Source organism: Mesorhizobium sp. YR577 (genome assembly GCF_900116595.1).
In the GTDB taxonomy this organism is placed as follows: Bacteria; Pseudomonadota; Alphaproteobacteria; order Rhizobiales; family Rhizobiaceae; genus Mesorhizobium_M.
In genome coordinates this window covers 111,971-169,641 of the sequence record NZ_FPBI01000011.1, presented here as the reverse complement: position 1 = coordinate 169,641, position 57,671 = coordinate 111,971, and the positions used below count along the sequence as shown (strand labels likewise).

The window sequence follows — 57,671 nt, the reverse complement described above, 5'->3', positions numbered from 1 at the left end:
TGCGCTGGGGTTTTGAGAACCTGAAGCTGGATGAAGCGCATCTGGAAAAGATCGGCATGACCGGCATGGTTCCGCCGTTCGAAACCTCCTGTGCCAACCATTCCGGCCATTCGGGCGGCTGGATGCTGCAGTGGGATGGCGCGAAGTTCGTGAAGTCTTCCGATCTTCTCAAGGCCGATGCCGACATGATCGAGCCGCTGGCCCAGGCCGAAGCGAAGAAATACGCCGAGGCCAATGCGCCGTGGCCGCTGAACGACGAGTGCAAGATGTAGAGATGACAGCTTTCCTCTCCCCGTTCACGGGGAGAGGATGCCGGCAGGCAGGTGAGGGGCTGTGCCGACGTTCGAATATCCTGATCGAAGGAAGCGCCGCCCTCATCCGGCCCTTCGGGCCACCTTCTCCCCGTAAACGGGGAGAAGGAAGTCTTCATCGCCGGAGCCAGCATGACCAACACCGCACCGCAGTCCGAACCAGCCATCCCGATCCTCTCGGTCAACAACATCGAGGTGATTTACGACCACGTCATACTGGTGCTGAAGGGTGTTTCGCTGACCGTGCCGAAGGGCGGCATCACGGCACTTCTCGGCGCCAACGGTGCAGGCAAGACAACGACGCTGAAGGCGATTTCCAACCTGCTTCACGCCGAGCGTGGCGAGGTGACCAAGGGCACGATCGTCTTCGAAGGCGACGAGATCCAGTCGCTGTCGCCCAACCAGCTTGTTCGGCGCGGCTGCATCCAGGTCATGGAGGGGCGGCACTGCTTTGGCCATCTGTCGGTCGAGGATAATCTGATGACGGGCGCCTTCACCCGACGCGACGGGGCCGCCGCCATCCGCGCCGATCTCGATCTGGTCTACGAATATTTCCCGCGGCTGAAGGTGCGTCGCACCAGCCAGGCCGGCTACACCTCGGGCGGCGAGCAGCAGATGACGGCAATCGGCCGCGCCCTGATGTCGAAGCCGAAGATGATTCTGCTCGACGAGCCGTCGATGGGGCTCGCGCCGCAGCTGGTCGAGGAAATCTTCGAGATCGTGAAGAAGCTCAACGAGGAGCAGGGCGTCTCCTTTCTGCTTGCCGAGCAAAACACCAACATCGCGCTGCGCTATGCCAAATACGGCTACATCCTCGAATCCGGCCGCATCGTGCTCGACGGCGAGGCGCAGGCGCTGCGCGAGAACGAGGACGTCAAGGAGTTCTATCTCGGCGTCGCCGGCGAAGGCCGCAAATCGTTCAAGGATGTGAAGCATTATAAGCGCCGCAAGCGCTGGTTAGCCTAAGTCGCGGATTTTGAAGGTTGGCGCTGATGTTGAAGCTGCCCCTCACCCTTACCCTCTCCCCGTGAAAAACGGGGAGAGGGAGGCGTCAACGCTGGAGCTTCCTCCTTCTCCCCGTCGCTATACGGGGAGAAGGTCGCGGCAGCAGGATGAGGGGCAGCGCGACCTCAAAAATGAGAGGACGCGAGGCCCCATCACCTCCTCAACCTACCAATTATGCGCATAATTCGCGCCGAAGCTGCCGGTCTTGTGCCGTGCCGCAAGGTTGTCGATGTTGGCTCGAAGGTTGATGCCTGTCAGCACCTTCTGCTCCACGCCGACGCTTGCCTGCCATTCCTGGTCGCGGGTCGAGCGCGAGCCGCGTGCAAAGATTGATGTTCCGGTCGAGTTCGAGAGGATGCGGACGGAACTTGTGGTTCGCATGTCGATGCGGCGATCGCCGCCATGGTCGTATTTGAGCGTGTAGAAATCGTCGAGCTGTGCGGCGAATTCCGGCGTCAATGTCAGCGAGCGCGACCGGCTCACGGAAACAGAGCGGCTGCCGGTCAGGCCGTTGAGCCGGACGCTGACATCGGCAGTGTTCGTTGCAGCCTTGCCGCGCGGCGAGGGCAGTTTCACCGAGCCCCAGAAATTCACCGGCCTGTTGGGCCGCGTTACCCTCTCCAGATTGGAACCGGCAAAGCTGACCTCGGTGCCGGCGCTGGCCTCCCAGTCTGTCGGCAGGCGGCTGCCCATGCGCATGGCATAGGAATCGCTGGAGTTCTTCACCGGCGTCCAGATGAGCGGCCTGTCGTTTGCATTCGCCGTGCTCGCAGAGAGGATGACGGCGAGGAAGAGGGTTAGGGATCGTAGAGCAGTCATAGTCCATTCCAAATGGCGTGCGCGCCCGCGAAGGGAATCTGATGCGCAAGTTTTTCGGGAATGGCGGTTCCTAACAGTGTGGATTGGCCAGCCAAAGGCACAATTACCCACACTGCCGATTTCCTTTTCGGCTGTTGCAGGATGCACACGGTTTATTTCAAAGCATGTCAGTTCGTGAACAAGCGCAAGGCGGCCGCCACGATGACCTCCGGTGCATCCTCCTGCATCAGGTGGCCGGATCGTGGAACGGGCGTGAATGCGCAGTTCGGAAGCATGGCGGCGAGTTCACGCCCGCGCTCCAGCGGAATCCACTCATCCTCCTCACCCCACAGCAGGGCCACCTTGCAGCGAAGCTCGCCATAGCGATCCTGCACCGCGTCGGTGAAGCGCTGGTCCATCTGCGCGATCTGGCGGTAGAAGGCGGGCTTGCCGGTCGTGCCGGTCCATGGCGCGACGTATGGCTCGAGCTCCGCATCGGAAAGCGTTCGCGAAACCGCGCCGGAGATATAGGCTTTCAGGATGGCGAGTTGGATATAGTCCGGGACGCCGGCGAAAGCTGCCTCGTTGAGCCTCACATGCTGGACGAAGGGCGAGCCCCAGGGGCGGATGGCGACGGGATCGATCAGCAGCAGCCGCCGATAATCGCAACCGTTGAGCAGATGCGCCCGCAACACTGTTGCACCGCCGAAATCATGGGCGACGACGTCCGGGCGGTCCAGTTGCCAGAAGTCCAGCATTGCCGCCAGCGCCTCGTTCTGGATGCCGAGCGAGACATCCTGGCCTTCGAATTTCCCCGACGAGCCGTAGCCGGGGAGATCGTAGAAATAGACCGTGTGGCTGCGCGAAAGCTCCGGCGCAACGCGATGCCAGACATGGGACGAAAAGGGCGTGCCATGGACGAGCACGAGCGGCGGGCCGCTGCCGATCGAGCCCCAGGCGATGCTTGTGCCGTTCCAGTCGAAGCGTTCGGTGGGGATCATCATCGGCCTCCGGTTTCATTCAACAGGAAGGACGGAGGCTAGCCGTTGGAGGCGCGCCGGTTAAACGCGAAAAACTAAAGACTGTTTCAGCGTTGCTAAATGCTATCGCGACATCGGGAGGCATTGCCCTTGGCGCAGCTTTTCGCTATGTGCGCATGGAATGTTTCCGGAGGGACTTTAGATGGCAGACCATACGCCGACCGGCCCGCTCGAGATGGGCGCCGAGATGGACTACAGAGAGCACGAGCGCACCTATTCCGGGTTCCTGACGCTCGCCAAATATGGCTCGCTTGCAGTCGCGGCTCTCCTCATCGCCATGGCCTTCGGCTTCTTCACCAGCGCCGGCTTCTTCTCGGCGACGGTGTTGTTCCTGATTGTCTGCGCTGTCGGCGGATTTCTTCTCCGCTAATCCTTCCAGACTTCTCCTTGCGGTGCGGGTCTGGCGCTCCAGCCGGTTCGCGCCGGATGGTGTTCCAGCCGAAAGGGCCCTGCCGTGGCGCAGACGATCTTTGTCCCCAAGGAAGTTGATCCCAATGAGCCGCGCGTTGCGGCGTCTCCCGATACGGTGAAACGTCTTGCCGCGCTCGGCTTCGACGTGGTTGTCGAAACCGGTGCCGGACTTGCCTCGCGCATCATCGATGCGGAATTCACCGCGGCGGGTGCCAAGATCGGCAAGACTGCCGATGCGGCCAAGGCCGATGTGGTGCTGAAGGTGCGCCGGCCGAGTGATGCCGAGCTGAAAGGCTATAAAGCGGGCGCTGCGGTGCTGGCCATCATGGACCCCTATGGCAATGACGCTGCGGTGGCAGCCCTTGCCAAGGCAGGGGTCACGGCGTTTTCCATGGAATTCATGCCGCGCATCACGCGCGCCCAGTCGATGGACGTCTTGTCCAGCCAAGCTAACCTTGCCGGCTATCAGGCCGTCATCGACGGTGCCGCCGAATATGACCGGGCGCTGCCGATGATGATGACGGCGGCGGGCACGGTGCCGGCGGCAAAGATCTTCGTCATGGGCGTCGGCGTCGCCGGTCTCCAGGCGATTGCCACGGCGCGCCGCCTCGGCGGCATCGTGACCGCGACCGACGTGCGCCCCGCCGCCAAGGAGCAGGTCGCCTCGCTGGGCGCAAAGTTCCTCGCCGTCGAGGACGAGGAATTCAAGGCGGCCGAAACCGCTGGCGGCTACGCCAAGGAAATGTCCAAGGAATATCAGGCCAAGCAGGCGGCGCTCACCGCCGAGCACATTGCCAAGCAGGACATCGTCATCACCACCGCGCTCATTCCGGGCCGTCCGGCACCGAAGCTGGTGTCTGCGGCCATGGTCGCCTCGATGAAGGTCGGCTCGGTCATCGTCGACCTGGCGGTCGAGCGCGGCGGCAATGTCGAAGGCGCTGTGCCCGGCAAGGTCGTGACGACGGCCAACGGCGTCAAGATCGTCGGCCATCTCAATGTGCCGGGCCGGGTCGCGGCATCAGCCTCGCTGCTTTATGCCAAGAACCTTTTTGCCTTCCTCGAAACGATGATCGACAAGGGCACCAAGCAGCTTGCGATCAACCGCGAGGACGATCTGGTCAAGGCGACGATGCTGACCGACGGTGGCAAAGTCGTTCATCCCAATTTCGCCAATGCCGCACCCGCTCAGGCCGAGCCGGCAGTGAAGGCAACCAGGACAGCCGAGGCAAAGTCTGAGGCCGCGCCGAAGAAGGCCGCTGCCAAGAAACCTGCGGCGAAGAAACCGGCAACAGTCAAACCGATCGTGCCCGGTAAAAACAGGGGGGATGCGTGATGGACAAGACCGCTCTTCAACAGGCGCTCGACCAGCTCGACCAGGCCGTGGCCGCGGTGCGGCTCGGCGTGCAGGATCTGGCCAATGCGCCGGCAGCCGCTGACGCCGCCGGTGGTGTTGCCCATGCCGTCTCTGGCGGTGCGATCGATCCCTTCGTCTTCCGCTTTGCCATCTTCGTGCTGGCGATCTTCGTCGGCTACTACGTGGTGTGGTCGGTGACGCCGGCGCTGCACACGCCGCTGATGGCCGTGACCAACGCCATCTCCTCGGTCATCGTCGTCGGCGCGCTTCTGGCGGTCGGCATCTCGGCGGCCGGCCTTGCGACCGGCTTCGGCTTCGTCGCCCTGGTGCTCGCCTCGGTCAACATTTTTGGCGGCTTCCTCGTCACCCAGCGCATGCTGGCCATGTACAAGAAGAAGGACAAGTGACGTGAACGCCAACTTCGCTTCCTTCCTCTACCTCGTCTCCGGCATCCTGTTCATCCTGGCGCTGCGCGGCCTGTCGCATCCGACGACCAGCCGCCAGGGCAACACCTACGGCATGATCGGCATGGGCATCGCCATCGTCACGACGCTGGCGCTGGCCACCCCGTCGATCGGCGGGCTCGGGCTGATCGCCGTCGGCCTCGCCATCGGCGGCGGCATCGGTGCGATCACCGCGCGCCGCATCGCCATGACCTCGATGCCGCAGCTTGTCGCCGCCTTCCACTCGCTCGTCGGCATGGCCGCGGTCATGGTCGCTGCTGCGGCCATGTATGCGCCGGAAAGTTTTGGCATCGGCACGGTCGGGGCCATTCACGGCCAGGCGCTGGTCGAAATGAGCCTGGGTGTCGCCATCGGCGCCATCACCTTCACCGGCTCGGTCATCGCCTTCCTCAAGCTCGACGGCCGCATGTCGGGCAAGCCGATCATGCTGCCCGGCCGTCACTTCATCAATGCCGCCCTCGGCATTGCGCTGGTGGTGCTGATCATTCTTCTCGTGACGACGCAGAGCTACACGCTGTTCTGGCTGATCGTCATTGCCTCGCTGGTGCTCGGCGTGCTGCTGATCGTGCCGATCGGCGGCGCCGACATGCCGGTGGTCGTCTCCATGCTCAACTCCTATTCGGGTTGGGCGGCAGCGGCACTGGGCTTCACCCTCGGCAATCTGGCGCTGATCATCACCGGCGCGCTGGTCGGCTCGTCGGGTGCGATCCTTTCCTACATCATGTGCAAGGGCATGAACCGCTCCTTCATCTCGGTCATTCTCGGCGGCTTTGGCGGCGAGACGGCGTCAGCGGGTGCCGACGACGGCATCGAGCGCACCGTCAAGCAGGGCTCGGCGGACGATGCCGCCTACCTCATGATGAACGCGCAGAAGGTCATCATCGTGCCGGGCTACGGCATGGCGGTGGCGCAGGCGCAGCATGCGGTCCGCGAAATGGCCGACAAGCTGAAGGCTGCCGGCGTCGAAGTGAAATACGCTATCCATCCTGTCGCCGGCCGCATGCCCGGCCACATGAACGTGCTCTTGGCGGAAGCCAATGTGCCTTACGACGAGGTCTTCGAGCTCGAAGACATCAACTCCGAGTTCGCGCAGGCCGACGTCGCCTACGTCATCGGCGCCAACGACGTCACCAACCCGTCGGCGCGCGACGACAAGTCGTCGCCGATCTACGGCATGCCGATCCTCGACGTCGACAAGGCCCGCACCTGCCTGTTCGTCAAGCGCTCGCTCGGCTCCGGCTATGCCGGCATCGACAACACGCTGTTCTACAAGGACGGCACCATGATGCTGCTCGGCGACGCAAAGAAAATGACCGAGGAAATCGTCAAGGCAATGGATCATTGATCCAGCCTTGTCTTCGAAACAAAAGCCCGGCATTGCGCCGGGCTTTTTTCGTTTCAGGCAGCCACGCTTGGAGTAACTCCGGCTTTGCCTGCTATGCGGAAGGCGGCGATGCAGCCGACGATGCCGAGCGGAACGAAGCCCAGGTACAGCCATACCGCCACGCTGTGGGCGGTCGCGCCGCTCAAGCCGTGCGAGAAGCCGCTGGCATTGGCGATGATGCCGCTGATCGCCGCACCGACGGCGTAGCCGATGCGCTGCATGGTCGGCACGGCGGACGAAGCGACCGTGCTTTCGGATGGGTCGGCAGCCGCGACGATGACGCGGGTGACGAAGGGCCAGGCGATGCCGAAGCCGCCGCCCTGCAAAAGTGCGCACAACAGCACCAGCGGGATCGAGCCGTTGGGAATTGCGTAGGCGAAGCCTGCAATGCCGGCGGTGATCATGCAGGCGCCGGTGACGATGATCAGCCTTTCGCGGTGTGGTGGGGCGTTGGCGACGAGGATCGACAGGACCGACCAGGCGATGGATTCGGCGGCGATGATGTAGCCTGTGGTCAGCAGCGAGATGCCGTGCAAGTTGGTGAGCAGCAGTGGACCGTAGACGGAGAAAGAAATCGTCGCCACCGAGAAGGCGGCAATCATGATCATGCCGTTGCCGACCGGTGAGCGCCAGTCGAAGGGGCGCGACGGGAACAGCCGCGACAGCGGTTTTCTCGCATCCAGCACGAAGAACAGGCCAAGTGCTGCAATGCCGAGGACGAGCAGCAGCGACGAGCGCAGCACCTCGATCTTCACGCCCGCCAGCGCTATCAGGATGACGCTTGCCGCCAGCGCACTGAGCGCCAGGAAGGGGAAGGGCGGCAGCGTGCCCAATCCTGCCTTGCGCCGCGTCGCTTCCGGGCTGCGCAGCACGGCGAAACAGGCCAGCGCCATGGCGATGCCGCCGAGGAAGAACACGCCGAAGGCCCAACGCCATGACAAAGCCTGCGCAATCAGCGCGCCGAGCAGCGGGCCGCTGAAGGCTGCCACGCCCCAGATGGCCGACATGACGCCGAAGAGCTGCGGCCAGATCTTGCGCGGGAAAAGGCGTTCCACCGAAACGAAGGCGAGTGACACCAGCGCACCGCCGCCGAAACCCTCGATCAGGCGCCCGGTGAGGAACCACAGCGTGGAGGAAGCGGTGGCGCAGAGGAGCGCGCCGGTGGAATAGAGCAGGGCGGCAACCACCATGTTTGTGCGCAGCGGCACATAGCTGACCAGCCGGCCGGCGGCGGCACCGGCGACGATCGCACCGACCTCGTAGATGGCGAGCGACCAGCCGACCAGCTGGACGCCGGAAAGATCGCCGACCATGGCCGGCATGATTGTGGCCACCATGGTTTCGTTGGTGGCGTGAAGGAGGATGCCGAGGCAGATGAAGCAGAAGCGGGCGAGATCGCCGCTTGCCCACAGGGCATGCCAGTCGACGCGGTTTGATGCCACGCTCATTTTGTTGTCTCCGATGCTGGGGATATGCGGTAGGCGCAGCGTCGCGCGCCGGCCAGAATATAGTCGGTGCGCTCGACGCTGACGTCGTCGCCGAGCACCTGCCGGAACAGAGCGAGTTCCGAGCGGCAGAAGCCCTGGCAGACGCTTGCGGCAGCGCAGATCGGGCAATGGTTCTCGGCAAGCAGCCATGCGCCGCCGGGCAGGGGGGCTGCATCGGCGAGATAGCCTTCCTGGCTCCTGATGTCGGCAAGCTTGGCGACGCGTTCGGCCAGCCCCTCCAGCCCGGCAAGAGCAGCATCATAACGCCGCAGCATCTGCCGCTCGCGGTCGCCGATCAGCCGGTCGAGACCGTCTTCGCCGAAAAGCGTGCGCACGGAATCCAGCATCTCGACGGTCAGCACTGCATGGCTGTCGGGAAACAGCTTTTGCGCTTCTGTTGTGAGCAGCCAGTAACGTTCCGGCCGGCCGACCTTGCCGCCGCGATCTTCGAAGGCAACGAGGCCGGCATCGAGAAGGGCAGTGAGATGCTTGCGCGCGCCGGGCGTGGTGATGTCGAGATGCTCGGCGATCGCGCCGGTCGTCTGCTCGCCGTGAAACTTGATCCGCCGCAGGATGCGGTCTTCGCTGGGACTTGTTTGCCGCACGGCAAATGCCTCGCTAAATAAAGAAACTTTTTGGTTTCTAAATTAAGCGAGATCGATCGGCAATCTGCCACATGGTCTGGATCAGGCGGTTGCTGGGTGTGGCGCAAACAGCAAGAAGCCCGGCCGAAGGATCGGCCGGGCTTCTTCAGTTTCCAACCGCGAGAGGCGGCGAATTACTTCAGCGATGTGTAGAGTTCGAGCTGTGTCACAGCCAGCGCGACATTGACGCCGGTCTGGGTCTGTACGCTGAGCGGCTGCAAGGTGAAGGCACGGCTGTTTCCGCCGAGCAGGACGTTGACACCACCGCCGGTGACAAGGCTCGCATCGGCCGATGCGCCGAAATATTTGCCGGCGAGCGCACCGGTGCCGTAGCCGTCCCAGTCGGTGGCCAGAACAGCCCAGCTGATCGACGACTGGTGGGTCATGCCGAGATCGGCGCCGAGCTTGGAGATGACGCCGCTGTAGACGTCAGGGCCATAGGCCTTGTTGTAGGGCTTGAACGTGCAGGCCAGGCCCTTGTTCGAGCCTATGACATAGGAGGTGCCGCCATCGACGACGCAATCGAGAATGCCGAGCTGTACGCTTCCGGCATGTGCGGGAAGGGTCGAGACGGCGGAAAACAGGGCCGCGGCGAGAACAAATTTCTTCATGATTCAACTCCAGCAATTCTCGCTGGGCCAAGCCCCGATCGATTCCCATAGGAATGCAAACAGAACCCCCAGCCTTACAAGCACGATCTAGGTCGCAAACACGGCAAATTTTTGCCGCCTTCAACGCAACATCGTGTCTTTAAAACCGATTGGGCAGCCGTTCGGTTCCATCCCGGTAACGCAATCGCGTTCGGGGGAAGATAGCTGGTGCCTGTGGCGCTGATTCGCCGGTCAGCTTCCGCGGGTGCGGGCCAGGCCTTCGGTCGCCGGCTTGTAGTTGGGGTCGAGCTGTGCGGCACGCGCGTAGGACTTCGCCGCACGCGCCTTGTCGCCGCGCCGCTCGTAGATCAGCGCCTGGTTGGCCCAGCTTTCGGCGATGTTGCCGTCGAGCTTGATCGCCATGTTGAAGTCGGCGAAGGCGTTGTCCTCGTCATTGGTGGCGAGATAGGAAAGGCCGCGGCCGTTATAGGGTTCGGCGGCGTCGGGCGACAGCGAGATCGCGGTCGAGAAATCCTCGATGGCGAAGGCGTGCTGGCCCTGGCTCTGATAGATCAGGCCGCGATTGTGATAGGCGCGCGCATCGGTCGTATCGAGCTGGATCGCCTTCTGGAAATCATTGAAGGCGTCCTGCGTGCGGCCCGCCTTGCGGTAGAGATTGCCGCGGCCGATATAGGCGGCGTCGTAATTGGCGTTGAGCTGGATGGCCTGGTTGTAGTCGGCGAGCGCTTTTCCCTGGTCGCCGAGAAAGCGCTGGATGAGGGCGCGGTTGGCGTAGGCCTGGTAGAAATTCGGCTTAAGCTCGATCGCTTTGTCGAAGTCCTTCAGGGCCTCGCGATACTTGCCGCCGCGGCCATAGGCCGAGCCGCGCACATTGTAGCCTTCGGGGTCCTGAGGATTGCGGGAGATGACCGCCGAGAGCGAGGAGATGTTCTCGCTCGACCCCTGGGCCGTGTCGACGGAGGTGAGTTCGCCTGCCGGGCCGCTCTGGCAGGCGGTGAGCGCCAGACCGGACAGCAGCACCACAGCCATGGCTGAACCCCGCCAGGAGAGATTGCGCCCGCCGATCAATGCTTCCATCTGTGCTCTTCCCTTGTGGTCAGCCGGACTATCCGGCGGAGGTTCCGCGGCAGCATATAGCGCGCAATCGGAACAAAACAAAAAGGTGGCGGTGATTCTTCATCACCCCACCTTCCGTATCCTCGCAAAAGGACGAAATATTGGCCAGATCAACGCGCCGGGCGCGCTGCACCTGCGGCCGGAACCGGACGCGGGGTCATCGGCAGCAGGCCTTCGCGCTGAGCGCGCTTGCGGGCCAGCTTGCGGGCGCGGCGAACGGCTTCAGCCTTTTCACGGGCGCGCTTTTCCGACGGCTTCTCGTAGTGGCCGCGCATCTTCATTTCACGGAAGATACCTTCGCGCTGCATCTTCTTCTTGAGCGCGCGAAGCGCCTGATCAACATTGTTGTCGCGGACGAGTACCTGCACGGGCAATCCTGTCTTTCGGGTTCGAATCAATATAGCGGGGCGAATAGCCACTGGCTTTCGCAGCGGTCACCACCGCGAATTGCGGCGGCTGATAGCAGAATCAAGCAGCGTTGTCGAGAGCAGAGTGCGCAAAAGGCGCGTATCGCTCTCTCAAATGTGAAAATGCAGGCGCAATCTGCCGCGCAACGCATTTCCGCCTGAATAAACCGGAAGAAACTGCCGGTCAACGAAACCGCGACATCAAATACCGGGGAATGCTCGATCGTGCGATTGCTGAACTGCCTGCTTGTCCTCTGCTGTTTTGCTTCACAGGCACGCGCGGCCGACCTCATTGGCTTTTGGGACAAGCCCCAGCATGGCGGCAACAGCTTCAATCGCCTGCCGCCGGACGAGACCTATTTCAAGGCATTGCACGGCTATGGCGCGAGCTGGGTGCGGCTTTCCTACGACAAATGGAAGCCGGAAAAACGCGACTTCCTGATCGGCGATGCCGATGCCTATGCCGGCCTGATGCAGAAGGATCTGGCGACCCTGAAGGCCGCGCTCGATCGCGCCGACAAGGCCGGGCTGAAAGTTGTGATCGCGCCGCTGTCGCTGCCCGGCATGCGCTGGTCGCAGAACAATGACGGCAAGTTCGACGGGCGCCTGTGGCAGGACAAGGCCTATTGGACGCAGGCCGCCGCCTTCTGGCGTGATCTTGCGGCTACGCTGAAGGATCACCCGGCGGTTGCCGCCTACAACATCATCAACGAACCGGCGCCGGAGAAGGAAAACGGGCTTGCCGAGCATGCCGATGCGGCCGCGATGCAGGCCTGGTACAAGGATGCCGCCGCCACGCCGCACGACCTGCCGTCTTTCTATGAGACCGTGATCAAGGCTATCCGCGCGGTCGACCCAAAGACGCCGATCATGGCGGATGCCGGCTGGTATGCGGCGGCGGATGCGTTTTCCTACTGGCCCGGCCCGCTTGCCGACGACAAAGTCCTCTACAGCTTCCACATGTATGAGCCCTATGCGGCGACCAGCGCGCCCAATCTCAAGCGCGAAAAGCCCTATGCCTATCCGGGCGAGGTGCCGTTCGGCGAAGGATCGGAAAACTGGGATGCCAAACGGGTCGATGCCTATCTGCAGCTTCCGCTCGACTGGGCGAACAAGCATGGCGTTGCGGAGAACCGCATCGTCACCGGCGAGTTCGGCTGCATGCGCCGGCTGTCTGGCTGCCGGCAGTATCTCGACGACGTGCTGACCAAGCTCGATGCCAACAGGCTGCATTGGGCCTTCTACAGCTTTCGCGAGGACAGCTGGGACGGCATGGACTACGAGCTGGGTCGTGAGAAGGTGAACTGGAAATACTGGGAGGCGATCGACGCGGGAAAGCCCGACCCGGTCAAGCGCAAGGCAACGCCGGAATTCGAGCCGATTTCCAAGCGGTTGAAACAAGCGGTCGATTAGGCGACGCCGGCTCCGTGAAGATCGGCATCGCCTTCGCAATCGTTCGGTTCAGACCCGGTTGATCGAGACGCCGCCATCGGAAAACAGCGCGGTGCCGGTGGTGAAGCTCGAAGCATCCGAGGCGAGGAAAAGGGCCGAACGGGCGATTTCCTCCGGCTTTGCGACGCGCTTCAGCGCATGCAGGCCTTCGACGAAGGCCCATTCCTCCGGTGTCTTGAACGTTGCCGCCGGTGTGTCGGTGCCGCCGGGCAGCAGCGCGTTCACCCGCAGACCGCGCTGTCCATATTCGGCGGCCAGAACCTGCGTCAGTCCGATCAGCGCTGCCTTGGCTGCGGCGTAGGCCGCCATGCCGGGCATGCCGACCGTGTGGCCGACGAAGCTCGAGGTGAAGATCAGCGACCCGCCGCCGCGCTCCAGCATGGCCGGGATCTGGTATTTCGCGCCGAGAAAGGCGCCGGTCAGATTGGTGTCCAGCGTCGCATTCCATGCGTCGAGCGACATGTCGGGAAGCGGACCCATCTCACCGGTCGCGCCGGCATTGTTGAAGGCGATGTCGAGGCCGCCGAATTCGCCGGTCGCCAGATCGACCAGCGCTTTTGCGTAGGCCTCGTCACGGATGTCGCCTGCAAGCGCGATTGCCGTGCCGCCGTCCTCGACGATTTCCGCGACCAGCGCGTCGAGCTCGGTCTGACGCCGGGCGGCGATGATGAGGTTCGCGCCTTCCTCAGCGAAGAGCTTTGCGGCGGCACGGCCGATGCCGGAACTGGCTCCGGTGACGATTGCGACCTTGTTGACGAGTGCGGACATGATTGATTTCCTCTGCATGGAATGGCGAACCGGAGCGGTCCGCATCGATGCGCCGTGGTCGCAAATGGGGAGGGCGCGAGCCACCCGATACCTGCGGTGCGGCAGGTGAGGATTTCGAAGACTTCGCCTGCCCGCCGCCAAAGCGGCAATGGCCGTCGCAAACAGTGCAAAGCTGGCAGTCGCTTTTCGCTAGTGATACACCTCGCGCTCTGAATTCAGAGACGACATCTTCCGACATCCACGAGGCCCGAGCCCATGCGGAAATATTCGGTTTTTGCCCTCGCCCGAGAGGCCATGCGCGGCCACAAGGGCTGGGACGAGCAATGGTCCTCGCCCGAGCCGAAGGCGGAATATGACGTCATCATCGTCGGTGCGGGCGGGCACGGGCTGGCGACGGCCTATTATCTGGCCAAGGAACACGGCATCACCAATGTCGCGGTGCTGGAAAAGGGCTGGCTCGGCGGCGGCAACACCGGCCGCAACACCACCATCATCCGCTCGAACTATCTCTATGACGAATCGGCCGGCATCTATGACCACGCCGTGAAGCTGTGGGACGGGCTTTCCCAGGACCTCAACTACAACGTCATGTATTCGGCGCGCGGCGTCATGATGCTGGCGCACAATGTGCACGATGTGCAGGTGCTCAAGCGGCATATCCATGCCAACCGGCTGAACGGCATCGACAATGAATGGCTGTCGCCGGAACAGGCCAAGGAATTCTGCCCGCCGCTCAACATCTCGAAGGAGGCGCGCTATCCCGTCGTTGGCGCCTCGCTCCAGCGGCGCGGCGGCACGGCGCGGCATGACGCTGTCGCCTGGGGCTATGCGCGCGCCGCTTCTGCGCGTGGCGTCGACATCATCCAGAATTGCGAAGTCACCGGCATCAAGCGCGCGCCGAATGGCGCCGTCACCGGCGTCGAGACCTCGCGCGGCTTCATCGGCGCCAAGAAGGTCGGCGTGGTTGCTGCCGGCCACACATCGGTGCTGATGGACATGGCCGGCGTGCGCATGCCGCTGGAAAGCTATCCCTTGCAGGCGCTGGTGTCGGAGCCGGTCAAGCCGGTGGTGCCCTGCGTGGTCATGTCCAACACGGTGCACGCCTATATCTCGCAGTCGGACAAGGGCGAGCTGGTCATCGGCGCAGGCACCGACCAGTACATCTCCTATTCGCAGACCGGCGGGCTGCACATCCTCAACCACACGCTCGACGCCATCTGCGAGATGTTCCCGATCTTCACGCGCATGAAGATGCTGCGCTCCTGGGGCGGCATCGTCGACGTGACGCCGGATCGCTCGCCGATCCTGGCCAAGACGCCGGTGCAGGGGCTCTACGTCAATTGCGGCTGGGGCACGGGCGGCTTCAAGGCCACGCCCGGTTCGGGCAACGTCTTTGCCCACACCATTGCCCGCGACGAGCCGCATCCGATCAACGCGCCTTTCACCATCGAGCGCTTCCGCACCGGACGGCTTATCGATGAGGCGGCAGCGGCGGCGGTGGCGCACTGATGACGGCTCTGGCAGCCACTCTTGCCGTCGTTGCGCCGCTGATTCTCGCCGGCGAGAAGGGACTGTTTCATTTTCCCGGCGCCGACGAAGTTCGGTTGCAGAAGCTCAGCCGTGCCGACAATGAACAGGAATGGCCCTTCACGGTCAGCTCCGGCTATCTCGCCTGCGTCTGGAGCGCGGGCAAGAGGATGGTGATGTTCCTTGAAGAGCCGGCAAAGGACGAGGCGGAACCTGCGCGGATGCGCAAGGTGTTCGTCTCGGTCAACCCGTTCGAACTCACACTCGGCAACATGGCCGACCGCGACCTCATCGTGCCGGTCGATTCCGTCGAGACGCTGGTGAAGCGCATGGCGCCCTTCGCGGCACTCGGAGAGCGGCTCTGCGACCAGCCCCAGGGCACGCACGTCCGCCAAGGCGAACTTTAGGAACAAGACATGCTGTTGATCCGCTGCCCCTATTGCGAGGAAGAGCGTCCGGAACTCGAATTCCGCAACGCCGGTGAAGCCCACATCGCACGCGCTGCCGACATCGTGGCGGTGAGCGACGAGGATTTCGAAAAATTCTTCTTCATCCGCTCGAACCCCAAGGGCATCATCTATGAGCGCTGGCGGCATATTCACGGCTGCGGCCGCTTCTTCAATGCGGTGCGCGACACCGTCACCGACAAGTTCGTCACGACCTACAAGGCCGGCGAGCCGAAGCCCGACATCTCCAAGCTGAAGAAGGAGAGCGGGCCGGCAGCCTATGCCAACCGCCCGCCGGATCAGCTCAATGTAAAGAAACCGGCGGCAAAGCGCGCGCCGGCCAAAAAGGGAGACGCGTGATGGCCGCCACGCACCGCATTTCCGGCCACGGCCGCCTCACGCCGGCAAAGACCGTGCGTTTCACCTTCGACGGCCAGTCCTATTCGGGCCTCGCCGGCGACACGCTGGCTTCGGCGCTTCTGGCCAACGGCGTCCATCTCGTCGGCCGTTCGTTCAAATATCACCGGCCGCGCGGCTTTCTCTCCGCCGGCGCGGAAGAGCCGAACGCGCTGGTTTCGATCGAGCGCGACGCGGCGCGCCGGACGCCGAACGTCCGCGCCACGGTACAGGAGCTCTATGACGGGCTCAGCGCCAATTCGCAGAACCGCTGGCCGTCGCTCTCCTTCGATGTCGGCGCGGTCAACGACCTGGCCTCGCCGATGTTTTCGGCCGGCTTCTACTACAAGACCTTCATGTGGCCGAAGGCTGCCTGGAAGAGCCTCTACGAGCCGAAAATCCGTGCCGCTGCCGGTCTTGGCGTTTCGCCCGACCAGCCGGACCCGGACCATTATTCTGCGCGCTTCGAGCATTGCGACGTGCTGGTGCTGGGCGGCGGCGCTGCTGGACTTGCTGCAGCGCTCGCAGCGTCTGAGACCGGCGCGCGCGTCATCATCTGCGACGAGCAGGCCGAACTCGGCGGCGCTTTGCGCTTCGAGGCCGGTACGAGCGTTGATGGCGCCGACGGCTGGTCGTGGGCGCAGGCCACAGTCGCGAAATTGGCCGCGATGGATAATGTCCGCGTGCTGCCGCGCACGACTGCGTTCGGGTACTACGCGCAGAACTTCGTCGGCCTTGTCGAGCGGGTCAGCGAGCATCTCGCCAGCCCCGGCCACGATTTGCCGCGCGAGCGGCTTTGGCAGGTTCGCGCCAGGCGCGTCATCCTCGCCACCGGCGCCATCGAGCGGCACATGGTGTTTGCCGACAACGACCGGCCCGGTGTCATGCTGGCTTCGGCGGCGCGCACCTATCTCAACCACTACGGCGTCGCCGTCGGCCAGAATGTCGGCGTCTACACCGCCAACGACACCGCCTATGCGGCGGCGATCGACCTCAAGAAGGCCGGCGTCAACATCGCGGCCATCGTCGACCTGCGCGACAATCCGGCGGGCGCTCTGGTCGATGAGGCGCGCGCGCTCGGCATCGAGATCAACCATGGCCGCGCCGTCATCAAAACCGGCGGACGCCTGCGCGTATCCTCGATGACGATCCAGCCGAAAAACGGCGGCGGCGAGCGCAACATCCCCATCGATGCGCTGCTGATGTCGTCGGGCTGGACGCCGTCGGTGCATCTGTTCTCGCAATCGCGCGGCAAGGTCGCCTTTGACGACGCCACCAAGCGCTTCCTGCCCGGCGCTTACGCGCAGGATTGCGTCTCCGTCGGGGCCTGCAACGGCACGGACGGCATTTCCGCAACCCTCGACGAAGCCTATGCGGCCGGCGAGAAGGCTGCAAAGGATGCCGGCGCGAAGGCCGGCAAGTCGGCCAAGCCGAAAGCGGAGACCAGCGAAAGCTGGGCCGGCGGCATGCTCGGCGCAGGGCCGGGCGCGGGCGCGGACACGACCGTGAAAGCCTTTGTCGATTTCCAGAACGACGTCACCGCCAAGGATATCCGCCTTGCCGTGCGCGAAGGCATGCGCTCGATCGAGCACGTCAAGCGCTTCACCACCAACGGCATGGCGACCGACCAGGGCAAGACCTCCAACATGCACGGTCTGGCGATTGCCGCCGAGACGCTGGACAAGGACATTCCCTCGGTCGGCCTGACCACCTTCCGCGCGCCCTATACGCCGGTGACCTTTGGCTCCATCGTCAATCACGGCCGCGGCGTTCTGTTCGACCCGACCCGCAAGACGGCGATGCATGGCTGGGCGGAAGCCCATGGTGCCGTGTTCGAGGATGTCGGCCAGTGGAAGCGCGCCTGGTATTTCCCCAAGCCGGGCGAGGACATGCATGCGGCGGTCAACCGCGAATGCGTGACGGTGCGCAAGGCTGCCGGCCTGTTCGATGCCTCGACGCTGGGCAAGATCGAAGTGGTCGGGCCGGATGCGGCCAAGTTCATGGAACTGCTCTACACCAACCCATGGGAGAAGCTGGAGCCCGGCCGCTGCCGCTATGGCATCATGCTGCGCGAAGATGGATTCATCTATGACGACGGCGTCGTCGGCAGGCTGGCGGCGGATCGCTTCCACGTCACCACGACGACCGGCGGTGCGGCCCGCGTCATGAACCACATGGAGGATTACCTCCAGACTGAGTTCCCGCATCTCAATGTCTGGCTGACCTCGATCTCCGAACAGTGGGCGGTCATCGCCGTCCAGGGACCGAACTCGCGAAAAATCATCGAGCCGCTGGTCGAGGGCATCGACATGTCGGACGAGGCGCTGCCGCATATGTCGGTGCGCGAAGGCAAGATCTGCGGTGTGCCGACGCGGCTGTTCCGCATGTCGTTCACCGGCGATCGCGGTTTTGAAGTCAACGTGCCGGCGGACTACGGCCAGGCGGTGTGGGAAGCGCTGTGGACTGAGGGCCAGAAGCACGGCGCCTGCGCCTATGGCACCGAGGCGATGCACGTGCTGCGCGCCGAAAAGGGCTACATCATCGTCGGCCAGGATACGGACGGCACGGTGACGCCGAACGACGCCGGGCTCGACTGGGCGATCGGCAAGAAGAAGACCGATTTCGTCGGCATTCGCGGCCTGACTCGTCCCGATCTCGTCGCCAAGGGCCGCAAGCAGCTTGTCGGCCTGAAGGCAAAGGACCCGAAAGTGGTGCTGGAGGAGGGCGCGCAGATCGTCGCCGATCCGAAGCAGCCGATCCCGATGAAGATGATCGGCCATGTCACGTCGAGCTACTGGTCGGAAAATTGCGGCCGGGGCATCGCACTGGCCGTGGTGATCGACGGGCGCGACCGCATGGGGCAGACGCTTCATGTGCCGATGCCGGATAGCGTGATCGAGGTCGAGGTCTGCTCGCCCGTATTCTTCGACGAGAAGGGAGAGCGCCTCAATGGCTAAAGCTGCTGCCAAAACTGCGACGGCCACGCGCGCACCAGCACTTGCCGGGCGTGATTTCTCCGCCACCGGCGTCAAGCTTGGGGTGCTGCCTCCTGCCGAGCGCATTTCGCTGCGCGCGCCTGATGCATCCGTTGCCGCCTTGTCAAAGGCGCTCGGTGTAGCCTTGCCAAAGGCGCCGAAGACTTCCGCTTCGAAGGGCGGACGCACCGCACTCTGGCTCGGGCCGGACGAGTGGCTGGTCATCGACGAGGCGGGCGGCGATCCGCTGGCCGATTGCGCCGGCGTCAAGGCGCTTCATTCGGCCGTCGGCGTCTCGCATCGCAATGTCGGTTTCTCGGTCACCGGGACGGCTGCGGCTGCCACGCTCAATGCCGGCTGCCCGCAGGATCTGTCGCTTGCGGCCTTCCCGGTGGGTGCCTGCTCGCGCACGGTTCTGGGCAAGATCGAAGTCGTGATCCTGCGCACGGCAGACGATGCGTTCCGCGTCGAGTGCTGGCGCTCCTTCTCCGACTATGCTTTCGCATTCCTGTCTCAGGCGGCTGTTGACGCTGCCGCCTGAAGGGTGGAACCTTCGATCGCACGCGGCGTTTTGCGTGCATACAGATTGAGGGAAGCCATCATGTCGAAAGCGACATCTAAACCGGCCGCCAAGAGATCGCCGGCCGTGCGCTCGCTCGAACGCGAGCAGCGCGACAAGGAAAACAAGACCAAGGAAGAAGAGCTCGAAGAGGGACTGGAAGATACGTTTCCGGCCAGCGATCCCATTTCCGTCATATCGACGTCCATATCGGGCGGACCGAAGAAAAAGCCAAAGAAGTAAGAATGCAGATCGAAAAGAAACACCCGGCAGGCGGCCAGCCTGCCGGGTGTTTTGTTCTTCAACGCTTTATTTGATGGCGTCGAGGTTGGCGTCCTTGGTGTCCCTCACGAAGATCAGGCCGATGATCAGTGTCATCGCCGCGATCACGATCGGATACCAGAGGCCGTAGTAGATATCGCCCTTGGCCGCGCTCATGGCGAACACGACTGCCGGCAGCAGGCCGCCGAACCAGCCGTTGCCGATGTGGTAAGGCAGCGACATGCCGGTGTAGCGGATGCGGGTCGGGAACATCTCGACCAGGATCGCCGCGATCGGCCCGTAAACCATTGTCACATAAAGGACGAACACGAACAGGATGGCGATGACCTTCGGCCAGCTGACGGCTGCCGGATCGGCGATCATCTTGAAGGCGCCTGCGCCGGGAACGGTGTAGACCGGCACTTCGGTCGCACCTGCCGCTTCCTCAGCGGTTATCAGCTTGTCGGCGATGGCCTTGTCGACCGGAACCATGGCCTTTTCGCCGCCGCGGATAGCGGCTGCGTCAAGTGCCAGTTTCGGGTTGGCGGCGACCAATGCGTCGAGCTTCGAATCCGCGACCTTTGCAGGATCGCGAACCAGCGGATAGCCGCCGTCCTGAAGAGCGGTGTTGATGCCCTTCTTGAACGCGCCGTCCTTGGCTGCGGCGTCGGCTCCGGCAGCGACCACGTCATAGGATTCGACGGTTTCCTCGCCGATCTTTACGCTTGCGGGCGTGCCGGCGGGAGCCGTCGCGACGATGTCGTATGGAACCGCGCTCTTTGCCAGGAAGTCCGTTGCGACGTCGCAGGAGGTCAGCGGCTTTCTGGTGCCGACCGGGTTGAACTGGAACTTGCAGTCCCCCGGAGCAGCCGTCACCGTCGCACGGACATTCTGCTGAGCGCTGGCGAGTGCCGGGTTTGCGGCCCAGGTAAGCGCCTTGAACAGCGGGAAGTAGGTGACGATGGCGAGCGCGAGGCCGGCCATGATGATCGGCTTGCGGCCGATCTTGTCCGACAGCCAGCCGAAGAAGACGAAGAAGCCGGTGCCGAGCGCCAGCGCGATGGCGATCATGATGTTGACCGAGACGCCATCGACCTTGAGCACGTTCTGCAGGAAGAACAGCGTGTAGAACTGGCCCGAATACCACACCACGGCCTGGCCGGCGGTGAGGCCGAACAGGGCCAGCAGCGCGATCCTGGCGTTCTTCCACTGTCCGAAGGCTTCCGACAGCGGCGCTTTCGAGCCCTTGCCTTCGTCCTTCATGCGCTGGAAAGCCGGCGACTCGTTCAGTGACAGTCGAATCCACACCGAAATGCCGAGCAGGACGACCGAGATCAGGAACGGAATGCGCCAGCCCCAGGCCTTGAAGTCGTCGGCGCTCATCGAGCCCTGAATGATCAGGATGATGACCAGCGACAGGAACAGGCCGAGCGTGGCCGTCGTCTGGATCCAGGAGGTGTAGAAGCCGCGACGGCCGTCGGGCGCGTGCTCGGCGACATAGGTCGCGGCACCGCCATATTCACCGCCGAGCGCCAGGCCCTGCAGCATGCGCAATATGATCAGGATGATCGGGGCGGCGATGCCGATGGTGGCCGAGCCGGGCAGGAGGCCGACGAGGAAAGTCGACGTGCCCATGATCAGGATGGTGACGAGGAAGGTGTATTTGCGGCCGACGAGATCGCCGATGCGGCCGAAGATGAGCGCGCCGAAGGGGCGCACGAGGAAGCCGGCGGCGAAGGCCAGAAGCGCGAAGATGTTGCGCGTGGCTTCAGGATATTCGCTGAAGAAGGCCGCGCCGATGAAGGCGGCAAGCGCACCGTAGAGATAGAAATCGTACCATTCGAAAACCGTGCCAAGCGAGGAAGCGAAGATGACCTTCTTTTCCTCACGGGTCATGACGCGCGTGGCTGAGCCCGCACTTGCTGCCATTGCCATTGATGTGTCCTCCCAAAGATCCCGCCGACACGGGCCGCCAAGCAACGAGCATAAGCTCGCCAACCCAATTCGGCTGGTGCGAAAGGTACCTCTCCGGCCGGATGAGGACCATCGAGCCTTTGGTTTTATGACTTTGGTCTAAGAAACTGCGTCAGATGTCCGCCGGAGTAGAATTCTCAAAGAGGTCTGTTCAGATGGCGGAAATGCCGCCATCGACCGCCAGCGTGTGGCCGGTCATGAAGGAGTTCTTCGGGTCGGCGGCAAACATGATCACCTCGATGACCTCGTCCACCTCCGCGACGCGTTTCATCGGCACGCCGCGCGTCAATTCGGTGATCGCCTCGGCCTCGGAGCCGCGCGTGATCTTGACGAAATCGTCGACCATCTTGGTGCGTGCGTAGGCAGGGCAGACGGCGTTGACGCGAATGCCCTTGGATGCATATTCGGCCGCCGCCGAGCGCGTCAGGCCGACGACGCCGTGCTTGGCTGCCGAATAGACCGAGAGTTTCGGCGCCCCTCCCAGACCGGCGACGGAAGCGATGTTGACGATGGCGCCGCCCTTGCCGGTTTTGCGGAACTGCCGCTCCATGACCGGAAGCTGCGCCTTCAGGGCGTAGAAGACGCCGAGCAGATCGACCTCGATGATCCGCCGCGCCTCGTCGGAGGGAACCTGCGGCAGGCGCACGAAGCTCTGGGCGATGCCGGCATTGTTGACGGCGATGTCGAGACGTCCGAAGCGTTCCACGGCCAGCGCCGCCAGCTTTTCCGAAAGCTCCTCGTCGGCGATGTTTCCGGCCAGCGTGGCGGTTTCGGCATTCAATGTTTCGGCAAAGGCAGACAACCCATCGTCATCCATGTCCGAGAGGATGAGCCGGGCGCCGTTGGCCGCAAAACGCTCGGCGGCACGGCGGCCGAAACCGCCCGTCGCACCGGTTATCAACACGGTCATCCCGTCAAAACGGCTCATGCTTTATTTGTCCTTGTCGATGAGTTCCGCCGCCAGATGCGACAGGAGTTTTACGGCCTCGCCATACATCCTGGCCTTTTCCGGATTGGATGCGTTGCCGTCCAGCGCGCGCTTGTAGACGCCCTGGCAGATCGCCGCGAGGCGGAAGAAAGAGAAGGCGAGGAAGAAGGTCCAGCGCGGAATCTCCTGCAGCCCGCGCCGCCGGCAATAGGCGGCGACATAGGCCTCCTCCGACGGCAGGCCGAGCGCTGCACGGTCGATGCCGCCGAGGCCGCGAAAGCCGGACTGGTGCGGCAGGCGCCATTGCATGCACTGATAGGCGATGTCGGAGAAGGGGTGGCCGAGCGTCGACAGTTCCCAGTCGAGCACGGCCAGCACCTGCGGCCTGTCCGGCGCGAAGATCATGTTGTCGAGCCGGTAGTCGCCATGGACCAGCGAGACGATGCCGTCGTCTGCCGGCATATGCGTTTCCAGCCACGCGATCAGCCGGTCCATGTCTGCGATGCCGCCCGTTTCGGAGGCGCGGTACTGGCTGGTCCAGCGCGCGAGCTGGCGCTCGAAATAATTGCCGGGTTTGCCGTAATCGGCGAGGCCGGCAGCTTCCACGTCGACATCGTGCAGGGCTGCCAGCGTCGCGTTCATCGCATCATAGATCGCCGCGCGTTCGTCGTTCGAAGATGCTTCCGGCAGCGCCGGGTCCCAGAAGATGCGGCCTTCCATGAACTCCATCAAATAGAACATGCGGCCGATGGGCGACTCTTCCGGCGCCAGATGCAGCATCCTCGGTACCGGAACGGCGGTGCCAGCGAGCGCCTTCATGACGCGGTACTCGCGGTCGACCTGATGCGCCGATTTCAATAGCTGGCCGGGCGGCTTGGCGCGCAGCACATAGCGGCCACTTTGGGCCGTCAGCAGATAGGTCGGGTTCGATTGTCCCGCCTTGAATTTCTCGATCGTCTCGAGGCCGGAAAACCCGGGAACCTCGGCCTCCAGATAGGGCGCGAGCACGTCGCGATCGAGAGTATTCGGATCGCTCATCCAGCTTCCTTTGCCGGCTCGACATAGGTCAGCGTCAGCCAGCGCGCGGTCAGCGCCGGCTTCTTCGAATCCTCGATCTCGATGGTGACGTCATGCGCCACCTGCACCCAGCCGGAGGGCCGCGCCTTGACGTCGGCGAGGACGAAACGGGTGCGGATGCGCGCGCCGGTCTTCACCGGGGCGACGAATTTCAGGTTTTCGAAACCCTGGTTGATGCCCATGTCGCCGCCTTCCAGCGGCGGGATGGTCTCATAGGTCATCGCCGACAGCAGCGACAGCGTCAGGAAGCCATGGGCAATCGTGCCGCCGAAGGGCGTCTCGCGCACCGCCCGCTCCGGGTCGCAATGGATGAACTGGTGGTCGTCGGTGGCGTCGGCGAACTGGTCGATCATGGTCTGCGTGACCGTGCGCCAGGGCGAGACCCCGACCTCCTTGCCGACGCCGGACAGAAGCTGTTCGAGGCTCACGGGTTTCAGGCTGGAAGTTGTCAAGCGGTTCGCCTTTTCGTCATTCGGTAAAGGGCGGCAGGCCGTGCTGGACCGACTGGCCGCCGTCGATGGGCATTATGGCGCCGGTGACATAGCGGCCGGCGCGGCTGCACAGATACAGCGTCGCGCCCGCAATGTCATCGGGCGCGCCGATCCGGCCCAAGGGAATGTTGGCGCCGAGCTTCCTGGCCTTCTCGTCGGTGCCGACGGCAAAGGCCATCATCTTGCTCTGGAAGGGGCCGGGCGCAAAGGCATTGACGGTGATGCGCCGCCCGGCGAATTCGATCGCCAGCGTGCGGGTCAGGTGATGAACCGCGGCCTTCGACGCCGTGTAGGAATAGGCGTTGTCGGCGAAGGGCTGCGTGCCCATGATCGAGCCGAGATTGATGACGCGGGCAGGGTCCTCGTCGCTGGCAGCCGCATCCAGCAGCGGCAGCAGCTCGCGGGTCAGGTGGAAGATGGCGGTGACGTTGACGTTCATCACCTTGGCCCATGCGGCATAGGGGAATGTCTCGAACGGCTCGCCCCAGGAAATGCCGGCATTGTTGATCAGGATATTCAGCCGTCCGGTCCGCTCTTTCACCGCGCCGGCCAGCGCCAGTATGCCGGCCTCGGTGCCGACGTCTCCGGCAAAGCCCTCGGCCTTGCCCGGTCCGCCCAGCGCGTTGATCTCGGCGGCGACGCGCGCGCATTCCTCGCCCTTGCGCGAGGCGATCAGCACATGCGCACCGGCCTGCGCCAGCGCGGTGGCGGCCATGCGGCCGATGCCGGTCGCCGCACCCGTCACCAGCGCGGTCTTGCCGGTCACCGAAAACAGCTCCTCCAGATAGGACATCGCTCCTCCAAGCTGCGGCACTTTGAATGAGCATCGGAATATTCCGAAAACCGGTAACCACTTTTCGGTCCGATGCTCTGGCTCTGCCGCGTTGACAACATACCGAGTAGTATGTTCATATTTTCAGCGCTCGTAAAGACCGTGCCTTGCTGCGGGAGATAGACCGCCGCGATATCACCAGGATGACAAACGGATGTCAGAAAGCGCCGCAAGGACCATGCCGGACGATTCCCGCTTCGACATCCTGCGCGCAGCAGCACAGTGCTTCATGGAGCGCGGCTATCACGCCAGTTCGATCGACGATGTCGCGCGCAGCCTCGGCTCGACGAAGGGTCGCGTCTACCATCACTTTCCATCCAAGGCCGATCTGTTCGCAGAGGTGTTTCGCACAGGCATGGACATGAACTACGCGGCGATCGAACCCTATCGCGAGAAGGACATTCCGGCGGTCACGCGCTGGCATCATCTCGCCACCATCCACACCGGCCAGATGATCCGCACCAAGCCGTTCCAGCGCGTGGTGTGGGAGGGCGTGGAACTGCATCTGCGCGGCGCGACCACGCCGGAACAGCGCGAAGTCTTTGCCCGGCTTCTGCAATACCGCACCGAATACGGGCTGATCTTTCGCAAGACCCTCGAAGAGGCGCGCGATGCCGGCGCAATGGATTTCGAGAATCTCGGCATCGCCGCCGAGCTCATGTTCATGACACTCAACTCGCCTATCTTCTGGTATTCGCCGCGCCCCGACGAAACCGAGGGCGATATCGACCGTCTCGTGAGGCAGATCGTCACCTGCGCGGCCAGGGGGCTCGGCGTTTCCTGATCCCAGGCCGTTGCCGGCTTTGAAAATGATCGTGTTCAAGCAGAAGTTGGAGGAAGAAATTCAATGTCGGATATGGCCCTGGGCATGACGGAACGGCTGAAGCCGATCCATGAGCGCGTCGCCCGCATGGTGCGCGAGGAGATCGCGCCGCTCGACGCTGAATTCCTGGCCGAGATCGGCAAGGGCGGCGACCGCTGGGCCTACACGCCGCGCCAGACCGAAATTCTCGAAGGGTTGAAGGCCAAGGCGCGCGAGCGCGGCTTGTGGAATTTCTGGCTGACCAATTCCGACCGCGGCTACGGGCTTTCGACGGTCGAATATGCCTATCTCGCCGAGGAAATGGGCAAGGCGCATCTGGGCGCCGAAACCTTCAACTGCTCGGCGCCCGACACCGGCAATATGGAAGTGCTGGAGCGCTATGGCTCGGCCGAGCACAAGGAGCGCTGGCTGACGCCGCTGCTGGAAGGAAAAATCCGCTCGGCCTATCTGATGACCGAGCCCGACGTCGCCTCGTCGGATGCCACCAACATCTCCCTGCGCTGCGAGCGCGACGGCGATGACTATGTTCTGAACGGCGAGAAATGGTGGGCTTCGGGCTCCGGCGATCCGCGCTGCAAGATCTACATCGTCATGGTCAAGACCGGCGGCGACGACGCGCCGAAGCACAAGCGGCATTCGATGATCCTGGTGCCGGCCGGCACCGAGGGCGTCGAGAAGTTGCGGGCGATGCAGGTCTATGGCGAGGACGACGCGCCGCACGGCCATTTCCACATCCGCTTCACCAATGTTCGCGTGCCGGCATCCAATCTCATTCTCGGCGAGGGCAGGGGTTTCGAGATCGCTCAAGGCCGGCTCGGCGGCGGGCGCATCCACCACTGCATGCGCGCCATCGGCCAGGCAGAGCGGGCGCTGGAACTGATGTGCACGCGCGCCCTGCGGCGCGAGGCCTTCGGCAAGAAGCTGGCCGAACTCGGCGCCAATTTCGACATCATCGCCGAAGCCCGCATGGAGATCGAGATGGCGCGGCTGCTCTGCCTCAAGGCCGCCTGGATGATCGACCAGGGTGACGCACGCGCCGCTGCTCCGTGGATCAGCCAGATCAAGGTCGCGGCACCGCGTATCGCGCTCAAGGTGGCAGACGAGGCAGTGCAGATGTTCGGCGCGAAAGGCATCAGCCAGGACACCGAACTGGCGCGCATCTGGACCCATCTCAGGACGTTGCGCCTCGTTGATGGGCCCGACGCCGTGCACCGCCGCCAGATCGCCCGCAACGAGCTTAGAAAATACACGCAGGAAAAGGTTTAGCGATCATGCCTTGGCTGCCGTCAGTACCCCCACCCCTAACCCCTCCCCACAAGGGGGAGGGGAATATTGTGCCGGCCTATCCAATTCCCTCCCCCTTGTGGGGAGGGGTCAGGGGTGGGGGTATCGAGCCGCCGCAACGTGCGTCGTCTTCATACGAAATAGTCCTGCCACAACGAGAAGAGGCTCGGGTCAGGGATTGCCTGTCCTTTGAACCGAGGTGCGTGGCATGAAGGCAATCGTCGTCAACAACTACGGGGCGATCGACCAGATCGCCTATGCGGACTGGCCGGAGCCGGAAGCCAAGGGCAATCAGGTCGTCATCGAGGCGGAAGCCATCGGCGTCAACTTTCCCGACGGCCTGTTGGTGCAGGGCCTCTACCAGATGAAGCCGGAGCTGCCTTTCGTGCCGGGCATGGAGGTGGCGGGCAAGGTTGTTGCCGTCGGGCCGGATGTGAAGTCGCTGAAGGTTGGTGACCGGGCTGCGGCACTTTCCACCCATGGCAGCTATGCCGAACGGGTCGCGGTGCCGGAGCCGGCGGCGATGAAGCTGCCGGACGGCATGGATGCCGGCCACGCCTGCGCGCTGATCTGCGGTTACGGCACCTCGCACTACGCGCTGAAGCAGCGCGCGCAGATAAAACCCGGCGAAACGCTCTGTGTGCTCGGCGCGTCGGGCCTGACCGGCATCGCGGCGATCCAGATCGGCAAGGCGATGGGCGCGACCGTCATCGGCGTGGCGTCAACCGAGGAGAAGCGGCAGATCGCGAAGCAGGCAGGGGCCGACATCGTGCTCGGCTATGAAGACCTCAAGGATCGGCTGAAGGAAGCGACCGGCGGCAAGGGCGTCGATGTCGCCTTCGACCCGGTCGGCGGTGAAGCCTTCGATGCGCTGTCGCGTTCGATGGGCTGGGGCGGGCGACTGCTGGTCATCGGCTTTGCCTCGGGCACGATCCCGAAATTCCCGGTCAATCTGGCGCTGGTCAAAGGGTTTTCGGTGGTCGGTGTGTTCTGGGGCGCTTTCACCGCCAAGGAACCGCAGGCCTATGCCGAGAACATGGGCGAGCTGCTCGGCTGGTATCGCGCTGGCAAGGTCAAACCCGTCATCGAAGGCACCTATCCGCTTGCCGACGCGGCAAACATACTGAAACGCGTGATCGGGCGCGGCGCGTCCGGCAAGCTTATCCTCAAGCCGTGAACGGAGTTTTCCATGGCCATCCCATCCGAGATGAACGCACTGCTTCTGACCAATGACGGCTACACCAAGACGCCCTCGGGAAGCGTTCTCGAAGCGATGGAGCCTTATGTCGTGCCCGGCCGCATCGCCGTGCCTTCGCCGAAGCCGAAGCAGCTTCTGATCAAGGTCAGCCTCGCCTCGATCAACCCGTCCGACGTGATGTTCATCAAGGGGCAATACGGCCAGCCGCGCTTCATAGGCCAGCCTGCCGGTTTCGAGGGTGTCGGCATCGTCGCGGCTGTCGGCGATGATCCTGCCGCGCAGAGCATGCTCGGCAAGCGCGTTGCCTTCGCCACCGGCTACACCAATTGGGGCGCCTGGGCCGAATATGCGATGGCCGAAGCCTCGGCCTGCATCCCGGTGATAGACAGCGTGCGCGACGAGGATGCCGCCGCCATGATCGTCAACCCGCTGACTGCTCTCGCCATGTTCGACATCATTCGGGAAGCGGGCGAGAAGGCATTCGTGCTGACCGCCGGCGCCAGCCAGCTGTCAAAGCTGATCATGGGTGTGGCCCGGGACGAAGGCTATCGCGCCATCGCCATCGTCAGGCGCGACGACCAGATCCCGCTGCTGAAGGAGGCGGGTGCCGCGCATGTGCTCAATGCCGAAGCGCCGGATTTCGCCAGCGCCTTGAAAGAGGTGATGAAGACGGAGCAGCCGCGCATCTTCCTCGATGCCGTCACCGGCCCGCTCGCAGGCGCGATATTCGACGCGATGCCCAAGGGCGCGCGCTGGATCGTCTATGGCAGGATGGACCTTTCCACCACGCCGATCGTCCAGCCGGGACAGCTCATCTTCATGAACAAGAAGATCGAAGGGTTCTGGCTGGTCGAGTGGATGCGCGACACGCCCATCGAGCGTAAGGGCCGCGCGGTGATGGAAGCACAGAAGCGCTTTTCCGATGGCCGCTGGGCGACTGACGTGACGGCCGTGGTGCCGCTCTCGGAAGCGATGAGCCGCGTGCCGGGGGAACTGGCAAAGCCGAACGGGAAGGTTTTTATCAAGCCTTGAGGGGCTGCTATTCCTTCTCCCCGTTTACGGGGAGAAGGTGGCCCGAAGGGCCGGATGAGGGGCAGCTCTTACAGTGAAGGTGAGTTGCAATCGCGAGCCGTCGCACCGCCCCTCATCTGCCTGCCGGCATCTTCTCCCCGTATAGTGACGGGGAGAAGAAGGCTAATCTCACTCTGCCGGCTCCACATTCGTATAAGCCGCTTCTTCCAGCTCGCGCTTGAGCCGCGCTTCTTCCTCGACCTTGGGCGTGACCCAGCGGCCGAGCAGCAGGTAGGCGACGGGCGTCAGGAACAGCGTCGAGGCCGTCGCCAGCCCCAGCCCGCCGACGATGACCCAGCCGAGCGCAATGCGCGCTTCGGCGCCGGCGCCTGAGGCCAGCACCAGCGGCAGGCCGCCAAGCACGGTACAGATCATGGTCATCATCACCGGGCGCAGGCGGATGTTGGAGGCCTCCTCGATCGCTTGGCGCACGCCCATGCCGCGGTCGCGCAGCTGGTTGGCGAACTCGACGATGAGGATGCCGTTCTTGGCCATGATGCCGACGAGCATCACCAGCCCGATCTGGCTGTAGGCGTTGAGGCTGGTGCCGGTCAAAAGCAGCGCGAACACCGCGCAGGCAAGCCCGAGCGGCACCGTCGCCATGATGATGACGGCGCTGACGAAGCTTTCGAACTGGGCGGCCAGAACCAGCAGGATGATGACCAGCGCGAAGCCGAAGATGGTCAGCATGCTGCCGCTGCTTTCGCCGAGCGTGGCAGCTTCGGCGAGCGGGATGATGCGCGCGCCTGGCGGCAGCAGCGGGCCGGCGATTTCCTGGGCTGCCTTCAGCGCGTCGCCGAGGGCGAAGTCGCTGCGCAGGTTCGCGGTGACGGCGACCGAGCGCAACTGCTGCTCGCGCGTCAGCGACGGCGGCACGGCGCGTTCGGTCAGCGTGGTGATCGTCGCCATCGGCACGAAGCGGCCGTCCGTGGTCTTCATGAAGATGTTTTCGAGGTCGGTCGGGTCGTTGATCGGATTGGTCGTCGAAACGAGCTTCACCTTGTAGGCGCGGTCGTTGATGAAGACCTCGTCCACTTCGCGCCCGTCCAGCATCGCCTGCACGGCATTGGCCAGCCCGGTTATGTCGATGCCGAGGTCGGAGGCGCGCTCGCGGTCGATCTCGACGGCAAGCTGCGGCTGGGTCGCATCGTTGGAAAGACGCGGCTGCTGGAAGCGCGGGTCCTTCTCCATCTCGGCAACGACCTTGTTGGCCGCCACGCCGAGGTCGGCATAGCTGTTGGAGCCGACGATGGCGAATTGCAGGCCGTTGCCGGCGCCGCGAATGCCGAGGCTGTTGGGCGAAACCGGGAAGGCACGCACGCCGGGAACATTGGCGACCGCCTTGCTGATATCGGCCATGATCTCCTGCTGCGAGCGCGTGCGCTTGTCCCAGGGCGCAAGCGACATGACCATGAAGCCGCTGTTGACAGAGCCGCCCTGGCCGACATTGGCGAAGGTGTTCTCGATCTCGCCGGAATCGCGCAGCGGCTGGATCAGCTGCTCGATGCGGCGCATCTGCTGGGTGGTGTATTCCAGGCTCACGCCTTGCGGCGCGGTAACCCGCAGCAGCGCCAGCGAACGGTCCTCGTTGGGCGTCAGTTCCTGGCGGATCAGGCCGAATGCGCCATAGGCGGCGGCGGCGAACAGCACCGAAACGATGATGACGATGGCCGGCGCGTCGAGGCAGGCATGCAGGCAGCGGCGGTAGAGGGCAGCGAGAAAGGCGCCGATGCGGCCCATGATGCCGTGATGTGCGTGGTCCGCTTCCGAGCCGCCCGCCTTCAGCATGCGCGAGGCGAGCATCGGGCACAGCGACAGCGCGACGATGGACGACAGCAGCACCGCCATGGCCAGCACGAAGCCGAATTCGCGGAATAGGCCGCCGGTCTGGCCGGGCAGGAAGGAGAGCGGGATGAACACTGCGGCGAGCGTGGCGGTGGTCGCGACGACGGCGAAGAACACTTCCTGCGTGCCGAGCACGGCTGCCGCGCGCGGGCCCATGCCCTCGTTGCGGCGGCGCACGATGTTTTCGAGCACGACGATGGCGTCGTCGACGACAAGGCCGGTCGCCAGCACCAGCGCCAGCAGCGTCAGGATGTTGATGGAGAAGCCGGCGAGATAGATCGCCGCGATCGTGCCGATCAGCGCCACCGGCATGGCAAGGCCGGGGATGAGCGTCGCGCGCCAGTCGAGCAGGAACAGATAGATGATCAGGAGCACGATCGACACCGACAGCACCAGCGCGATCTCGACCTCGTGGACTGCGCCATTGACGAAGACGGCATCGTCGCTGGTCACGCGTATGTTCATGCCTTCGGGCAGCGTCGCCTGTATCTTGTCGACGGCGGCGTGCACGCCGGTGGATATGTCCAGCGTGTTGGACTGCGCCTGCCGGATGATGCCGAGGCCGATGCCTGGCTGGCCGTTGGAGCGCAGCGACGACTGGCCGATGTCGGGTCCGATCGTCACGGTGGCGACATCGCCGATGCGGGTGCGGCCCTTTATGACGATGCTCTCGAAGGCTTCCGGCGTGGTCACCGAAGCGGTCGCGCGCACGATGATGTTCTGGTCTTTGCTCGTCAGTGCGCCGGCCGGCGTGTCGAGCGAAACGGTCGACAGGGCATTGCTGATGTCGGCGACGGTCATTCCAAGGCTGGAAAGCTTGGTCTGGTCGATATCGATGCGAAAGATCTTGTCGCGGTCGCCGAAAATCTGGACGTCGGCGACGCCCGGCACCGCCGACAGCGTGTCGATGATCTGGTCATCGATGAAGATGGTCATGTCCTCGACGGACATGCGGTCCGAGGTCACCGCCAGGCGCAGCACGGCGTCCGAATTGGCGTCCGCCTTGACGATGCGGGGCGGGTCGGCGTCGTCGGGCAACTGGTTGGTGACGCGGGCGACCGCGTCGCGCATGTCGGCTGCCGCCACATCGAGATTGACGCCGTCGGCGAATTCCACGGTGACGCGGCTGCGTCCATAGGACGAGCTCGACGAGATCGACTTGACGCCGGAAACGCGCGAGACTGCGCCCTCCAATATGGTCGTCAGTTCGCGGTCGATGGTTTCGGCGGCAGCGCCCGAATAGTCGGCGGTGATGGTGATGACGGGCCGGTCGACGTCGGGCAGTTCGCGCACCTCGACGCCGAAGAAGGCGGCAAGTCCCGCGACCACGATCAGCGTGTTGATGACGAAGGCCATGATCGGGCGGCGCACGAAAAGCGCCGTCATGCCCTTTTCGCTGCCGCCGTTATGCGTTTCCACTATGCCCGCCCCCCGCGCCGCTTACGAGCCGCTGCCGGCGGGGGCCGGTGTCGCGGTTCTCGGCTCTGCACCGGCAATCAGCACGTCGGCGCCTTCGCGCACGGCATGAACGCCCTCGGTGACGACGATATCGCCGGCCATGATCGGAGCGTCGATGAGGACGCTCTCGCTGTTGCGCTGGATGATGCGGACAGGGGTACGCTTGGCCTTGCCGCTCTGGATCGCCCAGACGAAGGCACCATCGGTGCCCCATTGGATCGCCAGCGGGTCGACGGAAGGATAGGTATCGCCGGGAAAGCCCATGGCGACCTGGAACGACATGCCGGCGCGCAGCTTGTCGCCGACATTCTCGATTTTCGCGCGCACCAGCAGCGTGCGGCTAGCCTCTTCCAGGCGGTTGTCCACCGCGCTGACCGTTCCCTTGAATGTCTGGCCCGGCATGGCGATGGGCGTTGCCGTCAGAGGCTGGCCCACTGCAACGGCAGTGGTGAAGCGTTCGGGCACCCAGAAGTCGATGATGATCGAAGAGCGGTCGTCGATCGTGGCGACGGTGGTCGTCGTCGTGACGTAGTTGCCGGCCTCGATCGGCAGTATGCCGACGAAGCCGGAAATCGGCGCAACGATGGCGCGGCGTTCAAGCGCCAGCTGGGCTTCCTGTAGCGCCAGCTGTGCATTGTCGAGCGCAAGCTGTGCATCGGAGACCTGCACGGCGGTAACGGTATTCGTTCCGCGCAGCGTCTTGGCGCGGTCGGCCTTGGATTGTGCGTCGGCCACGGCAACCTTCGCGCGGTCGAGCGCGATCTTCTCGCCGTCCGAATCGAGCCGGGCGATCACGGCTCCGGCCTCGACCTTGCTTCCGGGCGTTACCGTCAGTTCGGTAAGGCGTCCGGAAGAATAGGGATTGATCGCAACAGATGCGTTGGCACGCCCGGTGCCGATCGCCTGAAGCCGGTCATTGATCGTTGCTGAGGTGACAGGCGCGGTGATGACCGCCGTCTGCTGGCCGCGCCCGCCCTGCCGATTGCCGCCGGCTGCCGCGGTGCCTTCGGTCTTCGCCGTTGCGCCATAGGCCCAGTCTATGCCCCAGCGCGCCAGAATCTCGGGTGCGCCGGGATAAAAACGAGCCCAAGCGGCAGCGGCCACCACAAGGATGACCAGGGTAAAAACGATCTGTTTCCAGGCGGCCATCGGCACTCCGGGCGTCGGGGCGGTATATCGCCACTTGATTTCGTATCTGCCCGGCTCTCCACCGTCCCCGAGACAGCGAAATGGGCGCATATTCTAGGCGCAAAGCGCCGGAAAGTCAGTATCGCGCCTTTATGTCAATTCGCAGACGCCTTGGCACCTTAAATATCGGTAATCATTCGGATGCGCTGCACAATATTGCGGCAATGCCGGCTATCTCAGGTCTTCCATTTCACGGATGCGCCTTGCGCTCTCCTTTTCCATCGAGCGCGTGATCTCACCGATCAGCGTTTCGGCCACGACGAACAGGGCTGCCGACGAATCCCACGAAGAGGGCACCGAGGTGCGGCCTGCAATAACATGGCGGGCGACGCGGGCGATCGGCGACAGCCACTGGTCGGTGAAAAGCATGACATCGACGCCACGGCCATGCGCCTTTTCGGCGAAGCGGATCAGGCTTTCCTGATAGCGGCGAATGTCGAAGACCAGCAGCACGTCGCGCTTGCCCATGTCGATGAGCCTATCGCGCCATGTGCTTTCCTGGCCGGTCAGATGGAACACATTCGGACGGACGATGGTGAGATGGGCCGCCATGTAGCGGGCAATGGGATCGGTGAAGCGTCCGCCGATGAGGAATATCTTGGCGCGCGGGTTGGCGAGGCGGGCGACGATGTCCACGATCTGCTTGTCGGAGACATGCCGGAAGGTTTCGCGGATATTCTCCAGTGTGGCTTCCAGAACCGGCGAGGTTTTGCCGCTCTCGGGTGTCGGACGCGCAACGGTCCGGGTGAGTGGCGATTGAAGCTGGGCTGCGAGTTCGTCCTGAAGCGTGGCCTGGAACTCCGGATAATTCTGGAAGCCGAGGCGCGAGACGAAGCGCAGGATGGTTGGCGAACTGACACCCGCCTGCTGCGAAAAGTCGGCGACAGTCTTCAGTCCGATCAGCGGATAGTTGGCGATCAGCGTCTGCGCGGCACGTCGTTCGCCGGCCGGCATCGTGTCGATGCGATCCGAAATCAGTTCGGCTATGCTCAGCGCCATGTCACCTCCCGCGTCGTTCCCGCCAGATGGCGAGACGCTTGTCCCCAAAGCTTTTCGTCCTGCCGTCAAACGCTTGCACAAAGCCGTTTGACAAAGTCTCGTAATGCGTATGAAATCATTCATTGAGACGCAAAGAAACAAAATACGTAACATACGATACGGCGTTTTCAGGGGACTGCAAGAGAATGGAGACTGCGCGATCCGCAGCAGAGGAGGCGTATGAAGCCGTCCGGGTCAGCAACCGGAATGGCGCCAGCCCCTATCTGCTGGTCTGCGATCACGCATCGAATTTCATCCCCGCTTGTTTCGGCACGCTCGGCCTCGAAGATTCCGAGCTTTCGCGCCACATCGCCTGGGACCCCGGCGCGCTTCCGGTCATTCGCCGCATGGGCGAGGCGCTCGATGCCACGCTGATCGAATCCTGCGTGTCCCGGCTCGTCATCGACTGCAACCGGCCGCTCGACGCGCCCGACCTTATCTCGCCGGTCAGCGAGACAACGGTGGTTCCGGGGAATGAGAACCTGACCGAGGCACAGCGGCAGGAGCGCATCGCGCTATCCTGGCAGCCTTTCCACGACACGATCGAGGAAGTCATTGCCGAGCGGCTGGTGAAGGGCATGGAGACGCGGCTCGTTTCCGTCCATTCCTTCACGCCGGTCTACAAGGGCGTTTCGCGGCCCTGGCACATCGGCATCATCCACGACGAGGACGACAGCCTCGCCGCGCCGATGATCGATGCGCTGAAGGCGGTCGACGGCATGACCGTCGGCGTCAACGAACCCTATTCGCCGGCCGACCGCGTCTATTTCACGCTGGAACGGCATGGCCGTGCGCGCGGGCTTGCCTGCGCTATGATCGAAATCCGTAACGATGAGATCCGGGATGAAACCGGGCAATGCAAGTGGGCGGATCTCCTGGCCGGCATTTTTGCCGGCTTGGAACCGGGGACGGGGACCAAGGCGTCCGCACGGCTGGGAAAAAGCCATGTGGCCGAGAAGGTAAATCAGAAAGTCGTCTAGCTAAGAAGTTGTCTAGCTGAAACAGGGGAACTTTCACATGACTGCGCCTGGTTACTCAGAAAATGACAAAAGCGAGGACATGAAGGTCCTCCACGGCATGGGCTACGCCCAGGAACTCGAACGGAGAATGAGCCAGTTCTCCAACTTCGCGGTTTCCTTCTCCATCATCTGCATCCTTTCCGGCGGCATCAACTCGCTGGCCCAGGCGACATCGGGAGCGGGCGGCGCCGCGATCGGCATCGGCTGGCCGCTCGGCTGCTTCGTCAGCCTGGTCTTTGCGGTGGCCATGGCGCAGATCAGCTCGGCCTATCCGACGGCCGGCGGCCTCTACCACTGGGGTTCGATCCTCGGCAACAAGTTCACCGGCTGGCTGACCGCCTGGTTCAACCTGCTCGGCCTTGTCACCGTTCTCGGCGCCATCAATGTTGGCACCTACTACTTCTTCATGGGCGCCTTCGGCACGACCTATCTCGGGCTCGAGGACACGACCACGACCCGGATCATCTTCCTCGCGATCATCACCGGGTTGCAGGCGCTGGTGAACCATATGGGCATCGGCCTCACCGCCAAGCTCACCGACTTCTCCGGCTATCTGATCTTCGCTACCGCGATCGTGCTGGCACTCGTCTGCCTGGCTGCGGCCGACAGCTACGAGATCGGCCGCCTCTTCACCTTCGCCAACTATTCGGGTGAGGCTGGCGGCAATGTCTGGCCGACGAATTCGTCGACCTGGGTGTTCCTGCTCGGCCTGCTGCTGCCGATCTACACGATCACCGGCTATGACGCTTCTGCCCACACTTCGGAAGAAACGCTGAAGGCGGCGCATTCGGTTCCACGGGCGATGATCGGCTCGGTGCTGTGGTCGGCGCTGTTCGGCTACATCATGCTGTGCGCCTTCGTGCTCATGCTGCCAAGCATGGACGAAGCGGCAAAGCAGGGCTGGAACGTGTTCTTCTGGGCCATGGACACGCAGGTCCATCCCGTCGTCAAGGACATCCTCTACTTCGCCATCTTTATCAGCCAGTGGCTGTGCGGCCTGGCGACGGTGACGTCGGTGTCGCGCATGATCTTCGCCTTCTCGCGTGACGGCGGCCTGCCCGGTTCGAAGGCGCTGGCCAAGGTCAGCCCGACCTATCGTACGCCGGTGGCGGCGATCTGGACCGGGTCGGTCCTTGCGGTGCTGTTCGTCTGGGGCTCGTCGCTGGTCTCGATCGGCGAGACGCCGGTCTACACCATCGTGGTGGCCTGCACGGTCATCTTCCTGTTCTTCTCCTTCGCCATTCCGATCACGCTCGGGCTGTTCGCATGGGGAACGCCGAAGTGGGACAAGATGGGTCCGTTCAATCTCGGCGAAGGCACTTTCAAGCTCTTCGCCGTGCTGTCGATCATCGCCATGATCCTGATCTTCATCCTCGGCATCCAGCCGCCGAACGATTGGGCGCTGTACATCACCGTCGGCTTCCTGATCGTCACCGGCATCGTCTGGTTCGGCTTCGAGCGTGGCCGGTTCCAGGGCCCGCCGATCGGCGATCAGGTGGCAAAACGCGCCGCCGAGATCGCTGCCGCCGAGCGCGCGGTTGGCGAAACCGGGCGCTGAGCCATTGTTCATCCTGCCGTGGCCGGCGTCACGCCGGCCACGGTTCGTCTATATCCCCAACCCTCATTGCTGAGAATTCACCACCCGGAGTAGGAAAAGAATGGCCGTAAGTTTCTCGTTCGATCAGTTGAAGAAAGCAGTCGCAAGCGACGAGATCGATACGGTTCTCGCATGTTCCGTCGACATGCAGGGCCGTCTCGTCGGCAAGCGGTTCCTGGCGAAGTACTTCGTCGAATCCGCCTATGACGAGACGCATGGCTGCAACTATCTGCTGGCGAACGACATCGATATGGAGCCGGTGCCGGGCTACAAGGCGGCCAGCTGGTCGAAGGGCTATGGCGATTTCGTCATGAAGCCGGACCTTTCCACGCTGCGCCGCGTGCCGTGGCTGGAAAAGACAGCACTCGTGCTGTGCGACGTGCTCGATCATCACACCCATGGCGATCTTCCGCATTCACCGCGCGCCATCCTGCGCAAGCAGGTCGCCCGGCTGAAGGAACGCGGCTATCTCGCCTATTTCGCTTCCGAACTCGAATTCTACCTGTTCAACGAGACCTATGATTCCGCCCGTGCCAAGCACTGGCAGAACCTCGACACCGCCTCGCCCTATATCGGCGACTACCTGATCGGCATCACCACCAAGGAAGAGGGCGTGATGCGCCGGCTGCGCAACGAGATGGAAGCTGCCGGCATCCCGATCGAAAACTCCAAGGGCGAGTGGGGTCCGGGCCAGGAAGAGATCAACGTGCGCTATGCCGAAGTTCTCGAAATGGCCGACCGCCATGTCATCCTGAAGAACGGTGCCAAGGAAATCGCCGAGAGCATGGGCAAGTCCATCTCCTTCATGGCGAAATACAATTACGGCCTGGCCGGCAATTCCAGCCACATCCACAATTCGCTGTGGAGCGAGGATGGCAAGACGCCGCTGTTCTATGACAAAAGCGCCGATTGGACGCTTTCGAAGCTCGGCCAGCAATGGGCCGCCGGCCAGCTCAAATACGCCAAGGAATTCACCTGGTTCCTGGCGCCCTACATCAATTCCTACAAGCGCTTCCAGGCCGGCACATTCGCGCCGACCAAGATCATGTGGAGCGAGGATAACCGCACCGCCGGCTTCCGCCTCTGCGGCGAGGGCACCAAGGGCATCCGCATGGAGTGCCGCATCGGCGGCGCCGACCTGAACCCCTATCTCGCCTTCGCCGCGCTGATCGCGGCCGGCCTTGCCGGCATCGACGAGAAGCTGGAGCTGCAGAAGCCCTTCGTCGGTGACGCCTATCAGGCCTCGCGCCTTCCCGAAATCCCGAAGACGCTGCGTGAGGCAACCGAGACGTTGGCGAAATCGAAGATGCTGAAGACGGCGCTGGGCGAAGAAGTGGTCGAGCATTACGTCCACACCGCCCGCTGGGAGCAGATGGAATATGACCGCCGCATAACCGACTGGGAACTGCACAGGGGGTTCGAGCGGTATTAGAATGTTTGGTGCGTCCTTCGAGGCTCCCCTTCGGCAAGCTCAGGGTCGCACCTCAGGATGAGGGAGGGGTGTTCCGCTTCCCAATTCCTGGAACGCAGGCATGTTGGAATTTGATGGCGAGTTGCAGACCTCCCTCATCCTGAGGTGCGAGCGAAGCGAGCCTCGAAGGACGCACTAGTCAACAGCAGCAAAACAAATCGCGGGCATAGCTCGCAAATGGAATTCATCGGAGTTACCCATCTTGGAAACCGTAAAACTCATATCCCCCATCGATGGCTCGATCTATGTCGAGCGGCCCATCGCGACCGATCAGGCTGTCAACGCTGCCGTCGAACGCGCGCGCGCCGCGCAGGTCGACTGGGCGCAGACCTCGATTGCCGAGCGCGGCAAATACATGCTGGCCATGCTCGAGGCGCTGGTCGCCATGAGCGACGAGATCGTGCCGGAGATCGCTTGGCAGATGGGCCGCCCCGTCCGCTATGGCGGCGAGTTCGGCGGCGTCAGGGAACGCACCAACTACATGGTCGAGATCGCCGAGCAGGCTTTGAAGCCGGTGATGGCCTCCAATCCGAAGGACGGTTTCCGCCGCTATGTGAAGAAGGAGCCGCTCGGCGTCGTCATGGTCGTCGCGCCGTGGAACTATCCTTATCTCACCGCCGTCAACACCATCGTTCCAGCGCTGATGGCGGGCTCCACCGTCATCCTCAAGCACGCTGCGCAGACGATCCTCGTCGGCGAGCGTTTTGCCCAGGCTTTCGAAAAGGCCGGCCTGCCCAAGGGCGTGTTCCAGAACATCGTGCTCAACCACGCCCAGACCGAGAAGCTTCTCGGCTCGGGCAAGATCGACCATGTCAATTTCACCGGCTCGGTCGCCGGCGGCAAGGCAATCGAGAAGGCCGCGGCCGGCACCTTCATGACGCTCGGCCTCGAACTCGGCGGCAAGGACCCGGCCTATGTGCTGCCCGACGCCAAGCTCGACCATGCCATCGCCAATCTGGTCGACGGCGCCTTCTACAATTCCGGCCAGTGCTGCTGCGGCATCGAGCGCGTCTATGTCCACGAAAAGGTCTATGACGATTTCGTCGAGGGCTTCATCGCCGAGACGAAGAACTATGTCGTCGGCAATCCGCTGGAACAGGCGACCACGATGGGGCCGATGGCGCAGGCACGCTTTGCCGACTTCATTCGCGAGCAGAAGGCGGAAGCCCTGCGCAAGGGCGCGACCGCGCACATCAACATGAAGGTCGATCAGGACAAGGCCGGCTCGCCCTATCTGGCGCCGGAAGTGCTGACCAATGTCGACCACCAGATGAGCGTCATGCGCGAGGAAAGCTTTGGTCCCATTGTCGGCATCATGAAGGTGCGCGGCGACGAGGACGCCATCGCGCTGATGAACGACAGCCCCTACGGCCTCACCGCTTCGATCTGGACCGCCGACACCGACCGCGCCATCGCCATCGGCGACCGGGTCGAGACCGGCACCGTGTTCATGAACCGCTGCGACTATCTCGACCCGGCGCTCGTCTGGACCGGCGTCAAGGACACCGGCAAGGGCGCCGGCCTCTCACAGATCGGCTACGACAACCTGACGAGGCCGAAGAGCTATCATCTGCGCGAACAGATTTAGAGGTCGAGATGAGCTGCAATGTTGTTGACGGTCGTCATCCCGGAAGCCGGAGCGAAGCGCGGGCTATCCGGGACCCATTGGTCCGAAGATCGACAAACGCGGCCCGGTCCTCGACATTGCGCGTGTCAAAAGCGTTGCACGTATCCGCAGACCGGCCGTGCTGCTCAATAGGTCCCGGATAACCTTCGCTTCGCTGCGGTTTCCGGGATGACGCCATCGTTTTCCGTTTTCACTACACCAGGTTCTCGTTTTCGAAAGACCATTCCATGTCCAAACTCATCTCCAAATGGAACTACCCCACTGTCGTCCGCTTCGGCGCGGGGCGCATCTCGGAACTGCCGGAGGTGTTGGCTGCGACCGGCATCAAGCGGCCGCTCTTCGTCACCGATCCGGGGCTGGCCAAGCTGCCGGTCGTGGCCAAGACGCTGAAGCTGCTCGACGATGCGAAAATCCCCTATGGCGTCTTTTCCGACGTCAAGCCGAACCCGGTGGAATCGAACCTGACCGCCGGCATCGCCGTGTTCAAGAAGGGCAAGCATGACGGCGTCATCGCCTTCGGCGGCGGCTCGGGCCTCGACCTCGGCAAGCTCATCGCCTTCCAGGCAGGCCAGACCCGCCCGGTCTGGGATTTCGAAGACGTCGGCGACTGGTGGACGCGGGCTAACTCCGACACGATCGTGCCGATCATCGCCGTTCCGACCACGGCCGGCACCGGTTCGGAAGTCGGCCGCGCCGCTGTGGTGACCAACGAGGAAACCCACACCAAGAAGGTCATCTTCCATCCGAAGATGCTGCCGGAAATCGTCATCGCCGATCCTGAACTGACGGTCGGCATGCCGGCTTTCATCACCGCCGGCACCGGCATGGACGCGCTTGCCCACTGCCTCGAAGCCTACTGTGCTCCGGGCTATCACCCCATGGCTGACGGCATTGCCGTCGAGGGCATCCGGCTGGTCTTCGAAAACCTGCCGAAAGCCTTTGCCAACGGCAAGGATCTCACCGCGCGCGCCCATATGATGAGTGCTGCCGCCATGGGCGCTGCCGCCTTCCAGAAGGGCCTCGGCGCCATCCATTCGCTGTCGCATCCGGTCGGCGCGCTCTACGACACCCATCACGGCATGACCAATGCCGTCTTCATGCCCTATGTGCTCGCCTTCAACCGCGACGCGGTCGAGGAGAAGATCGCCCGCCTTGCCGCCTATTGCGGCATCAAGGGCGGCTTCGACGGTTTTGCCAAGGCTGTCATCAAGCTGCGCAAGGAACTGAAGGTTCCGAACACGCTGCCGGGTCTCATCAAGGGCCTCGACATGGACAGGAAACGCAAGACCTTGATCGCCGACATGGCGATCGTCGATCCGACCGCCGGTGGCAACCCGGTCAAGCTGACGAAGAAGGCAGCACTGACACTGCTCGAAAGCGCTATCGAAGGCACGCTCTGAGAGACAATCCCGGCCCCGCCCCGTCATCTTGCGACATGACAGGGCGGGGCTGGAACAGCCTTCGTCGAATAAGGAAAGGAGAACGAAAGACGGGGAGACACCAATCGAAATCATTAGCCGGAAAACGAACGCCGGCGATTGCCAGCCCTTTGTAAAAGTAGTTAGATTTTTAGATCGCGGACGGGTCGGGAGGCATTACTTTTCACACGACTGTCATCGAGTATCGGTAACCGCATCACAGGCGCGCTTGGGCGTCAGTTCAACGGAGAGAACACATGTTCAGTTTCACGGGAAAAGTGCTTTCCCTTACCGCTGCGTCACTGATGGTGACGTCGGCGATCGCCTCGGCACAGTCGATGGACGAGCTGGTCGCCGCGGCCAAGAAGGAAGGCCAGCTTACCACGATCGCGCTGCCGCATGACTGGTGCGGCTATGGCGCCGTCATTGCCGGCTTCAAGGCGAAATATCCGGAAATCACCGTCAACGAACTCAACCCCGACGCCGGCTCCAGCGACGAGGTCGAGGCAATCAAGGCGAACAAGGACAACAAGGGCCCGCAGGCGCCTGACGTCATCGACGTCGGCCTCTCCTACGGCCCGCAGGCCAAGGCCGACGGCCTGATCCAGCCCTACAAGGTCTCGACCTGGGATTCGATCCCCGACAGCGCCAAGGATGCCGAAGGCTACTGGTACGGCGATTATTACGGCGTGCTCGCCTTCGAGGTGAACAAGGACCTCGTCAAGGAAGCCCCGGCCGACTGGGCCGATCTCCTGAAGCCGGAATTTGCCAACTCGGTCGCTCTGGCTGGTGATCCGCGCGCCTCCAACCAGGCCATCCAGGGCGTCTATGCTGCCGGCCTGTCCAAGGGTGCGGAAGCCGGCGCCAAGGCAGGTGAAGCCGGCCTCGAGTTCTTCAAGGAACTCAACGCCAAGGGCAACTTCGTTCCGGTCATCGGCAAGTCGGCCACGCTCGCGCAGGGCCAGACCCCGATCCTCATCACCTGGGACTACAACGCCCTTGCGGGCCGCGACACGCTGAACGGCAACCCGCCGGTCGAAGTCATCGTGCCGAAGACCGGCGTCGTTGCCGGCGTCTATGTCCAGGCGATCAGCGCCTATGCGCCGCATCCGAACGCCGCCAAGCTGTGGATGGAATATCTCTACTCCGACGAAGGTCAGCTCGGCTGGCTGAAGGGCTATTGCCACCCGATCCGCTTCAACGATCTCGCCAAGAAGGGCGCGATCCCGAAGGATCTGCTCGACAAGCTGCCGCCGGCAGCCGCCTATGAAGCCGCTGTCTTCCCGACGCTGGACGAACAGGCTGCCTCCAAGGAAGCCATCACCAAGAGCTGGGATTCGGTCGTCGGCGCCAACGTCCAGTAAGCTTTGAAATGTACTGCCGGGTGGCCGCAATGGCCGCCCGGTTTCCCTTCAGGGTTCCGCTGCATGACCGACGCCACCATTTCCGATCCCGCAGCAGCCCGGCAATCCGGGCCGCCCGCGCAGGCGCGCGGCATGCGGCTGCCGCTTCACTGGCTGGGCGTCGCGCCATTCTTTATCTTCGCGCTGATGTTCCTGATCCTGCCGACCTTCTATCTGGTCGTCGGTGCCTTTCAGAACGATCAGGGCCAATTCACCTTCGAAAATATCGCTTCGCTGTTCCAGCCGTCGATCCTCGCCGCCTACTGGATTTCCATCAAGGTGAGCTTTGCTTCGGCCATCCTCGGCGCGCTGATCGGCATCGCCATTTCGATTGCCATCGTGCGCGGCGGTCTGCCGCGCTGGGTGCGCTCCGCCACCATGACGTTTTCGGGCGTCGCATCGAACTTTGCCGGCGTACCTCTGGCCTTCGCCTTCCTTGCCACCCTCGGCCGGCTCGGCCTGGTCACGATCCTGCTGCGCGACGTGCTCGGCATCAACATCTACGCGCTCGGCTTCAACATCCTGTCCTTCTGGGGCCTGACGCTGACCTATCTGTTCTTCCAGATCCCGCTGATGGTGGTCATCATCACGCCGGCGATCGACGGCCTGAAGAAGGAATGGGGCGAGGCTGCCTCCACGCTTGGCGCCACCCAGTTCCAGTATTGGCGCATGGTCGCCATTCCCGTGCTGTGGCCGAGCTTCCTCGGCACCGTCATCCTGCTCTTCGCCAATGCGTTTGGCGCCATCGCCACCGCCTATGCGCTGACCGGCTCGTCGCTCAACATCGTGCCGATCCTGCTCTATGCGCAGATACGCGGCGACGTGCTGCACAATCCGCATCTCGGCTATGCGCTGGCCTTCGGCATGATCTTCATCACCGGGCTCGCCAACATCTTCTACATCTGGTTCCGAACCCGCAGCGAGAGGTGGCTCAAATGAAGGTAAGCCGCTTCTGGGCGTGGGCGACCTTCATCGTCGGTGCCGCCTATTTCTTCATCCCGCTTATCGCGACGCTGGAGTTTTCGCTGCGCATGCGGCGCGGCGAATATTCCTTCGACGCCTATAGGGTCGTTCTGGGCGATATCCGTTTCCAGGAAACCTTTGGCTATTCGGTCATCATCGCCTGCTTCACCATCATTCTCGGCGTGGTGCTGGTGGTGCCGACCGCCTACTGGATCAGGCTGCGCATGCCGCATCTTCGGCCCGTGGTCGAGTTCATCACGCTGCTGCCGCTGATCATCCCGGCCATCGTCATCGTCTTCGGCTACATCCGCATGTATGGCTCGAACTCGCCGATACCGTTCCTCGGTTCGACGCGCGGCACCGACTTCCTGCTCATCATCGGCTATGCCACGCTGGCGCTGCCCTACATGTACCGCGCGGTCGACACCGGCCTGCGGACCATCGACGTGCGCACGCTGACCGAGGCCGCGCAGGTTCACGGCGCCGGCTGGACGACGATCATTGCCCGCATCATCCTGCCCAATGTGCTGATCGCGGTGCTATCGGGCGCGTTCCTCACCTTTGCAATCGTCATCGGCGAGTTTACCATGGCAAGCCTGCTCAACCGGCCTGCCTTCGGCCCGTATCTGCAGAACATTGGCGCGAACCGGGCCTATGAGCCGGCAGCCCTCGCCGTCATCGCCTTCGCCATCACATGGGGCTGCATGTCGGTCATACAGGTCCTGTCCCGCTTCGCGCCGAAGTCGGCAAACAACCCGAATTGAGCTGAAAGAAAACGACGCACATGTCCGAAACATTTCTCAGCATCCAGGGTGTCCGCAAGGCTTTCGGCCAGACCACGGTGGTGACCGATTTCAACCTCGACGTGGACCGCGGCGAATTCATCTCCTTTCTCGGGCCCTCCGGCTGCGGCAAGACGACGATGCTGCGCATGGTGGCGGGCTTCGAGGAGCCGAGCGCCGGCCGCATCATGATCGGCGGCAAGGATGTCACCAACCTCAAGCCCAACCAGCGCAACATCGGCATGGTGTTCCAGGCCTATGCGCTGTTCCCCAACCTGACCGTGGCGCAGAATGTCGCCTTCGGGCTCAAGGTCGCCGGCATGCCCAAGGTCGAAGCCGACGCGCGCGTCGCCGAAATGCTTGCCATCATCAAGCTGCCGGATTTCGGCGAACGCTATCCCTACCAGCTCTCCGGCGGCCAGCAGCAGCGCGTCGCACTCGCCCGCGCACTGGCACCCAAGCCCAAGCTCCTGCTGCTCGACGAGCCGCTGTCGGCGCTGGACGCCAAGGTGCGCGTCTCGCTGCGCGAGGAAATCCGTTCCATCCAGAAGAAGCTCGGCATCACCACCATCTTCGTCACGCACGACCAGGAAGAGGCGCTGTCGATGTCGGACCGCATCGTCGTCATGTATGACGGCCGCGCCGAACAGGTCGGCACGCCCTTCGAGATCTACAACCGCCCGTCGACGAAGTTCGTCGCCAATTTCGTCGGCACGCTGAACGTGCTCGACGGCGTCGTTTCCAACCCGGCAACGGCGACGGTGCGCGTCAACGATCGCGAAATCACGCTGAAGAAGGGCGCGCTGAACGGCGCCAAGGCCGGCGACACGCTGTCGCTCGCGCTGCGCCCCGAAGCCATCGTGCTGGGAAAACAGGCCGGCCGGGATTCCAGCCTCGGCGGCAAGATTTCCGATGTCAGCTTTTTGGGATCGGTCATTCGCGTGCGCGTCGGCGTCGGCAAAAACGCCGTCTCGCTCGACACCTTCAACAGCCCAACGAGCCCGCCGCCGGTCGTCGGCGAAGAGACGGAAATCAGCTTCTCCGCCGGGGACGTGCTGGTGCTGCATTAGTTCAGCAGGTTCGCCACCTCATTCTACGTACAATTGATCAGTGCAGTATTCTGCCTCCGGGCAAGGGCAGATCCTCAGGTTGGTAGAACATCGATGATTCCCCTGTTGCGGCAAGCGCGTCCCGCAATTCATTCGAAATAACGATGTGTGAAGGTTTCTGCTCATCACGCGCCAAATGATTGCCATTCAAGCAATCGGGATGATGGACGTAAAAGTCACACCCAAATATGAGTGTAGTGTCCTCGCGTTCAATTTTGCTCGTTACGTCCGACCGCTCCGGATCGATGCATCGGACCGGAGCTAAGGGAAGTACCAGGGAGTACCTCTCGCTAGTACCGTCGCGGCAATTAATCCTTATCGGAATGAACTGCACGAGGTCCTGTGGAACATAATTGAGAATTATCTGCTGCCACACCACGTCGACTGCAGGAGGAAGACCTACTGGCGGACAGTGCAACTTTTCTACCGATTTCAGCGGTGCCTTTATCTTAAAGGCAGGGGTACCCAACGTCAGGGGCGCGCGCTCAAATGATTTAAACTGTGCCGGGTGGACGGGTGACCCATCGTCAACTTCCGCGGGTCGATAAGCAGTGTCCAGTCTACCGTACCAGACCCAAGCCATATTTTATGCTCTCCAGCGCTAACATATGCAGTCGGAACTTTGTCAGACTCGCCAGAGTCTCTTATCGGTCTGCTTGAGATGGATATTGCTCCACTTAAAGCTGGGGCGAAAGAGCGGGCTATTTGAGAGGAACTGTCGTCCACCGCTTGCCCATTGGAAAATCAGAGGCGGTTCTTCTGAAGCGATTGGCGAACTGGGCGATGGGTCGCCTTAACTCACGCCAGGCGTTGCGAAGTCCGCAGGCTTCATAACTGCTCATCATGCAGTTCGCAGCCGAGGGGAGCAGTATGCTTGTCCAGGAAAAGTCCTGAACGGTGTTGCATACGAAAAGCTGGCCCGTGCATTGCAGCGCCGCGTCTTCATTGCAAACGGTGACGATCTGCCGGCACCTTCCTCTCGTCATCCTCGGGTCGGAGCATGAGCGCAGCGCATGCGAAGAACCCAGGGATCCATGCCTGAACGTTCACGAAAGCCGCTGCGGTGCAGAACTGCCGAAGCTGAAGCGCGCGAATTAGGGGGAAAGATTTTCGCTCACTTTCCCCTCAACCCATTGTTTCCGCTCACCCCACACATTTTTTCACCCCCAATCTTTCCCCACCCCAAGACACCTCGCGCATAATCCCTGCCATCGCTCTTGCGGGACCGGGTTCTGGAACCGGGATCGGGGAGAGCGGCGGTGACCTCCCGCCCTGGTGTGGTAGCCAGGAACCCGAGGGCCCGACACAGGCCGGCATCCTGCGGCCGCATGCCCTGGCCGGAAGCTTCAGGTGAAAACCTGTGGCGGAAGGACCAAGGGCAGATCGCGCAGGATGCGGAGAACCCGCGGCGTCTTGTCCATGGAATGTACATGGAGCGGGCGTTGTGACCGACCGACTTCGGGACAGACACCGAGCGGGGCGCGGAAGTCGCGCCACGTATTTACATTAGGAAGGCACGGCCAAGCGCCCCGCTTCCCACCCTCGTAGAGGGAGTTCTTTGACAATAGCCAGATGCGAAAGCAGGCGTGGCGATGAACAGGTGCGTCCTTCGAGGCTCGCTACCGCTCGCACCTCAGGATGAGGGAGGGTGTGCCGGCAGAAGCGCTCCATTCCGAAATGTGCTCGCATCTCAGGAAGAGGACCGTAGTGCGCCATCCCCACGTCCTCGAAGTATCACAAGATCGCAAGGCACCCACCTCCCTCATCCTGAGGTGCGATCCTGAGCTTGTCGAAGGGGAGCCTCGAAGGACGCACCGGAACGCACTGCGGACAGTTTACTTGTCTGCCCCGGAAAGGCGCGGCAGTTGCGATCTCGCGCAAGGGGCAAAAAGTAAACTGTCCCCAGCACCTTGGCCGGCCGCAGCAAGATCGTCGAAGCCCGATCCCCCGACAACACCCATAGGGTATCCGTCCGGCGCAGAACGCTTAATCAGCCAAGTATTTGAAAGGATGGTGGGCGTGACAGGGATTGAACCTGTGACCCCTGCAATGTCAATGCAGTGCTCTCCCGCTGAGCTACACGCCCATCCGACGCCGCGCATACACCACACAATTGACAGGCGCGTCAATAGTGGGAATTGGGAAAGATCAGCCTTTTACAGTTATCTTTCCCGGCGGCCAAAAAGCCGCTCAGGCGGCGTGCAGCATTTTCTCGACCTCGTTGACGAGATCGCGCAGATGGAACGGCTTGGAAAGCACCTTGGCGTCCTTGGGCGCCTTGGAATCGGGGTTCAGCGCAACGGCGGCAAAGCCGGTGATGAACATGACCTTGAGGTCGGGGTCGATCTCGGTGGCACGGCGGGCGAGTTCGATGCCGTCCATTTCCGGCATGACGATGTCGGTCAGGAGGAGCGAAAAGGGCTCTTCGCGCAGCCGCTCATAGGCGCTGGCGCCGTTGTCGAAATCGCTGACGTCATAACCGGCGCGCTCCAGCGCCTTAACCAGAAATCGACGCATATCGTCGTCGTCTTCCGCCAGAAGAATGCGTGCCATCGTGTCCCGTCCGAATCACTTCAGGAAACCGCAATAATGCGGCCCCGTTAACCATTCTGTATATGAAGCTTGGAGGGTAAACATCAAGTGAATGTCGATATCCATCGCCATATGCTGACATACCGTCAACCAGCGAGGCGCTGGACAGAATGCCTGGCAGATGGCACGTTCATGATCATGATGCAGTGGGTTTTGCGGGTTGGACAGAGTTCATGACAGCGGCCGATGATTTCTCGGTGGTCGCACCGTTCGAGGTTCGCACCAGCGCCGAGCAGCGGGTTCCGTTCGTCTTCAACTCTCCCCACAGCGGCCGTCACTATCCCGAGCGCTTCCTGGCCATGACGCGGCTCGACGGCAATGCCATCCGCCGCTCCGAAGATTGCTATGTCGACGAGTTGTTCGGTGGGGCGGTGGCGCTGGGCGCGCCGCTGCTGGCGGCCAATTTTCCGCGCGCCTATCTCGACGTGAATCGCGAGCCCTGGGAACTCGACCCGCGCATGTTCGTCGAGCCGGTGCCGTCGTTTGCCAACATCCGCTCGGCGCGCGTCGCCGGCGGGCTCGGCACCGTGCCGAAGCTGGTGGGCGAGGGGCTCGACATCTATCCCAGCCGCCTGCCGCTCGCCGAGGCGCTCGCGCGCATCGAGGCGGTGTACAAGCCTTATCACGCGATGCTGAAGCGGCTGGTGACCGGCACGCATGCGCGCTTCGGTTTCGGCGTTCTGATTGACTGCCATTCGATGCCGGCCAGCATCCGCATCGGTGAAAACGGCATGCGGCCGGATTTCATCATCGGCGACCGGTTCGGCGTCTCGGCTTCGCGGGCGCTGACTGAAAATGCCATCGGGCTGCTGATCGCCATGGGCTATACGGTCGCCCACAACAAGCCCTATGCCGGCGGCTTTATTACCGAACATTACGGTCGCCCGGCGCGCAATCTTCACGCCCTGCAGATCGAGATCAACCGCGGCCTCTATATGAATGAAAGGACGTTCCAGAAGTCTTCGGGCTTCGATGCGCTGGCCGACGACCTGACGCGGTTCTGCGCCGACCTGATGGCCATCCCGGACAGTGATATCGGCGATCTGCCGCTTGCCGCCGAATAATTTCGAACGCCTGCGGCGGCCTCTCAAAAAAAACCGCGCTGTTCGCACAACGCGGTCGAAGTCTAGGGAGGAAACGCCCAAGGAGGGCATAGACAGGCGAACCCGTCTGTGAACAAAGTTATTGTGCGCTGCACAAATGTCAAGCGACTTTATGCTTTTTTAATTCAGAGTGATGTGGCAATTCCCCGTTCGGAAACACCTGTGCCATTCACGCAACATCGGGGAGATACGATTGCCCGTCACCGTTCAGTTCATGCGGCGTATCGCGGAAGCCGCAGCGGCCGAGACATTGCCGCGCTTCCGCCAGCAAGGTGCTGTTTCCAATAAGCTTTCCGGCGGGTTCGATCCGGTGACCGAGGCCGATCGCGAGGCCGAGCGCGCCATTCGCGCGCTGATCAACGCCGAATTTCCGGACCACGGCATTCTCGGCGAGGAACACGGCATCGAGAACGCTTCGAGCAGTCACGTCTGGGTGATTGATCCTATCGACGGCACGCGGGCCTATATTTCCGGCCTTCCGGTGTGGGGGACTCTGGTCGGACTGACCGTCGACGGCGACTCGGTCGCCGGGTTGATGTCCCAGCCTTTCACCGGCGAATTGTACTACGCCAACGCGTCGGGCTCGCATTACGAAGGTCCGGGAGGTTCGCGAAAACTCTCGACCCGCAAGACGACGTCACTGGCCGACGCAACGCTGTTCACCACCACGCCGGCGCTGTTCAAGGGTGAAAAACGCAAGCTCTACGACCAGCTGGAAAGCCAGGTCCGGCTCGCCCGCTACGGCACCGACTGCTACGCCTTTGCCATGGTGGCCTCCGGCAATGCTGATATCGTCGCCGATCCCGGCCTGCAGCCTTATGACATCGTCGCGCTGATTCCGATCATCGAGAAGGCGGGCGGCGTGGTCACCACCTTCAGCGGGGGACCGGCGGAAAAGGGTGGCGACATACTGGCGTCGGCCACGCCGGAGCTTCATGCGGCGGCGATGGAAATTCTCAACGGCTGATCGGCGCTAGAGCGAGATGACTACTCGTTGAATAGCTATCCCGCTCTAGAGTATTGATTTTTAAGCATTATCTTATCCGAAAAGTCTGCAACTTTTCGGGATCATGCTCTAGATCACCGGCGCGTCACTGCCGGGAATGAAGGCGTCGAAGGCGGCGAGGAACTGTTCGCGGTAGATATCGGCTTCCTGAAGAATTTCGTGGCGGGCGCCGTCGATGGTCAGCAGCGAGCCGACGCGCAGGCGTCTGGAATAGTCCTCGATCGCGCGGTTCGAAACGACTTCGTCGGCGCCGGCGACGATGAAGAGCGTCGGGATCTGGACCTTTGCCATGAATTCCGGGCTCTGCACGATCGCACTGGCTTCGGCCGCCGCGCGAATCCAGGCGACGGTGGGGCCGCCGAGGCCCAGATGCGGATAAGTCTCGTAGAGCAGGCAATTGCGCCGGTAGCGGGCAGGATCGGTCGTAAGCTTGTTTGTGGCGAAGGGTTCGACCTGGCCCTGACGTCCACCCGAGACATACAATTTGCCGAGGCCGCTGTAATAAAGCGCGTTGCCCATGCGCCTGATCGCGGGCATCGACAGCGGTGACTTGTGCAAGGCGAAAAACGGGGCGATCAGCACCATTCGCCGGACGCGGTTGACCATCGCCGGCGTGCCCAGAAGCGCGATCAGCGCGCCCATCGAATGGGCAAGGATGTAGTAGGGGCCGCGGCAATCGGGCAGCACGATCTCGGCAAAGAACTGTTCGAGATCGCGGGTGTAGTCGAGGAAGCCGCGGACATGGCCGCGGCCTGCATCGCGGATCAGCCGGTCGGAAGCACCCTGACCGCGCCAGTCCAGGCTCGCCGACCCCAGGCCGCGTGCTGCAAGGTCGCGGGCCGTTTCGAAGTATTTCTCGATGCACTCGTTGCGGCCGGGCAGGATTATGACCGTGCCCTTGAGCGGACGCGAGGTTGCCGGGAAAAGCGCATAGCGCAGCTTTTTCTGGTCGAAGGCGGTGATGTAGCCGGAGGTCGCCCTTTCAGGCTTCGGGTTTCCGGGGATGTCGTAGAAATAGTCCGTCATCTTCGGCTTGTTCTCATTCGCGCCGAAGGCCGGCCCTGAAACTGATAAAAGCGTAGCGATGAAATGCAAACAAATTTAGACCGCAGGCGGTCGTAAAGAAGCAAGGCCGGAAGCAGCTTTCACTGACTTCCGGCCTTTGTCGATCCGAGTGGAAGGGACGTTACACCCGGCTCGGCCCCGTCGCGGCAGGATACGCACCGCTAACTTTCACATTGAGGCCAATCTAGCAGGGCGCTTCTGAACGCTAACCGAAGCACCGGTTCATCCTGCGTTCATCAACGTGGATTTTTCGCGTTGGAAAAACCCTTGAAATGGCTGGAGGGGGCACCCAAATGACTTCTTGCGGTCGCCAATGAATGGGGCCGCTGATCACGCCGAAACGCCATCATGGGTAAGGCAGGTCACACGCGAACAATGTTGCTCAACTGGAGAACAGAACCATGCGTCATGTTGATTTTTCCCCGCTCTATCGCTCTACCGTCGGCTTCGACCGACTTTTCACGATGCTCGATTCCCTTGCCCAGCCGGAAGGCGCGCAGACCTATCCGCCCTACAACATTGAACGGACCGGCGAGGATTCCTATCGCATCTCCATGGCGGTAGCGGGTTTTTCCGATAGCGATATCGCCATCGAAGCCCATCGCAACGTCTTGAGCATCAAGGGTGAGCGCAAGGACGAGGGCACCGGCGAAGGCTCCGAACTGCTTTATCGCGGCATTGCCTCGCGCGCTTTCGAGCGCCGCTTCCAGCTTGCCGACCATGTCGATGTCACCGGCGCCAATCTGAAGAACGGCCTGCTGCACATCGATCTCAAGCGGACCATTCCCGAAGAGCTCAAGCCGCGCAAGATTGCGATTTCGGCCCCTTCGGACAAATCCGCCAAGCAGATCGAAGCCAAGACAAACTAATTCAGTACGCTCCTCCCGAGCGAAAAGCGGCGCCTTCGGGCGCCGCTTTTTTGTTCAGCTTAGCTATGCGATCAAATCGCCGAATCGATCGACATCGTCAGCCGTTGTCGCAAAGCTGGTGACGAAGCGGCAGAGCGTTTCGTTCTCGTCGATTCGCTCGGCAAAGCCGTGCGGCGCGTTCCAGGGAAAAAACACGGCACCCGCATCCGTCGCCGCTTTCATCGTGTCCTTGCTCATGATTGCGAAAACCTCGTTGGCCTGTGGCTGCCAGCCGAGACGGGCCTTGCTGGACGCTTCGATGACCTTGCCCAGACGCGCGGCCATGGCGTTGGAGTGACGGGCCGTTTCGAGCCAGAGATCGTCCGTGAAATAGGCATCGAACTGGGCAGCGATGAAGCGCGACTTTGAAAAAAGCTGGGCGGCGCGCTTGCGCAGGAAGCCGAACTCGCGGGCCTTGCCGGTGTCGAACAGCACCACCGCTTCGGCACACCAGCAGCCATTCTTGGTGCCGCCGAAGGAAACGATATCGACGCCACGCTTCCAGGTCATCTCGGCGGGCGTCGTCTCAAGCGATGCCAGCGCGTTGGCGAAGCGTGCGCCGTCCATGTGAAGCGGCAGGTTGCGCTTCTTGGCGACGGCCGAGATCGCATCGATTTCGGCCAGGCTGTACACGGTGCCGACTTCGGTGGCTTGCGTGATCGACACGGCGATGGGCTGGCCGGCATGGACGAATTCCGGTTCGAAATGCGAAATCGCCTTTTCAAGATTGCCGGGGTTCATTCGTCCGAGCGGCCCATCGACGGCGCGCAGGCGGGCGCCGCCGGAAAAATACTCGGGCGCGCCGCATTCATCTTCCATTACATGCGCTTCGCGATGGCAGAAGGAGACGCCGCCGGGGCGGTTGTAGGCAGCCAGTGACAGCGAATTCGCTGCCGTTCCGGTGGCGACGAAGAAGACAGCGACTTCGCGCTCGAAAATTTCGCTGAATTTTTCGTAGACGGCGCGGTCGAGATCGCCGTCACCATAGGCGGTGCTGAAACCGGACGCGTGCGTTGAAAGCGAGGCGGCGATCTTGGGATGGGCGCCGGCCCAATTGTCTGAGGCAAAAAACATGTTTCGGTTCCGCAGGATAGCATTGAAAGTGCGCGGACCTTGACCGGTTTTGGTGCCTGGCATCAAGGGCCAGACCGGAAAAATCCGTTGCAGCCCAAAAATTGACCAGGAGAGCGAAACGGCTGAAAGTTTCGCAGGATTGCGGGCCGTTGAAAGATTCTTTCGCGGTTTGCGCCGTTTTTTTGTGAATCCGTCTTGTGCGGTTCGAAAAATTCTGCAATAAGAAAATTAGGACAGTAGTGCTGTCTTATTTTATCTGCGCAATGCGTGCCGGATTTGGCGTATGATCGACGCCTGTCCGGCTATCACTGCGACCGGTGCCGGGAATGCCGCGAAAGTGGCAGTGACTCGCGCACCCCAAGGACTGTATACCGCCCGGGCAGTATGCTTTTCCGCGGAAATTCGACAAGACGTGCAGGCGATTTGATGGATGTGCCGCTACGGCTGCCAGACAATGGAGAGACGCCCGAAAGGGCTGGAAACGGAAGGGAAGGACGATGACGGACATGACGACATCTGTGACGACGCAATTCCAGGCGCCCGCGCAGACGAAAGCCGTTGCCGTCAAACGCGCGCCCTTGCGAACTCCCAATGGCATGGCCGCGCAGGGACTCTACGATCCGCGCAACGAGCACGACGCCTGCGGCGTCGGCTTCATCGCCAACATGAAGGGCGTGAAGTCGCATCAGATCGTCAAGGACGGGCTGTTCATGCTCGAAAACCTGACGCATCGCGGTGCGGTGGGCGCAGACCCGCTGATGGGCGATGGCGCCGGCCTGCTGGTGCAGATTCCGGATCGTTTCTTCCGCGAAGAAATGGCCAAGCAGGACATCGAGCTGCCGGCACCGGGACAGTATGGCGTCGGCCACTGGTTCATGCCGCAGGACGCCGAGCTGCGCGCGCATATCTATGATGTCATCCGCGAGTCGGCGCAGTCCGAAGGTTTGCCGCTGATCGGTTTCCGCGACGTGCCGGTCGACAATTCCTCACTTTCCAAGGCGCCGGATATTGCCGCAGCCGAACCGTATCACTGCCAGGTCTTCATCGGGCGCACGCCTGATATCGAAGACGACGAGGAGTATGAAGCGCGGCTCTATCTGCTGCGCAAGGTCATTTCCGGCCGCATCTATGCCGAGAACGACAACAAGGATATCGGCGCCTATTGCGTATCGCTGTCGGCGCGCACCATCGTCTACAAGGGCATGTTCCTCGCCTATCAGGTCGGCGCCTATTACAAGGACCTTGCCGATCCGCGTTTCGAGACGGCGCTGGTTCTTGTCCACCAGCGTTTCTCGACCAACACCTTCCCGTCGTGGAAGCTGGCGCATCCCTATCGCATGGTCGCGCACAATGGTGAGATCAACACGGTGCGCGGCAACAACAACTGGATGGCGGCGCGCCAGGCGTCGGTCGACAGCGAGCTGTTCGGCAACAACATCTCGAAGCTGTGGCCGATCTCCTATGAAGGCCAGTCGGACACCGCCTGCTTCGACAACGCGCTCGAGTTCCTGTTCCAGGGTGGCTACAAGCTGGCGCACGCGATGATGATGCTGATCCCGGAAGCTTGGGCCGGCAACAAGCTGATGGATGCCGACCGCAAGGCTTTCTACGAGTATCACGCTGCCCTGATGGAGCCGTGGGACGGCCCCGCTGCCGTTGCCTTCACCGATGGCCGCCAGATTGGCGCGACGCTGGACCGCAACGGTCTGCGTCCGGCACGCTATGTCGTGACCGACGATGACCGGGTCATCCTGGCGTCGGAAGCTGGTGCGTTCACCGTGCCGGAAGAGAAGATCGTCAAGAAGTGGCGCCTGCAGCCCGGCAAGATGCTGCTGATCGACCTTGAAAAGGGCCGGATCATCTCGGACGAGGAAATCAAGTCCGAGATCGCGACCAAGCATCCCTACAAGACCTGGCTGCACAACACCCAGCTGATCCTCGAAGAGCTGAAGCCGGTCGAGCCGCGCGCGCTGCGCAAGGATGTTTCGCTGCTCGATCGCCAGCAGTCCTTCGGCTACACGCAGGAAGACACCAAGCTGCTGATGTCGCCGATGGCGACGACCGGTCAGGAAGCCGTTGGATCGATGGGCACCGATACGCCGATCTCGGCGATGTCGGACAAGTCGAAGCTGCTCTACACCTATTTCAAGCAGAACTTCGCACAGGTCACCAACCCGCCGATCGACCCGATCCGTGAAGAACTGGTGATGAGCCTCGTCTCCTTCATCGGGCCGCGGCCGAACATCTTCGATCTCGTCGGTTCGTCGCGCAAGAAGCGGCTGGAAGTGCGCCAGCCGATCCTGACCAATGGCGACCTGGAAAAGATCCGCTCCATCGGCCACACCGAGGATCGCTTCGACACCAAGACGATCGACATCACCTATGGCTCCGCCGAGGATGCCGCCGGCATGCAGGGCGCCATCGAGCGGCTGTGCGAGCGTGCCGAGGCGGCAGTCGCCGGCGGCTACAACATCATCATCCTGTCCGACCGTCAGGTCGGGCCGGACCGCATCGCCATACCGGCGCTGCTGGCGACGGCGGCCGTGCACCACCACCTTATCCGCAAGGGTCTGCGCACCTCTGTCGGCCTTGTCGTAGAATCGGGCGAGCCGCGCGAAGTGCATCACTTCTGCTGCCTGGCCGGTTACGGTGCCGAGGCGATCAACCCGTACCTTGCTTTCGATACGCTGCTCGACATGCACAAGCGTGGCGACATGCCGGCGGAAGTGGACGCTTCCGAGGTCGTGTCGCGCTATATCAAGTCGATCGGCAAGGGCATCCTCAAGGTCATGTCCAAGATGGGCATCTCGACCTATCAGTCCTATTGCGGCGCGCAGATTTTCGATGCCATCGGACTGAAGTCGGACTTCGTGGAACAGTATTTCACCGGCACCGCTACCCTCATCGAGGGCGTCGGGCTGGACGAAGTCGCGACCGAGACGGTCAGCCGCCACGCCGATGCCTTCGGCGACGACCCGGTGCTGCGCAATGCGCTCGAAGTGGGTGGCGAATATATGTACCGCATGCGCGGCGAAGCCCATATCTGGTCGCCGGATGCGGTGGCCAGCCTTCAGCACGCCGTGCGCAAGGGCTCGTGGGAAACCTTCAAGGAGTTCTCCGCGCAGATCGACAGCGAGACGGCACGCGCGCAGGGCATTCGCGGGCTGTTCAAGATCAGGCTGGCGGAAGACACTGGCCGCAAGCCGGTTTCGCTCGACGACGTGATGCCGGCGGCCGATATCGTCAAGCGCTTCTCGACCGGGGCGATGTCCTTCGGCTCGATCAGCCGCGAGGCGCATACGACGCTGGCCGTCGCCATGAACCGGATCGGCGGCAAGTCGAACACCGGCGAGGGCGGCGAAGAGCCGGACCGCTACCTGCCGCTGCCCGGCGGTGGCGCGAACCCCGAGCGTTCGGCGATCAAGCAGGTTGCTTCCGGCCGGTTCGGCGTCACCACCGAATACCTCGTCAACTCCGACATGATGCAGATCAAGGTCGCGCAGGGTGCAAAGCCCGGCGAGGGCGGCCAGCTTCCCGGCCACAAGGTCGACGCGACGATCGCCAAGACCCGTCACTCGACGCCGGGTGTCGGCCTGATTTCGCCGCCGCCGCATCATGATATCTATTCGATCGAGGATCTGGCACAGCTCATCTACGACCTGAAGAACGTCAATCCGGCGGCCGACGTGTCGGTCAAGCTCGTCTCGGAAGTCGGTGTCGGCACGGTTGCCGCCGGCGTTGCCAAGGCGCGCGCCGACCACATCACCATCTCCGGCTATGATGGCGGCACCGGCGCTTCGCCGCTGACCTCGCTGAAGCATGCAGGCAGCCCGTGGGAAATGGGCCTTGCCGAGACGCACCAGACGCTGGTGCTGAACGGGTTGCGCTCGCGCGTCGCCCTGCAGGTCGAC

At 62.7% G+C, this 57,671-nt stretch carries 49 protein-coding genes and 1 tRNA gene (2 of these 50 running past the window's edge); 30 read left to right on the top strand and 20 right to left on the bottom strand.

Features of this window, described 5'->3' with window-relative positions; genetic code table 11:
• On the top strand, positions 1-272 hold the final stretch of the coding sequence (locus BM413_RS17735; protein ID WP_091915386.1) for an ABC transporter substrate-binding protein. It extends 1,045 nt beyond the left edge of the window; 272 of the gene's 1,317 nt are visible here — the last part of the coding sequence; its start codon lies off the left edge, out of view; the stop codon is at positions 270-272.
• Between the two features lie 171 nt (positions 273-443).
• Complete coding sequence (locus BM413_RS17730) at positions 444-1,277, top strand: ABC transporter ATP-binding protein (protein ID WP_091915384.1); 834 nt, start codon at positions 444-446, stop codon at positions 1,275-1,277.
• 204 nt (positions 1,278-1,481) lie between these two features.
• Here the strand turns inward: BM413_RS17730 and BM413_RS17725 are convergent, their stop codons facing one another.
• Positions 1,482-2,135: a hypothetical protein gene (locus BM413_RS17725; RefSeq protein WP_091915382.1), complete on the bottom strand. Its 654-nt coding sequence runs from the start codon at positions 2,133-2,135 to the stop codon at positions 1,482-1,484.
• A 167-nt stretch (positions 2,136-2,302) separates the two neighbouring features.
• Positions 2,303-3,115, bottom strand: coding sequence for an alpha/beta fold hydrolase (locus tag BM413_RS17720; RefSeq protein ID WP_348272910.1), 813 nt, complete (start codon positions 3,113-3,115; stop codon positions 2,303-2,305).
• 181 nt (positions 3,116-3,296) lie between these two features.
• On the opposite strand from BM413_RS17720, the gene BM413_RS17715 reads away from it, so the two are divergent.
• The 4 genes from BM413_RS17715 to BM413_RS17700 all read left to right on the top strand — a co-directional run bounded on the left by BM413_RS17715 (position 3,297) and on the right by BM413_RS17700 (position 6,728).
• The gene (locus tag BM413_RS17715) at positions 3,297-3,524 is read left to right on the top strand and encodes an aa3-type cytochrome c oxidase subunit IV (protein WP_091915378.1); all 228 of its coding nucleotides are present in this window, start codon (positions 3,297-3,299) and stop codon (positions 3,522-3,524) included.
• Positions 3,525-3,608: 84 nt separating this feature from the next.
• On the top strand, positions 3,609-4,898 hold the full coding sequence (locus BM413_RS17710; protein ID WP_091915376.1) for a Re/Si-specific NAD(P)(+) transhydrogenase subunit alpha: 1,290 nt from the start codon (positions 3,609-3,611) through the stop codon (positions 4,896-4,898).
• Positions 4,898-5,326: an NAD(P) transhydrogenase subunit alpha part 2 gene (locus BM413_RS17705; RefSeq protein ID WP_091915374.1), complete on the top strand. Its 429-nt coding sequence runs from the start codon at positions 4,898-4,900 to the stop codon at positions 5,324-5,326. Before BM413_RS17710 ends, BM413_RS17705 begins: the two co-directional genes overlap by 1 nt.
• A 1-nt stretch (position 5,327) precedes the next feature.
• Positions 5,328-6,728, top strand: coding sequence for an NAD(P)(+) transhydrogenase (Re/Si-specific) subunit beta (locus BM413_RS17700; protein ID WP_091915372.1), 1,401 nt, complete (start codon positions 5,328-5,330; stop codon positions 6,726-6,728).
• Positions 6,729-6,781: 53 nt separating this feature from the next.
• On the opposite strand, the gene BM413_RS17695 is transcribed toward BM413_RS17700, so the two are convergent.
• The 5 genes from BM413_RS17695 to rpsU all read right to left on the bottom strand — a co-directional run bounded on the left by BM413_RS17695 (position 6,782) and on the right by rpsU (position 10,993).
• Positions 6,782-8,215: an MFS transporter gene (locus BM413_RS17695; protein WP_091915370.1), complete on the bottom strand. Its 1,434-nt coding sequence runs from the start codon at positions 8,213-8,215 to the stop codon at positions 6,782-6,784.
• Complete coding sequence (locus BM413_RS17690) at positions 8,212-8,859, bottom strand: helix-turn-helix transcriptional regulator (protein WP_091915368.1); 648 nt, start codon at positions 8,857-8,859, stop codon at positions 8,212-8,214. Before BM413_RS17690 ends, BM413_RS17695 begins: the two co-directional genes overlap by 4 nt.
• A 173-nt stretch (positions 8,860-9,032) precedes the next feature.
• A complete protein-coding gene (locus BM413_RS17685; RefSeq protein ID WP_244537904.1) occupies positions 9,033-9,509 on the bottom strand; it encodes a DUF992 domain-containing protein in 477 nt (158 codons plus the stop codon).
• Positions 9,510-9,740: 231 nt separating this feature from the next.
• The gene (locus BM413_RS17680; protein WP_091915363.1) at positions 9,741-10,586 is read right to left on the bottom strand and encodes a tetratricopeptide repeat protein; all 846 of its coding nucleotides are present in this window, start codon (positions 10,584-10,586) and stop codon (positions 9,741-9,743) included.
• A 149-nt stretch (positions 10,587-10,735) separates the two neighbouring features.
• Positions 10,736-10,993, bottom strand: coding sequence for a 30S ribosomal protein S21 (rpsU, locus tag BM413_RS17675; RefSeq protein WP_091915561.1), 258 nt, complete (start codon positions 10,991-10,993; stop codon positions 10,736-10,738).
• Between the two features lie 264 nt (positions 10,994-11,257).
• On the opposite strand from rpsU, the gene BM413_RS17670 reads away from it, so the two are divergent.
• Positions 11,258-12,445: a glycoside hydrolase family 5 protein gene (locus BM413_RS17670; protein WP_210188938.1), complete on the top strand. Its 1,188-nt coding sequence runs from the start codon at positions 11,258-11,260 to the stop codon at positions 12,443-12,445.
• 48 nt (positions 12,446-12,493) lie between these two features.
• Here BM413_RS17670 and BM413_RS17665 read toward each other — a convergent pair whose 3' ends face one another.
• Complete coding sequence (locus BM413_RS17665) at positions 12,494-13,252, bottom strand: SDR family oxidoreductase (RefSeq protein ID WP_091915359.1); 759 nt, start codon at positions 13,250-13,252, stop codon at positions 12,494-12,496.
• Positions 13,253-13,507: 255 nt separating this feature from the next.
• On the opposite strand from BM413_RS17665, the gene BM413_RS17660 reads away from it, so the two are divergent.
• The 6 genes from BM413_RS17660 to BM413_RS17635 are packed head-to-tail and all read left to right on the top strand — an operon-like array spanning position 13,508 to position 19,398.
• Entirely contained in the window at positions 13,508-14,761 is a 1,254-nt protein-coding gene (locus BM413_RS17660; RefSeq protein ID WP_091915357.1) for a sarcosine oxidase subunit beta, read from the top strand.
• Positions 14,761-15,186: a hypothetical protein gene (locus BM413_RS17655; RefSeq protein WP_091915355.1), complete on the top strand. Its 426-nt coding sequence runs from the start codon at positions 14,761-14,763 to the stop codon at positions 15,184-15,186. Before BM413_RS17660 ends, BM413_RS17655 begins: the two co-directional genes overlap by 1 nt.
• Before the next feature lie 9 nt (positions 15,187-15,195).
• On the top strand, positions 15,196-15,585 hold the full coding sequence (locus tag BM413_RS17650) for a sarcosine oxidase subunit delta (RefSeq protein WP_091915353.1): 390 nt from the start codon (positions 15,196-15,198) through the stop codon (positions 15,583-15,585).
• The gene (locus tag BM413_RS17645; RefSeq protein ID WP_091915351.1) at positions 15,585-18,578 is read left to right on the top strand and encodes a sarcosine oxidase subunit alpha; all 2,994 of its coding nucleotides are present in this window, start codon (positions 15,585-15,587) and stop codon (positions 18,576-18,578) included. The genes BM413_RS17650 and BM413_RS17645 overlap by 1 nt, the downstream gene beginning before the upstream one ends.
• Positions 18,571-19,137: a sarcosine oxidase subunit gamma gene (locus tag BM413_RS17640; protein WP_091915349.1), complete on the top strand. Its 567-nt coding sequence runs from the start codon at positions 18,571-18,573 to the stop codon at positions 19,135-19,137. The genes BM413_RS17645 and BM413_RS17640 overlap by 8 nt, the downstream gene beginning before the upstream one ends.
• A 60-nt stretch (positions 19,138-19,197) precedes the next feature.
• Positions 19,198-19,398: a hypothetical protein gene (locus BM413_RS17635; RefSeq protein ID WP_091915347.1), complete on the top strand. Its 201-nt coding sequence runs from the start codon at positions 19,198-19,200 to the stop codon at positions 19,396-19,398.
• A 66-nt stretch (positions 19,399-19,464) separates the two neighbouring features.
• On the opposite strand, the gene BM413_RS17630 is transcribed toward BM413_RS17635, so the two are convergent.
• The 5 genes from BM413_RS17630 to BM413_RS17610 all read right to left on the bottom strand — a co-directional run bounded on the left by BM413_RS17630 (position 19,465) and on the right by BM413_RS17610 (position 24,679).
• Entirely contained in the window at positions 19,465-21,351 is a 1,887-nt protein-coding gene (locus BM413_RS17630) for an MFS transporter (RefSeq protein ID WP_091915345.1), read from the bottom strand.
• A 190-nt stretch (positions 21,352-21,541) separates the two neighbouring features.
• The gene (locus tag BM413_RS17625; RefSeq protein ID WP_091915343.1) at positions 21,542-22,318 is read right to left on the bottom strand and encodes an SDR family NAD(P)-dependent oxidoreductase; all 777 of its coding nucleotides are present in this window, start codon (positions 22,316-22,318) and stop codon (positions 21,542-21,544) included.
• 3 nt (positions 22,319-22,321) lie between these two features.
• Positions 22,322-23,356: a phosphotransferase family protein gene (locus tag BM413_RS17620; protein WP_091915341.1), complete on the bottom strand. Its 1,035-nt coding sequence runs from the start codon at positions 23,354-23,356 to the stop codon at positions 22,322-22,324.
• Positions 23,353-23,832 (bottom strand): MaoC family dehydratase, encoded by a 480-nt coding sequence (locus BM413_RS17615; protein ID WP_091915559.1) that lies wholly within the window; start codon positions 23,830-23,832, stop codon positions 23,353-23,355. Before BM413_RS17615 ends, BM413_RS17620 begins: the two co-directional genes overlap by 4 nt.
• 31 nt (positions 23,833-23,863) lie before the next feature.
• Positions 23,864-24,679 carry an SDR family oxidoreductase gene (locus tag BM413_RS17610; RefSeq protein WP_091915339.1) on the bottom strand — a complete coding sequence of 272 codons (816 nt, stop codon included), beginning with the start codon at positions 24,677-24,679 and terminating at the stop codon, positions 23,864-23,866.
• Between the two features lie 193 nt (positions 24,680-24,872).
• On the opposite strand from BM413_RS17610, the gene BM413_RS17605 reads away from it, so the two are divergent.
• The 4 genes from BM413_RS17605 (at position 24,873) to BM413_RS17590 (ending at position 29,055) form a co-directional block, all read left to right on the top strand.
• On the top strand, positions 24,873-25,502 hold the full coding sequence (locus BM413_RS17605) for a TetR/AcrR family transcriptional regulator (protein ID WP_091915337.1): 630 nt from the start codon (positions 24,873-24,875) through the stop codon (positions 25,500-25,502).
• 63 nt (positions 25,503-25,565) lie between these two features.
• Entirely contained in the window at positions 25,566-26,807 is a 1,242-nt protein-coding gene (locus BM413_RS17600; RefSeq protein WP_091915335.1) for an acyl-CoA dehydrogenase family protein, read from the top strand.
• A 226-nt stretch (positions 26,808-27,033) separates the two neighbouring features.
• Positions 27,034-28,002, top strand: coding sequence for an NADPH:quinone oxidoreductase family protein (locus BM413_RS17595; protein WP_091915333.1), 969 nt, complete (start codon positions 27,034-27,036; stop codon positions 28,000-28,002).
• A 12-nt stretch (positions 28,003-28,014) separates the two neighbouring features.
• The gene (locus tag BM413_RS17590; protein ID WP_091915332.1) at positions 28,015-29,055 is read left to right on the top strand and encodes an alcohol dehydrogenase catalytic domain-containing protein; all 1,041 of its coding nucleotides are present in this window, start codon (positions 28,015-28,017) and stop codon (positions 29,053-29,055) included.
• A 168-nt stretch (positions 29,056-29,223) separates the two neighbouring features.
• On the opposite strand, the gene BM413_RS17585 is transcribed toward BM413_RS17590, so the two are convergent.
• The 3 genes from BM413_RS17585 to BM413_RS17575 all read right to left on the bottom strand — a co-directional run bounded on the left by BM413_RS17585 (position 29,224) and on the right by BM413_RS17575 (position 34,584).
• Positions 29,224-32,325, bottom strand: coding sequence for an efflux RND transporter permease subunit (locus BM413_RS17585; RefSeq protein ID WP_091915557.1), 3,102 nt, complete (start codon positions 32,323-32,325; stop codon positions 29,224-29,226).
• Between the two features lie 54 nt (positions 32,326-32,379).
• Entirely contained in the window at positions 32,380-33,546 is a 1,167-nt protein-coding gene (locus tag BM413_RS17580) for an efflux RND transporter periplasmic adaptor subunit (RefSeq protein ID WP_091915331.1), read from the bottom strand.
• A 210-nt stretch (positions 33,547-33,756) separates the two neighbouring features.
• Positions 33,757-34,584 carry a MurR/RpiR family transcriptional regulator gene (locus BM413_RS17575; protein WP_091915330.1) on the bottom strand — a complete coding sequence of 276 codons (828 nt, stop codon included), beginning with the start codon at positions 34,582-34,584 and terminating at the stop codon, positions 33,757-33,759.
• A 185-nt stretch (positions 34,585-34,769) separates the two neighbouring features.
• Here BM413_RS17575 and BM413_RS17570 point away from each other — a divergent pair, with 185 nt between their 5' ends.
• The 9 genes from BM413_RS17570 to BM413_RS17530 all read left to right on the top strand — a co-directional run bounded on the left by BM413_RS17570 (position 34,770) and on the right by BM413_RS17530 (position 45,973).
• A complete protein-coding gene (locus tag BM413_RS17570; protein ID WP_091915329.1) occupies positions 34,770-35,603 on the top strand; it encodes an N-formylglutamate amidohydrolase in 834 nt (277 codons plus the stop codon).
• A gap of 37 nt (positions 35,604-35,640) precedes the next feature.
• Complete coding sequence (locus BM413_RS17565) at positions 35,641-37,200, top strand: amino acid permease (protein ID WP_091915328.1); 1,560 nt, start codon at positions 35,641-35,643, stop codon at positions 37,198-37,200.
• Between the two features lie 100 nt (positions 37,201-37,300).
• Positions 37,301-38,671 (top strand): glutamine synthetase family protein, encoded by a 1,371-nt coding sequence (locus tag BM413_RS17560; protein ID WP_091915327.1) that lies wholly within the window; start codon positions 37,301-37,303, stop codon positions 38,669-38,671.
• Positions 38,672-38,909: 238 nt separating this feature from the next.
• The gene (locus BM413_RS17555; RefSeq protein ID WP_091915326.1) at positions 38,910-40,298 is read left to right on the top strand and encodes an aldehyde dehydrogenase family protein; all 1,389 of its coding nucleotides are present in this window, start codon (positions 38,910-38,912) and stop codon (positions 40,296-40,298) included.
• Positions 40,299-40,564: 266 nt separating this feature from the next.
• Positions 40,565-41,737, top strand: a complete 1,173-nt coding sequence (locus tag BM413_RS17550) for an iron-containing alcohol dehydrogenase (protein WP_091915325.1) — start codon at positions 40,565-40,567, stop codon at positions 41,735-41,737.
• Positions 41,738-42,012: 275 nt separating this feature from the next.
• Entirely contained in the window at positions 42,013-43,119 is a 1,107-nt protein-coding gene (locus BM413_RS17545) for an ABC transporter substrate-binding protein (RefSeq protein ID WP_091915324.1), read from the top strand.
• A 132-nt stretch (positions 43,120-43,251) separates the two neighbouring features.
• Positions 43,252-44,097 carry an ABC transporter permease gene (locus tag BM413_RS17540; RefSeq protein ID WP_175544354.1) on the top strand — a complete coding sequence of 282 codons (846 nt, stop codon included), beginning with the start codon at positions 43,252-43,254 and terminating at the stop codon, positions 44,095-44,097.
• Positions 44,094-44,885, top strand: a complete 792-nt coding sequence (locus BM413_RS17535) for an ABC transporter permease (protein ID WP_091915321.1) — start codon at positions 44,094-44,096, stop codon at positions 44,883-44,885. The genes BM413_RS17540 and BM413_RS17535 overlap by 4 nt, the downstream gene beginning before the upstream one ends.
• A gap of 20 nt (positions 44,886-44,905) precedes the next feature.
• Positions 44,906-45,973: an ABC transporter ATP-binding protein gene (locus BM413_RS17530; protein WP_091915319.1), complete on the top strand. Its 1,068-nt coding sequence runs from the start codon at positions 44,906-44,908 to the stop codon at positions 45,971-45,973.
• Between the two features lie 2,050 nt (positions 45,974-48,023).
• Here BM413_RS17530 and BM413_RS17520 read toward each other — a convergent pair.
• Positions 48,024-48,098: transfer RNA gene (locus BM413_RS17520), tRNA-Val, on the bottom strand.
• A gap of 104 nt (positions 48,099-48,202) precedes the next feature.
• On the bottom strand, positions 48,203-48,565 hold the full coding sequence (locus tag BM413_RS17515; protein ID WP_091915315.1) for a cell cycle two-component system response regulator CpdR: 363 nt from the start codon (positions 48,563-48,565) through the stop codon (positions 48,203-48,205).
• Positions 48,566-48,777: 212 nt separating this feature from the next.
• On the opposite strand from BM413_RS17515, the gene BM413_RS17510 reads away from it, so the two are divergent.
• Both BM413_RS17510 and hisN read left to right on the top strand, forming a co-directional pair.
• The gene (locus tag BM413_RS17510) at positions 48,778-49,668 is read left to right on the top strand and encodes an N-formylglutamate amidohydrolase (RefSeq protein ID WP_162931566.1); all 891 of its coding nucleotides are present in this window, start codon (positions 48,778-48,780) and stop codon (positions 49,666-49,668) included.
• Positions 49,669-49,900: 232 nt separating this feature from the next.
• Entirely contained in the window at positions 49,901-50,674 is a 774-nt protein-coding gene (gene hisN, locus BM413_RS17505; RefSeq protein ID WP_091915310.1) for a histidinol-phosphatase, read from the top strand.
• 108 nt (positions 50,675-50,782) lie between these two features.
• Here hisN and BM413_RS17500 read toward each other — a convergent pair whose 3' ends face one another.
• A complete protein-coding gene (locus BM413_RS17500) occupies positions 50,783-51,739 on the bottom strand; it encodes an alpha/beta fold hydrolase (RefSeq protein WP_091915308.1) in 957 nt (318 codons plus the stop codon).
• Between the two features lie 440 nt (positions 51,740-52,179).
• Here BM413_RS17500 and BM413_RS17495 point away from each other — a divergent pair, with 440 nt between their 5' ends.
• On the top strand, positions 52,180-52,647 hold the full coding sequence (locus tag BM413_RS17495; protein ID WP_091915306.1) for an Hsp20 family protein: 468 nt from the start codon (positions 52,180-52,182) through the stop codon (positions 52,645-52,647).
• Positions 52,648-52,710: 63 nt separating this feature from the next.
• Here BM413_RS17495 and BM413_RS17490 read toward each other — a convergent pair whose 3' ends face one another.
• Positions 52,711-53,760 (bottom strand): threonine aldolase family protein, encoded by a 1,050-nt coding sequence (locus tag BM413_RS17490; protein WP_091915304.1) that lies wholly within the window; start codon positions 53,758-53,760, stop codon positions 52,711-52,713.
• Between the two features lie 497 nt (positions 53,761-54,257).
• Between BM413_RS17490 and gltB the strand changes: the two genes are divergently transcribed.
• Positions 54,258-57,671, top strand: partial view of a glutamate synthase large subunit gene (gene gltB, locus BM413_RS17485; protein WP_091915302.1) — the 5' portion only. The gene runs 1,317 nt beyond the window's last position; 3,414 of the gene's 4,731 nt are visible here — the first part of the coding sequence; its start codon is at positions 54,258-54,260; its stop codon lies beyond the right edge, outside the window.

Bases quoted from the DNA above. Each gene is read 5' to 3' on its own strand.
- BM413_RS17730 (WP_091915384.1), top strand. From the start codon at position 444: ATGACCAACACCGCACCGCAGTCCGAACCAGCCATCCCGATCCTCTCG.
- BM413_RS17725 (WP_091915382.1), bottom strand. From the start codon at position 2,135: ATGACTGCTCTACGATCCCTAACCCTCTTCCTCGCCGTCATCCTCTCT.
- BM413_RS17720 (WP_348272910.1), bottom strand. From the start codon at position 3,115: ATGATCCCCACCGAACGCTTCGACTGGAACGGCACAAGCATCGCCTGG.
- BM413_RS17715 (WP_091915378.1), top strand. From the start codon at position 3,297: ATGGCAGACCATACGCCGACCGGCCCGCTCGAGATGGGCGCCGAGATG.
- BM413_RS17705 (WP_091915374.1), top strand. From the start codon at position 4,898: ATGGACAAGACCGCTCTTCAACAGGCGCTCGACCAGCTCGACCAGGCC.
- BM413_RS17695 (WP_091915370.1), bottom strand. From the start codon at position 8,215: ATGAGCGTGGCATCAAACCGCGTCGACTGGCATGCCCTGTGGGCAAGC.
- BM413_RS17685 (WP_244537904.1), bottom strand. From the start codon at position 9,509: ATGAAGAAATTTGTTCTCGCCGCGGCCCTGTTTTCCGCCGTCTCGACC.
- BM413_RS17680 (WP_091915363.1), bottom strand. From the start codon at position 10,586: ATGGAAGCATTGATCGGCGGGCGCAATCTCTCCTGGCGGGGTTCAGCC.
- BM413_RS17665 (WP_091915359.1), bottom strand. From the start codon at position 13,252: ATGTCCGCACTCGTCAACAAGGTCGCAATCGTCACCGGAGCCAGTTCC.
- BM413_RS17660 (WP_091915357.1), top strand. From the start codon at position 13,508: ATGCGGAAATATTCGGTTTTTGCCCTCGCCCGAGAGGCCATGCGCGGC.
- BM413_RS17655 (WP_091915355.1), top strand. From the start codon at position 14,761: ATGACGGCTCTGGCAGCCACTCTTGCCGTCGTTGCGCCGCTGATTCTC.
- BM413_RS17650 (WP_091915353.1), top strand. From the start codon at position 15,196: ATGCTGTTGATCCGCTGCCCCTATTGCGAGGAAGAGCGTCCGGAACTC.
- BM413_RS17645 (WP_091915351.1), top strand. From the start codon at position 15,585: ATGGCCGCCACGCACCGCATTTCCGGCCACGGCCGCCTCACGCCGGCA.
- BM413_RS17640 (WP_091915349.1), top strand. From the start codon at position 18,571: ATGGCTAAAGCTGCTGCCAAAACTGCGACGGCCACGCGCGCACCAGCA.
- BM413_RS17635 (WP_091915347.1), top strand. From the start codon at position 19,198: ATGTCGAAAGCGACATCTAAACCGGCCGCCAAGAGATCGCCGGCCGTG.
- BM413_RS17630 (WP_091915345.1), bottom strand. From the start codon at position 21,351: ATGGCAATGGCAGCAAGTGCGGGCTCAGCCACGCGCGTCATGACCCGT.
- BM413_RS17625 (WP_091915343.1), bottom strand. From the start codon at position 22,318: ATGAGCCGTTTTGACGGGATGACCGTGTTGATAACCGGTGCGACGGGC.
- BM413_RS17620 (WP_091915341.1), bottom strand. From the start codon at position 23,356: ATGAGCGATCCGAATACTCTCGATCGCGACGTGCTCGCGCCCTATCTG.
- BM413_RS17610 (WP_091915339.1), bottom strand. From the start codon at position 24,679: ATGTCCTATCTGGAGGAGCTGTTTTCGGTGACCGGCAAGACCGCGCTG.
- BM413_RS17605 (WP_091915337.1), top strand. From the start codon at position 24,873: ATGTCAGAAAGCGCCGCAAGGACCATGCCGGACGATTCCCGCTTCGAC.
- BM413_RS17600 (WP_091915335.1), top strand. From the start codon at position 25,566: ATGTCGGATATGGCCCTGGGCATGACGGAACGGCTGAAGCCGATCCAT.
- BM413_RS17595 (WP_091915333.1), top strand. From the start codon at position 27,034: ATGAAGGCAATCGTCGTCAACAACTACGGGGCGATCGACCAGATCGCC.
- BM413_RS17590 (WP_091915332.1), top strand. From the start codon at position 28,015: ATGGCCATCCCATCCGAGATGAACGCACTGCTTCTGACCAATGACGGC.
- BM413_RS17585 (WP_091915557.1), bottom strand. From the start codon at position 32,325: ATGACGGCGCTTTTCGTGCGCCGCCCGATCATGGCCTTCGTCATCAAC.
- BM413_RS17580 (WP_091915331.1), bottom strand. From the start codon at position 33,546: ATGGCCGCCTGGAAACAGATCGTTTTTACCCTGGTCATCCTTGTGGTG.
- BM413_RS17575 (WP_091915330.1), bottom strand. From the start codon at position 34,584: ATGGCGCTGAGCATAGCCGAACTGATTTCGGATCGCATCGACACGATG.
- BM413_RS17570 (WP_091915329.1), top strand. From the start codon at position 34,770: ATGGAGACTGCGCGATCCGCAGCAGAGGAGGCGTATGAAGCCGTCCGG.
- BM413_RS17565 (WP_091915328.1), top strand. From the start codon at position 35,641: ATGACTGCGCCTGGTTACTCAGAAAATGACAAAAGCGAGGACATGAAG.
- BM413_RS17560 (WP_091915327.1), top strand. From the start codon at position 37,301: ATGGCCGTAAGTTTCTCGTTCGATCAGTTGAAGAAAGCAGTCGCAAGC.
- BM413_RS17550 (WP_091915325.1), top strand. From the start codon at position 40,565: ATGTCCAAACTCATCTCCAAATGGAACTACCCCACTGTCGTCCGCTTC.
- BM413_RS17545 (WP_091915324.1), top strand. From the start codon at position 42,013: ATGTTCAGTTTCACGGGAAAAGTGCTTTCCCTTACCGCTGCGTCACTG.
- BM413_RS17540 (WP_175544354.1), top strand. From the start codon at position 43,252: ATGCGGCTGCCGCTTCACTGGCTGGGCGTCGCGCCATTCTTTATCTTC.
- BM413_RS17535 (WP_091915321.1), top strand. From the start codon at position 44,094: ATGAAGGTAAGCCGCTTCTGGGCGTGGGCGACCTTCATCGTCGGTGCC.
- BM413_RS17530 (WP_091915319.1), top strand. From the start codon at position 44,906: ATGTCCGAAACATTTCTCAGCATCCAGGGTGTCCGCAAGGCTTTCGGC.
- BM413_RS17515 (WP_091915315.1), bottom strand. From the start codon at position 48,565: ATGGCACGCATTCTTCTGGCGGAAGACGACGACGATATGCGTCGATTT.
- BM413_RS17510 (WP_162931566.1), top strand. From the start codon at position 48,778: ATGACAGCGGCCGATGATTTCTCGGTGGTCGCACCGTTCGAGGTTCGC.
- BM413_RS17500 (WP_091915308.1), bottom strand. From the start codon at position 51,739: ATGACGGACTATTTCTACGACATCCCCGGAAACCCGAAGCCTGAAAGG.
- BM413_RS17495 (WP_091915306.1), top strand. From the start codon at position 52,180: ATGCGTCATGTTGATTTTTCCCCGCTCTATCGCTCTACCGTCGGCTTC.
- BM413_RS17490 (WP_091915304.1), bottom strand. From the start codon at position 53,760: ATGTTTTTTGCCTCAGACAATTGGGCCGGCGCCCATCCCAAGATCGCC.